The sequence below is a fragment of the Gardnerella sp. DNF01205 genome (assembly GCF_049244135.1).
Classification (GTDB): Bacteria; Actinomycetota; Actinomycetes; order Actinomycetales; family Bifidobacteriaceae; genus Bifidobacterium; species Bifidobacterium leopoldii.
Window position 1 is genome coordinate 1,152,480 of record NZ_CP058378.1, and the last position, 57,671, is coordinate 1,210,150.

Annotated in this window: 45 protein-coding genes, 4 tRNA genes and 1 riboswitch (2 of these 50 cut by a window edge); of the genes, 16 read left to right on the forward strand and 33 right to left on the reverse strand. The window is 41.2% G+C overall.

Features of this window, described 5'->3' with window-relative positions:
- The 7 genes from rimI to leuS all read right to left on the reverse strand — a co-directional run.
- Positions 1-455: the 5' portion of a ribosomal protein S18-alanine N-acetyltransferase gene (gene rimI / locus HXT47_RS04800; RefSeq protein ID WP_112928703.1), read on the reverse strand. 76 nt of this gene lie to the left of the window's left edge; only the first 455 of its 531 coding nucleotides appear in the window; it begins with the start codon at positions 453-455; its stop codon lies off the left edge, out of view.
- A 25-nt stretch (positions 456-480) separates the two neighbouring features.
- A complete protein-coding gene (gene tsaB / locus HXT47_RS04805) occupies positions 481-1,308 on the reverse strand; it encodes a tRNA (adenosine(37)-N6)-threonylcarbamoyltransferase complex dimerization subunit type 1 TsaB (RefSeq protein ID WP_421788929.1) in 828 nt (275 codons plus the stop codon).
- Between the two features lie 89 nt (positions 1,309-1,397).
- Positions 1,398-1,970, reverse strand: a complete 573-nt coding sequence (gene tsaE / locus HXT47_RS04810) for a tRNA (adenosine(37)-N6)-threonylcarbamoyltransferase complex ATPase subunit type 1 TsaE (RefSeq protein WP_410299676.1) — start codon at positions 1,968-1,970, stop codon at positions 1,398-1,400.
- Positions 1,971-2,054: 84 nt separating this feature from the next.
- On the reverse strand, positions 2,055-3,062 hold the full coding sequence (gene holA / locus HXT47_RS04815) for a DNA polymerase III subunit delta (RefSeq protein ID WP_004106442.1): 1,008 nt from the start codon (positions 3,060-3,062) through the stop codon (positions 2,055-2,057).
- 66 nt (positions 3,063-3,128) lie between these two features.
- Positions 3,129-4,820 carry a ComEC/Rec2 family competence protein gene (locus HXT47_RS04820; RefSeq protein ID WP_004119009.1) on the reverse strand — a complete coding sequence of 564 codons (1,692 nt, stop codon included), beginning with the start codon at positions 4,818-4,820 and terminating at the stop codon, positions 3,129-3,131.
- A 7-nt stretch (positions 4,821-4,827) separates the two neighbouring features.
- Positions 4,828-5,649 carry a ComEA family DNA-binding protein gene (locus HXT47_RS04825; RefSeq protein ID WP_421788932.1) on the reverse strand — a complete coding sequence of 274 codons (822 nt, stop codon included), beginning with the start codon at positions 5,647-5,649 and terminating at the stop codon, positions 4,828-4,830.
- A gap of 153 nt (positions 5,650-5,802) precedes the next feature.
- Positions 5,803-8,787, reverse strand: a complete 2,985-nt coding sequence (gene leuS, locus HXT47_RS04830) for a leucine--tRNA ligase (protein ID WP_421788934.1) — start codon at positions 8,785-8,787, stop codon at positions 5,803-5,805.
- 240 nt (positions 8,788-9,027) lie between these two features.
- Here leuS and HXT47_RS04835 point away from each other — a divergent pair, with 240 nt between their 5' ends.
- The 4 genes from HXT47_RS04835 (at position 9,028) to HXT47_RS04850 (ending at position 12,725) form a co-directional block, all read left to right on the forward strand.
- Positions 9,028-9,468: a hypothetical protein gene (locus HXT47_RS04835; protein ID WP_004106452.1), complete on the forward strand. Its 441-nt coding sequence runs from the start codon at positions 9,028-9,030 to the stop codon at positions 9,466-9,468.
- 74 nt (positions 9,469-9,542) lie between these two features.
- Positions 9,543-9,986 carry a DUF2871 domain-containing protein gene (locus HXT47_RS04840; protein ID WP_004106454.1) on the forward strand — a complete coding sequence of 148 codons (444 nt, stop codon included), beginning with the start codon at positions 9,543-9,545 and terminating at the stop codon, positions 9,984-9,986.
- A 90-nt stretch (positions 9,987-10,076) separates the two neighbouring features.
- Positions 10,077-10,892: a fructosamine kinase family protein gene (locus tag HXT47_RS04845; RefSeq protein WP_421788937.1), complete on the forward strand. Its 816-nt coding sequence runs from the start codon at positions 10,077-10,079 to the stop codon at positions 10,890-10,892.
- 123 nt (positions 10,893-11,015) lie between these two features.
- Positions 11,016-12,725: a hypothetical protein gene (locus tag HXT47_RS04850; RefSeq protein WP_004106457.1), complete on the forward strand. Its 1,710-nt coding sequence runs from the start codon at positions 11,016-11,018 to the stop codon at positions 12,723-12,725.
- A 97-nt stretch (positions 12,726-12,822) separates the two neighbouring features.
- Here the strand turns inward: HXT47_RS04850 and HXT47_RS04855 are convergent, their stop codons facing one another.
- Positions 12,823-14,634 carry an AMP-dependent synthetase/ligase gene (locus tag HXT47_RS04855; RefSeq protein WP_032842478.1) on the reverse strand — a complete coding sequence of 604 codons (1,812 nt, stop codon included), beginning with the start codon at positions 14,632-14,634 and terminating at the stop codon, positions 12,823-12,825.
- 142 nt (positions 14,635-14,776) lie between these two features.
- The gene (locus tag HXT47_RS04860; protein WP_234025927.1) at positions 14,777-15,394 is read right to left on the reverse strand and encodes a M23 family metallopeptidase; all 618 of its coding nucleotides are present in this window, start codon (positions 15,392-15,394) and stop codon (positions 14,777-14,779) included.
- A 206-nt stretch (positions 15,395-15,600) separates the two neighbouring features.
- On the opposite strand from HXT47_RS04860, the gene HXT47_RS04865 reads away from it, so the two are divergent.
- Together HXT47_RS04865 and HXT47_RS04870 are read left to right on the forward strand one after the other, a co-directional pair.
- Positions 15,601-15,676 (forward strand) — tRNA-Asn (locus HXT47_RS04865).
- A gap of 181 nt (positions 15,677-15,857) precedes the next feature.
- Positions 15,858-16,715 carry an ATPase gene (locus HXT47_RS04870; protein ID WP_421788939.1) on the forward strand — a complete coding sequence of 286 codons (858 nt, stop codon included), beginning with the start codon at positions 15,858-15,860 and terminating at the stop codon, positions 16,713-16,715.
- Positions 16,716-16,828: 113 nt separating this feature from the next.
- Here HXT47_RS04870 and HXT47_RS04875 read toward each other — a convergent pair whose 3' ends face one another.
- The 4 genes from HXT47_RS04875 to HXT47_RS04890 form a co-directional block, all read right to left on the reverse strand.
- Complete coding sequence (locus tag HXT47_RS04875) at positions 16,829-18,220, reverse strand: amino acid permease (RefSeq protein ID WP_004106466.1); 1,392 nt, start codon at positions 18,218-18,220, stop codon at positions 16,829-16,831.
- Positions 18,221-18,369: 149 nt separating this feature from the next.
- Positions 18,370-18,555, reverse strand: a riboswitch (Lysine riboswitch).
- Positions 18,556-18,668: 113 nt separating this feature from the next.
- Positions 18,669-18,741, reverse strand: a tRNA-Ala gene (locus HXT47_RS04880).
- A 166-nt stretch (positions 18,742-18,907) separates the two neighbouring features.
- Positions 18,908-19,984: an ATPase gene (locus HXT47_RS04885; RefSeq protein WP_117008709.1), complete on the reverse strand. Its 1,077-nt coding sequence runs from the start codon at positions 19,982-19,984 to the stop codon at positions 18,908-18,910.
- Positions 19,985-20,174: 190 nt separating this feature from the next.
- On the reverse strand, positions 20,175-21,182 hold the full coding sequence (locus tag HXT47_RS04890; RefSeq protein WP_004106469.1) for a DMT family transporter: 1,008 nt from the start codon (positions 21,180-21,182) through the stop codon (positions 20,175-20,177).
- A 344-nt stretch (positions 21,183-21,526) separates the two neighbouring features.
- Here HXT47_RS04890 and HXT47_RS04895 point away from each other — a divergent pair, with 344 nt between their 5' ends.
- On the forward strand, positions 21,527-21,931 hold the full coding sequence (locus HXT47_RS04895) for a pyridoxamine 5'-phosphate oxidase family protein (protein ID WP_004106472.1): 405 nt from the start codon (positions 21,527-21,529) through the stop codon (positions 21,929-21,931).
- Positions 21,932-22,245: 314 nt separating this feature from the next.
- Here HXT47_RS04895 and HXT47_RS04900 read toward each other — a convergent pair whose 3' ends face one another.
- From HXT47_RS04900 to HXT47_RS04945, 10 genes are all read right to left on the reverse strand, one after another.
- On the reverse strand, positions 22,246-22,695 hold the full coding sequence (locus tag HXT47_RS04900; protein WP_064340249.1) for a DUF3021 family protein: 450 nt from the start codon (positions 22,693-22,695) through the stop codon (positions 22,246-22,248).
- Positions 22,696-22,804: 109 nt separating this feature from the next.
- Positions 22,805-23,314 carry a LytTR family DNA-binding domain-containing protein gene (locus tag HXT47_RS04905; RefSeq protein WP_064340409.1) on the reverse strand — a complete coding sequence of 170 codons (510 nt, stop codon included), beginning with the start codon at positions 23,312-23,314 and terminating at the stop codon, positions 22,805-22,807.
- 138 nt (positions 23,315-23,452) lie between these two features.
- Positions 23,453-24,271 carry a histidine phosphatase family protein gene (locus HXT47_RS04910; RefSeq protein ID WP_064340408.1) on the reverse strand — a complete coding sequence of 273 codons (819 nt, stop codon included), beginning with the start codon at positions 24,269-24,271 and terminating at the stop codon, positions 23,453-23,455.
- A gap of 24 nt (positions 24,272-24,295) precedes the next feature.
- Positions 24,296-24,754, reverse strand: a complete 459-nt coding sequence (rsfS, locus tag HXT47_RS04915; protein ID WP_421788942.1) for a ribosome silencing factor — start codon at positions 24,752-24,754, stop codon at positions 24,296-24,298.
- Positions 24,755-24,790: 36 nt separating this feature from the next.
- Positions 24,791-26,200: a bifunctional UDP-N-acetylglucosamine diphosphorylase/glucosamine-1-phosphate N-acetyltransferase GlmU gene (glmU, locus tag HXT47_RS04920; RefSeq protein ID WP_415688382.1), complete on the reverse strand. Its 1,410-nt coding sequence runs from the start codon at positions 26,198-26,200 to the stop codon at positions 24,791-24,793.
- Between the two features lie 114 nt (positions 26,201-26,314).
- Positions 26,315-26,385 (reverse strand) — tRNA-Gln (locus HXT47_RS04925).
- A 91-nt stretch (positions 26,386-26,476) separates the two neighbouring features.
- Entirely contained in the window at positions 26,477-27,499 is a 1,023-nt protein-coding gene (locus HXT47_RS04930) for a ribose-phosphate diphosphokinase (protein WP_032835511.1), read from the reverse strand.
- A gap of 96 nt (positions 27,500-27,595) precedes the next feature.
- Positions 27,596-28,408 (reverse strand): nicotinate-nucleotide adenylyltransferase, encoded by an 813-nt coding sequence (nadD, locus tag HXT47_RS04935; protein WP_004118981.1) that lies wholly within the window; start codon positions 28,406-28,408, stop codon positions 27,596-27,598.
- Positions 28,398-28,925 carry a hypothetical protein gene (locus tag HXT47_RS04940; RefSeq protein ID WP_004106492.1) on the reverse strand — a complete coding sequence of 176 codons (528 nt, stop codon included), beginning with the start codon at positions 28,923-28,925 and terminating at the stop codon, positions 28,398-28,400. Before HXT47_RS04940 ends, nadD begins: the two co-directional genes overlap by 11 nt.
- A 28-nt stretch (positions 28,926-28,953) precedes the next feature.
- Positions 28,954-30,231: a glutamate-5-semialdehyde dehydrogenase gene (locus HXT47_RS04945; protein ID WP_117008706.1), complete on the reverse strand. Its 1,278-nt coding sequence runs from the start codon at positions 30,229-30,231 to the stop codon at positions 28,954-28,956.
- Between the two features lie 199 nt (positions 30,232-30,430).
- Here HXT47_RS04945 and thrC point away from each other — a divergent pair, with 199 nt between their 5' ends.
- Positions 30,431-31,957: a threonine synthase gene (thrC, locus tag HXT47_RS04950; protein ID WP_415706033.1), complete on the forward strand. Its 1,527-nt coding sequence runs from the start codon at positions 30,431-30,433 to the stop codon at positions 31,955-31,957.
- A gap of 59 nt (positions 31,958-32,016) precedes the next feature.
- On the opposite strand, the gene HXT47_RS04955 is transcribed toward thrC, so the two are convergent.
- The 6 genes from HXT47_RS04955 to HXT47_RS04980 all read right to left on the reverse strand — a co-directional run bounded on the left by HXT47_RS04955 (position 32,017) and on the right by HXT47_RS04980 (position 39,289).
- A complete protein-coding gene (locus HXT47_RS04955; protein ID WP_004118976.1) occupies positions 32,017-32,685 on the reverse strand; it encodes a regulatory protein RecX in 669 nt (222 codons plus the stop codon).
- A gap of 30 nt (positions 32,686-32,715) precedes the next feature.
- Entirely contained in the window at positions 32,716-33,855 is a 1,140-nt protein-coding gene (recA, locus tag HXT47_RS04960; RefSeq protein WP_004118965.1) for a recombinase RecA, read from the reverse strand.
- Between the two features lie 204 nt (positions 33,856-34,059).
- Positions 34,060-34,749, reverse strand: coding sequence for a CinA family protein (locus tag HXT47_RS04965; RefSeq protein WP_421776994.1), 690 nt, complete (start codon positions 34,747-34,749; stop codon positions 34,060-34,062).
- 109 nt (positions 34,750-34,858) lie between these two features.
- Positions 34,859-35,539, reverse strand: coding sequence for a CDP-diacylglycerol--glycerol-3-phosphate 3-phosphatidyltransferase (gene pgsA, locus HXT47_RS04970; protein WP_032835516.1), 681 nt, complete (start codon positions 35,537-35,539; stop codon positions 34,859-34,861).
- Between the two features lie 78 nt (positions 35,540-35,617).
- Positions 35,618-38,317: an FtsK/SpoIIIE family DNA translocase gene (locus tag HXT47_RS04975; RefSeq protein WP_410297560.1), complete on the reverse strand. Its 2,700-nt coding sequence runs from the start codon at positions 38,315-38,317 to the stop codon at positions 35,618-35,620.
- A 123-nt stretch (positions 38,318-38,440) separates the two neighbouring features.
- Positions 38,441-39,289 (reverse strand): class C sortase, encoded by an 849-nt coding sequence (locus HXT47_RS04980; protein WP_421789406.1) that lies wholly within the window; start codon positions 39,287-39,289, stop codon positions 38,441-38,443.
- Here HXT47_RS04980 and HXT47_RS04985 point away from each other — a divergent pair.
- A complete protein-coding gene (locus HXT47_RS04985) occupies positions 39,246-39,488 on the forward strand; it encodes a hypothetical protein (protein ID WP_421789417.1) in 243 nt (80 codons plus the stop codon). The genes HXT47_RS04980 and HXT47_RS04985 overlap by 44 nt on opposite strands.
- A gap of 55 nt (positions 39,489-39,543) precedes the next feature.
- On the opposite strand, the gene HXT47_RS04990 is transcribed toward HXT47_RS04985, so the two are convergent.
- Positions 39,544-41,190 carry a SpaH/EbpB family LPXTG-anchored major pilin gene (locus HXT47_RS04990; RefSeq protein WP_421788945.1) on the reverse strand — a complete coding sequence of 549 codons (1,647 nt, stop codon included), beginning with the start codon at positions 41,188-41,190 and terminating at the stop codon, positions 39,544-39,546.
- Between the two features lie 233 nt (positions 41,191-41,423).
- Positions 41,424-45,197 (reverse strand): Rib/alpha-like domain-containing protein, encoded by a 3,774-nt coding sequence (locus tag HXT47_RS04995; protein WP_421788947.1) that lies wholly within the window; start codon positions 45,195-45,197, stop codon positions 41,424-41,426.
- 46 nt (positions 45,198-45,243) lie between these two features.
- Here HXT47_RS04995 and HXT47_RS05000 point away from each other — a divergent pair, with 46 nt between their 5' ends.
- Positions 45,244-45,429: a hypothetical protein gene (locus HXT47_RS05000; protein ID WP_174143309.1), complete on the forward strand. Its 186-nt coding sequence runs from the start codon at positions 45,244-45,246 to the stop codon at positions 45,427-45,429.
- 178 nt (positions 45,430-45,607) lie between these two features.
- Here the strand turns inward: HXT47_RS05000 and HXT47_RS05005 are convergent.
- Positions 45,608-45,683 (reverse strand) — tRNA-His (locus HXT47_RS05005).
- A gap of 139 nt (positions 45,684-45,822) precedes the next feature.
- Here HXT47_RS05005 and purT point away from each other — a divergent pair.
- The 6 genes from purT to purD all read left to right on the forward strand — a co-directional run bounded on the left by purT (position 45,823) and on the right by purD (position 55,997).
- On the forward strand, positions 45,823-47,106 hold the full coding sequence (purT, locus tag HXT47_RS05010) for a formate-dependent phosphoribosylglycinamide formyltransferase (RefSeq protein WP_004105966.1): 1,284 nt from the start codon (positions 45,823-45,825) through the stop codon (positions 47,104-47,106).
- 175 nt (positions 47,107-47,281) lie between these two features.
- Complete coding sequence (purC, locus tag HXT47_RS05015; RefSeq protein ID WP_004105967.1) at positions 47,282-48,064, forward strand: phosphoribosylaminoimidazolesuccinocarboxamide synthase; 783 nt, start codon at positions 47,282-47,284, stop codon at positions 48,062-48,064.
- A 142-nt stretch (positions 48,065-48,206) separates the two neighbouring features.
- Entirely contained in the window at positions 48,207-51,962 is a 3,756-nt protein-coding gene (locus HXT47_RS05020; protein WP_415688387.1) for a phosphoribosylformylglycinamidine synthase, read from the forward strand.
- Positions 51,963-52,043: 81 nt separating this feature from the next.
- On the forward strand, positions 52,044-53,531 hold the full coding sequence (purF, locus tag HXT47_RS05025) for an amidophosphoribosyltransferase (protein ID WP_004105975.1): 1,488 nt from the start codon (positions 52,044-52,046) through the stop codon (positions 53,529-53,531).
- A gap of 80 nt (positions 53,532-53,611) precedes the next feature.
- Entirely contained in the window at positions 53,612-54,646 is a 1,035-nt protein-coding gene (gene purM / locus HXT47_RS05030) for a phosphoribosylformylglycinamidine cyclo-ligase (RefSeq protein WP_004105986.1), read from the forward strand.
- Positions 54,647-54,725: 79 nt separating this feature from the next.
- A complete protein-coding gene (purD, locus tag HXT47_RS05035; protein WP_004105988.1) occupies positions 54,726-55,997 on the forward strand; it encodes a phosphoribosylamine--glycine ligase in 1,272 nt (423 codons plus the stop codon).
- A 116-nt stretch (positions 55,998-56,113) separates the two neighbouring features.
- Here purD and HXT47_RS05040 read toward each other — a convergent pair whose 3' ends face one another.
- Positions 56,114-57,671: the 3' portion of an LTA synthase family protein gene (locus HXT47_RS05040; protein ID WP_415688390.1), read on the reverse strand. 512 nt of this gene lie beyond the right edge of the window; only the last 1,558 of its 2,070 coding nucleotides appear in the window; the start codon falls outside the window, past its right edge — the gene reads right to left on this strand; its stop codon occupies positions 56,114-56,116.

Here is a 57,671-nt window from a genome sequence, read left to right on the forward strand (position 1 = left end):
TAACGTTTCCGCAAACCCATTTTCTTAAAACCAAAACGTTCATACAACGCGAGCGCAGGAACATTGTCAACTCGCACTTCTAGCAACATGCGCTTAGCACCAATTTTTTCTGCGGTTTTGATCATAGTTGATAAAAGTTCCGACGCTAGGCCTTTTCTTTGATATTGTTTTGCAATGCCAATTGTCATTATTTGCGCGTCATCGCCGTCAAACCAGTAGCCGGCATACCCGCATAACGTATGCGTATTTTCGTCGATTTGAGCGTAATACGCGCGCATAGGAGCTTGCAATTCTTGCGAAATCATGCTCTCATTCCATGAGCCTTTGCCAAACAAGTCGGCTTCAATAGGAGCTATTTTTTGCGCTAACTCATTGCAAGTAAAATCGCACTTTGGAACTATATTGCAATTCTCGACTACTGCTGGAAATTTAGAACGCGTTATATCAACAATCATAATTACTCAAATCGTTAAAACGCTTCTATTTTTCTTTTGCCTTATTCGCTTCGCCAGAGCCAAGCACATGCTTAAGCGGATTTGGCACAGACACGTCCGGACGGCGCAAATAAAGCGGTTCAACAGCTTTTACGTGCTCATCTTTATTTGCACATTCCAAAGAGCATTGCTCGAAAATTTGCAAACCTTGCACACCCAAGTCAAGCGCAGAAACTTCTGCAATAACGCCAACATGCGCAATATTTCGCCAATCCTCAACGTACTTTTTAGCACCGTGACCGAGCACATCCACGCAATAATTTTCGTTAGTTTCGCTTGCTAAATACTCATTCACACGAGCAACAACATTTTGCGGATAGTCAATATCCATATTTATCAGTGCATTTCCTTCGTCGTCGTACAAGGACATGTACACTTGACGACGGCGCGCATCATTTAGTGAAAGCACGTAGTGGCGAATATTAGAATCGCAAGAATCCACAGAATCCGGAATATTTAGCAGCAAATCCTCGCAAATAACACCATTTTTGCGAGCTTCTTCGAACGCGCCGGAACGCATCATCAAACTTTGAGGAAGAAGACTATCACACCCCAAAATTTCAGCATTATTTGCAAACGCAATCGCTTTTGCTGCAACTAATCCTGCGCGAAGACCAGTAAAAGGAGCAGGACCTACTCCCACAACCACGCATTTAATATCAGAAGGCTTAAGCCCAGCGTCCTCCACAACTTTTGCAATATTTACTTGTAAACGCTCCACGTGAGTGCGAGAGTCGGTTTCAACAATCGGCTCATGGCCCACAATTCCAACAGTAGAGCCAAATGATGTGTCAATAATCAGCGTATTACTCATGTTCATTCCTCGAAGTCACGTACCAGACTAGCTTACTCGCTTAGCACAACTTGATTTATTTGTTGCGATATTTACTCGCGTATTTCTAATTACAATTTTGCAAGTCGATTAAGCCAATCCTTGCCAACAGCTTTCAAAGTTACGATTCGCTCGCCATCGCTAGTAAAATCGTCTACTTGCGAAGAGTCAATAGGTCTTGCAATATGAACTTCTAAGCGCTCAGCAGCAAGCACTCCTGCCATTTGCTCACCCCACTCCATAAGCACAACAGTGCCGTCTCCTGGCTCTTCCAAAGCTTCGTCAAGCCCCAAAGATTCAAGCTCGTCAAGCAAACGCGAAACAGTATCTTGCCCCGGAGCAAAATTCTCACCACCCAAACGGTAAGCGTCAACGTGAATTAGCGTCGCCGGCTTACCATCCGCAAAAGTGCCATGCAATTCGCGCGCAATCGTAAAAGTTGGAGACACAACCGGCTCACTAATTGAAAGACCTGCGCCAAAACCTTGAGCGAACGTTGTTTTACCAGCCCCAAGAGGACCAGAAAGCAGCAAAACGTCGCCTTCTTTAACTAGTTTTGCCACAGCTTTACCAAGCTCGCGCATATCAGTATCCGTAGGCACAGTACACACTTTTTGCTGTTCTGACACCGTTTCTTCTTTCATACTTAACACAATCTTTCTAATTTGCAGTTCTTAATTTACGTTTCTTATTTACGATTCTTATTTACGATTCTTAATTTACGCTTTCTAATTTCCTCGAGACGCAATGAGCATAATACATTTTTCAAGCGCATAATTCGCATCACTAGATCCGCCTTTGCACTGCTCATCCGCCCAAGCTAAAGATTGCAAACATTTAGAAACACCTGCACTATTCCATCCAGCAAGCTGACGCATTGCCATTTTAAGAGCCCACGGGTTTACTTTCGCTTCAGCACTAGAAATCGTGCCGTTGCGAATTGCCATTGCGAGCGCAATTACGCGTACTTTTGCAGCCAAAGCACCTATTAAGGCTATGGCGTCAACTCCTTGAGCAATTGCAGTTCTTGCTGCAAGCACAGCAGAACCTGCATGACCTGCAACAGCTTTATCCGCAACAAAAAAGCCGGTAACTTGCGGATCTGCAATCAAGTATCGATCGACAATATCAAGCGTTATTGGATTATCGTCATAGTCGAAGCATAATTGCGAGCATAATGCTGCAAGCTCCCCTGTTTTACTTCCCAAAACTGACACAAGACGTTGTGCTGCTTGAGGCTCAACGCTTCGATTGTGACGCTCAAATATGCTCATAACGAAGTTGAGCTTGGCATCGTCTTTTTTAAGATCCGGCACTGTAATTGTGTTTGCGCCAGCTTTCGTAAGGCGCGTAATAATAGACTTTCCTTTAAGCCCACCTTCGTGACGCGCAATAACCCAAGTTGCAGAAGAGTCTACAAAATTATTTTCGCTATTTTCACTATTTTGCGTTTGTTTGCAGAAATTTTCGATTGCGTCCACTAAAGACTCGTCTGCTTGTTGCAAATTATTTATTATTACAATCGTTCCGTCACCGAAAAGCGAAGGACCTACAGCTTCGTCAAATGCGTACTGATCCGCAGTTGACGCATCAAGTTCAATAATTTCAGCATCCGGAGCACTTTTTTGAACTTTTTCACGCACATTTCGAGCATTTAGCTCGTTTAAGTAAGCGTCACCTCCAACTACCAGCGTAACTGGCATAACGCGTTGCGCGCGCTTATTATTTGCTGCCATAATGCTCCTTAAACCAACCAACTCTTAACCATCATAATATTGCATTCGAATATGCGTGCGTGTTTGCTACTCTTCGAAAATTTTCTCTGCTTCTCGTAATGTTCGCTTTGCCGAAGCAGACCACAGTTGACCAATTATGCTAGCTCTTTGAACATAATACTTATTGCGAAAAGCTCGCAAAGCTAGCATAAACAAAGCCAATATCACAAATTCTGCACACAACATTGCCCACGCTCCTGCAGCACCTTTTATCCATGGAAACACGCCAAAAGATACTTCATCGCACCAACACGCGCACTTTTGCATAAAGCTTGTTCCAATTGATGAAGCTCTTGCGAAAATAAGCGATAATCCATCGTTAAAGCTCGCACAAACTAGTGAAATTAAGCCGCACACTGTTGCCCAATCCATAAGAGGAGCGACTATTAGATTAGCTGGCACAGACATAAAAGACACTTCCGGTTGCATAAGAATTTGCACTGGCATAGTCCAAAATTGTGCAGAAAGCGTTATAGCTAGCGCAGAAGCAACACAAGATGGCATATATTTTGCAAGCGTTTTAGAAATCGGCACTCCCATAACAACAATTCCCAAAGTTGCTGCAGAAGAAAGAGCAAAAGCATAATCCCAAGCATACGAAGGGTTTACTAGTAACACTCCAATAACAGTCCAACTTAAAGCACTAACTGACTGGTATGGACGTTTGCAACACCACGCAACAGCGGATATTATTCCCATAATTAACGCTCGAAGCACAGATGCAGAAGGGTAAACTATCGCAGCCAAAGCAATTTGCAACGTAATTTGTATTAAAGATGTAGCCCAACGAGCCAACAGTAATCGTGCGCAAAACTTGCGAATAATCATACTAAGTAGCAAAAAGTGTCCGCCTGAAACTGCCATAACGTGCATGATTCCAGCATGTTGAAAATGTTGACGTGTCATATTCGCATAAGTTTCGTCGACAGGCTCAAGTGAACTTGCATCCTCTACTGGCACATATTCTTGCCCAAGCATGCCAACAGTTACTCCAGGAACCAACATTCTGCCTTGCATATCGAGCTTATTTGTTACGTCATAAAACGATTTCCACAAATTACTAACGGCTTTGTGCCAAAAGTCTGAGTCTTGTACAACATGCAAATTTCGTTGAGTTTTTTCTACATGCAATTCAGGCTTACTACTATCAAATCTCGAAGCTTTCACGCTAACAGGAACGCTTAGGCTAGAACCATAGCTAAGTTGCTTGCATATTGGCGAATACGCATACAGTCGCGCTTGAACGTAACTTTTTTGCGCATCAAACTTATGCACTTGAACATTAGCTTGGCAATCTCCTTTAAAACTTCTAGACGAGCGCACAGGAGTAACTACTGTAAATTCTGCAAAATGTGCACACCCGGCATTATTTCCTCGAGAATACAGTGCTTTAGTAGGATTATTGCCGCGTATTTCTCGCATAATAACGTCACCAGATATCACATATTGAGTTATGTACGAAAGCATGAACGCAGCTACAAAAGCGTTTATTATCACTAAAACTGTTCTACGCCATATAAAAAACTTAAATTTTTTGCAAAATATAAAAATCGAAACTATAGTTGCATTGAATAAAACTATTGAAATGCAATAAATTATAGTAAAATCGCATAAGAATTTTCCAATTAAGCACCCAGCCCAGCACGCTGCAGCAACAGGAATCATACGAAAGTCACGACTTCCAGAAACGTTTTCTACTTTTTCTACGTTTTCTCGCATAATTCACCTATTTGACGTCAACATTCCCACGGAATTTATTCAAGGTTTTAGGCCCAATTCCTTTAATTTGCATCAAATCTTCTAAACTGCGAAAATAACCAACTCTTTTACGCTGAGCGATAATGCGCGCAGCAGTTTTGGGACCGATTCCTTTTAAGGTTTCTAGTTGATCAAGCGTTGCCGTGTTTATATTGATTCTGCCAGTGCTACTTTGATTAGAAGCAGTATTTTTGTCGCTTCTGTCACTTTTATTACTTCTGTCACTTTTATTACTTCTGTCGCTTTTGTTGCTCACGTCACTTTTGTTGCTCACGTCGCTTTTGTCGTTACTATCACCTTTACTTCCTCTGTTGCCTTTACTTCCGTCACCTCCGCTGTTTTCGTCGAGTTCATTACTTACACTTTTTTCTTCATCATCATTTTTATTGTTACCTTTTAAATCGCTAAAAGAATGCTTTTCGCGACTAGTATCGTCGTTTTCTATTGCAAACGCGCCTGCTTTTTCGTTCTGAACTCGTTGATATGTTAAGGATTGAGAAATAAGCATTGTCAAGCTTGCACAAAGAGCCGCAACTAGTATCAGCATTAAAGCAAGCGTATGTACAGGCTTCATGTGAAATCTAGGATGAGTTTTTCTACTTATAATTTCTTCATCAAAAGAATTACAAGCTTTTTCGCAATAGTCGTCACTAAAATTTTTATCAAAATTGCTGTTAGAAAATTCTTCTAAAGACGTTGCAATTCGTCTCCTAGGCAAATCAGACGCAGGCTTATTAAGCCTAAAATTATGCTCATGATTCTGCCCAAAATTCTGCTCAAAGTCTTCCATAAATCCCCCAACTCTTAAAGTTCTTAACTTAACTATTGGGCAACTTATAACACTTCGCAACAAAAATATGCGCCTGTGGTTAAAAGCAAAAAATGCTGTAAAGCACGAAAAATCGCGCAATACAGCATTAATTAAGCAGACTTTAGCTTCGACTCAGCTCTCGTCAGGCACAATAGACACAATCTTAGGAGCCTTCACAATCACCTTGCGCGGAGCCTTACCGCCCAAGCGATCAGCTACAGCTTCTAGCGCGAGCTTTTCAAGCTCAGAAGCGTCAATATTTGGGTCAACTTCAAGCTTTGCTCGAACCTTGCCCTTTATTTGCACAACTGCAGTAACAGTATCCTCACCAACGTAGCGAGAATCCGCAACAGGCCAATCTGCGTGAGCAATCGACTTTGCGTGTCCAAGCTTGCTCCACATTTCTTCGCAAATATGCGGCGCAATTGGAGCCAGCATAAGAACCAGCGGCTCGACAGCTGCTCGCGGCACGTGAGGAAGCGAAGTCAAGTGGTTGTTAAGCACAATCAGCTTAGCAATTGCAGTATTTGGACGCATTGCTTCCATTTCCACAGTCACTTCTGCAATTGTGTTGTTAAGAACCTTCAACGTCTTCTCGTCGAGTGCGTCGTCGGTTACCACGCAAGCTCCGGTTTCTTCGTTCACAACGTTACGCCACAAGCGCTGCAAGAATCGCATGCCACCAACAACGTTACGCGTATTCCACGGGCGAGATTCAGAAAGCGGACCCATGCTCATTTCGTACAAGCGGAACGTATCTGCACCGTAGTTCTCGTACATGTAGTCTGGAGTCACAATATTCTTTAAGCTCTTGCCCATTTTGCCGAACTCGCGGTTCACGCTCTCGCCATGCCATGTAAAGGTTGGCTCACCAGCGCTGTTTGAAGCACCTTCTTCAACCTCGTCAGCAGGAACGTACTGTCCGCGCTCATCCGTATAAGCGTAAGCCTGAATCATACCCTGGTTAAACAAGCGGTGGAATGGTTCAGCAGAATCCACGTAACCCAAGTCGTAAAGCGCCTTATGCCAGAAGCGCGAGTAAAGCAAGTGCAAAACTGCGTGCTCTACACCACCAACATAAAGGTCAACGCCGCCAGAAACATGCTCTTTGCCTGGACGGTTTGTGCCCATCCAGTAGTCGTATTCATCGCTGTCAACCATATGCTCAGCATCGTTTGGATCCAAGTAGCGCATGTAATACCAGCAAGAACCAGCCCAGTTCGGCATAGTGTTGGTGTCACGATAGTAGGTTTTTACGCCATCGCCAAGGTCGAGCTGAACTTTTACCCAATCTTCGTTTCGGCTCAAAGGTGCTTCAGGCTCCGAATTTGCATCGTCTGGAGCGTAAGTTTTTGGCTGATAGTCAGGAACGTCCGGCAATGCAATTGGAAGCTCGCTATCTGGCACTAAGTGAGCAACACCATCTTCGTCATAAACGATTGGGAATGGCTCACCCCAGTAGCGCTGGCGAGAGAACAGCCAGTCGCGAAGTCGGTAAGAAACCCTACCTTTTCCTACGCCTGCAGCTTCAAGCCAAGTAGTCACCTTTTTAATAGCTTCGTCTACGCGCAAACCGTTAATAGACAAAGCGTCACCAAGCTTGTGCGTATGTTCTACTGCTGAATTAATAACAATTCCGTCGTGAGAAACAAACGGAGCTTTACCTTCGTAATCTGCCAACTTTTCTTCGGAATCAGGCAAAGGCTCAACAGTGTAAATTACTGGCAAACCGAATGCTTTTGCGAAATCATAATCGCGCTGGTCGCCGCCAGGAACCGCCATAATTGCGCCTGTACCGTAACCCATAAGCACGTAGTCAGCAGCAAACAGCGGAAGTTTTGCTCCAGTTACAGGATTAATTGCGTAAAGACCAGTAAACAAGCCGGTTTTTGCTCCTGCATCTTCCGTGCGATCTTTAGCAGTCTTCGCGCGAGCTTGAGCTTGATACTCTGCCAAGCCTTCTTTAAGACTTGCGTAACCGCCCTTCCAGCTTTCTGGAACGTCCGCACCCCAAGCTTCTGGAACATGCTCAAGAATTGGGTGATCTACGGAAACAACCGCAAACGTTGTACCAAAAAGCGTGTCTGGACGAGTAGTGTACACTTCCAAATCGCGCGCTTCGCCGTCTGCACATGGCACCTCAAAGTGCACAGATGCACCGTGAGATTCGCCGATCCAGTTTCGCTGCATAAGCTTAACTTTTTCTGGCCAATCAATAGTGTTCAAATCTTCCACCAAGCGGTGTCCATAAGCGGTAATTCGCATGGACCACTGGCGAAGGTTGCGCTGGAATACTGGGAAGTTTCCGCGTTCAGACTTACCTTCTGCAGTAACTTCCTCGTTTGCAAGCACAGTTCCCAAGCCTGGGCACCAATTTACAGGAGATTTAGAAATATAAGCAATGCGGAAATTGTTTAATACATCCGCTTGCTCTACTTTATTAAGCTCTTCCCACTTTTTGCCTACAAAACCAGGAATTTCGCGCTTGCCGCTCTTAAACTCATCAACGAGTTCAGCAATCGAACGAGCAGAACCCTTTCCGCCGTCTTTGCGCACAAAATTAGTGTCATACCAAGCGTCATAAAGCTTCGAGAAAATCCATTGCGTCCAACGCACATAATTTGTGTCAATCGTTGCAAAAGACCTACGATCGTCAAAACTCAAGCCCATACGATGCAACTGCCTGCGCATATTAGCAATATTTGCCTCAGTGGTGATGCGCGGATGCTGACCAGTTTGAACAGCATACTGTTCTGCTGGCAAACCAAAAGCGTCGTAACCCATTGCATGAAGAACATTCTCACCCTTCATGCGATGGTAACGGCTTACAACATCCGTTGCCAAATATCCAAGAGGATGTCCAACGTGTAAGCCTTTGCCGGAAGGATACGGGAACATGTCCATTGCAAAGAAAGAAGGACGACCGTCCGCAAGCTTGCCTTCGCCATCCTTCAAATCGCCTTTAACATTAGCAGCCCAGAACGTGCCTTGTTCATCCCAGGTTTTTTGCCAGCGCTGCTCAATATCTTGTGCGAGCTGCGCGTTGTAACGAAAAGCTGGCTCAGCAATAGTAGCTTTGTTGTCAGCTGTTGCATACTGTTGATCGTTGTCGTTCATACCCTAGGACTATAGCGTCTAATATCGTCATTACGCAACACTTTTTACAAGTTTTGTTGATATTTTATTAAGAAAATATGTGGTTTTAACGTAAGTTTTCCTAATATGCGCACAAGATTAAGATTTTATGATTATTTCGCAAAATAAATCATTACAATAGTAAATAAACTTTTTGAGCAAATAAAGATTAGAAAATTAGGTAAAATTCAATAAAACTATAAATATTAAAGAGGTTGTGAATTGAAAGTACAAAAAAATACGTTACTTCTTATTGCTTGCTTAGTTTGGGGAGCTGCTGGTTCTAATATTCTTAAGATTGGCTTATTGGCATACCCAAATTATTTGCAGCCACTAAATTACGCTTTATCGTTATTAGTTTTTGCAATATTCCAATTCCTTATTTTTGGAAAACTCGTTAAAAAACATACTCAAAGAATTAACGGCTATGTGGAAGAAAAGCAGTTTTTCCTTAAATTCTTTGACGTTAAATCTTTTATAATCATGGCTTTTATGATGACTTTTGGAATTGTTCTTCGTACAACAAATATCGCTCCAGAACGCTTTATTGCCGTGTTTTATACGGGATTAGGCTCCGCATTAGCCTTAGCAGGATTACTTTTTGGATATCAATTTGTTAAAACTGTATGTCCGCATTACAAAAACACTCATACTATGCAATAGTGCTTACAAACACTTGTAACACCAGCAACATTACTAAGGAATATTTGACTATCACTCTACGTAAGGAAGTTACTATGAATCATGTTATGAAACGTTATATTAATACGTCTTTGTTGTATGCTGTCCTCGCCATGATTGGCGGCGTCTTTTATCGCGAATTTACAAAATTTAATGCTTTCCATGCAAAAAGTATGCTTGCTGTAGTTCACACACACTACTTTATGCTTGGCATGGTTGTTTTTCTGTTACTCATACTAGTTGAGAAAAACTTCAGTTTTAGTAACGAAAAAACTACGAGAATCTTAATAACTTATCATATTGGACTCAACCTAACAGCAGTAATGATGATTACTCGTGGCATTGCACAAGTACTACGTCTACATCTCAGTCCATCTATAGATTTTGCCATAACTGGTTTAGCAGGAATCGGACACATCCTACTTGGCGTAAGTATTGTACTCATCTTATTGCAAATTAAACGCAGCATCGCTCATTGTGCTAATACTTCAGTAAAATAGTGAGTTTGGGAATAATTTAATTTATTAATAAATATTTTATTAAGTATGTAGCGCATGTTTCGTATGCACTACTACGCTAAGAAGGCTTCTATGAACAACGCTATATATAAGAAAAGTAGATTATACGCGCCTGAACGTTTCTTTGAATGCGAAGGTAAAGGCTTAAAATGGCTTTCTGAAGCTCACAAATACGGCGGCCCTAGAGTGGCTGAAGTATTTGATTGGGGAAACGGTTACCTTAATATTGAGCGCATTGACACTCACTCAGCAACACCACTTGCTGCATTTGAGTTTGGTGCAGCGCTCGCTCATATGCACGATTACGGTGCAAAATATTTTGGTGAAGCACCAGCAGATTACGATGGCACATGCTATTTTGGACCTTTAAGTGATCCAGTTGAAATGCCAACTGGCACTTGGAGTAATGTTATTGACTACCTTGCGGACGGACGATTGCGCCCTATGGTTGAGCTTGGGATTGCTCGCGGAGAGCTTACTAAAAGCGACTTAGATCTTACAAACGAAGTTATTGATGCGCTGCCTGATTTATTAGGAAAAGCTGCAGAAGATAAGCCTGCTCGAGTTCACGGAGACTTGTGGAGCGGAAACGTGTTATGGACTAAAAGTTCAGACGGCGAACACACTGAAGCTGTTCTAATCGACCCTGCAGCACATGGTGGGCACCGCGAAGAAGATTTAGCGATGCTTCATTTATTTGGAATCAGCTATTTTAAGCAGATTTTAGACGGCTATCAGTCTGTTCATCCACTTAAAGCAGGTTTTGAGCAGCGCATGATTATTTGGCAGCTCTACCCTATTGCAGGACATTGCGTGTTCTTTGGTGGAGGCTACGTGAGCGAATACCGTAATATGTGCGAAAGTCTTATAAAAAGTTCTATAAGATAATTTTGCTCACTAAAATAGCAATGTAAGTATTTAGCACACGGCTATATACAATGTTAGAAGATAGTTACAAGTAGAACACATATAGACAGCAACAGATAGACCACGAAACGAGAGGTCACTACTATGATTCGTTTGTGCAACAGAACTATGCATCGTTCTTTAGTTATGCTGACAGCATTAGTTACGATGCTTTTTGTTGTTAGCTCGTGCGCAAGTTCAACAAAAACTTCTTTAAAATCTGAAAATAAAGAACAAGCGAACCACGGTAACGTTATTGTTTTTACTCCATCAGATGGATTGGCAATAACACGTAATAAGCCTCTAAGCACGTGGGATATACTGGTCCCAGAATTAATAAAATCGTTAAAAGATAAGGGATTTGACGATAATTCTATTACTACTAAAACTTCTTCTAGCCTTTCAGAACAAAGCCGCGATGTGCAAGATTATGTAGTAAATTTGCTAAGCTCATTGAACAATGCAAAACAGAATAATTCAGAAAAGCACAATTCTGTTTCCGAAAATTCAAAAGTCAAAAAACAATTAAGCAAAACGACAATTGTTATAGCTCCATGGACTAACAAAAACGGCAATAATAACTATGGAGATTATGCAACATTACCTGCGTCTAATTCTGAAAATACGCAAAAATCAAATACTCAGGACTTAAATTTACAAAATGCCGATAACTCTCAATCATCCAAAGATGAGCTTAATGCAGAAAAACGATTGGCATCATCACTTAGCCTAGCAAAAAAGGCAGGAATACACGTTGTTATGCTCTCACGACGTGTTAGCGGTTTCAAACCTGATGTGATGTTCCATTTATCTGACGCAAGAACCATTGGCGAAATTCAAGCAACAACTCTGGTACAAAAAATCGCTCTAGATCGTGCAACTAAAGAAAATCCACGCTACATTGAAGTTCTTTTGCCATGTCACAATCAAAAAAATATTAATGCAAACAATAATAATCAACAAAATAACAGCGACGAAGCAAGCGAGGATGATGATTCTAACAACAATACGCATGCAAATAGCGAAACAGCATTCCATGATGATTTTGCTGAAGAAGCATTCGCTGGCATTTGGAAAGTTTTGAGACCATATTTTGCTTCGGGGACATTAATAAGCACTTCTGGAAGATTGAATGTGAATAGTAGCGAAAAAGACTGGACCAATGTTGCTTTCGACGCAGATGTAGCTGACTCTGTGAAAAATGAGTTAACAAAACGAATTACGAGAAGCACAAGTCTTTTTTCACACTCAAGGCATCGCGTTGATGGAATTATTGCACTCGATGATCAAATTGCTTTACAAGCCGTACAAGCACTAAACGATCTCGGTTATGAAGGAAGCGCAGCAGATATAAACCCATCTTTCAATTTGCCGGACGTTATCGGAAACTTCATAGGGAAACGAGATCTTAATAAAAGACCAGTTCCTGCTCCAAAAGATTCTGCGAAGAAAACCGAAAAAGAGTTACAACAACAGCAGAAAAAAGATGAGGAAGAAGAATCAGAAGCAAAGAAATGGCCAGTAATAACTGGTTATGGCGCGTACAAAAATATTATGCCAAACATTGTGAGCGGAAAGCAATGGATGACAACTATAGAAAATCATAAGCAGATTGTTCAAGATCTTACTGCTACTTGTTATTCTTTGAACAGAAACGGTAAACTTGACAAAAAAATCGCTACAGTGCAAACAAAAATTGAACACGGGGAAACTGTCCCTACTGTTAACGAGCGACTAGTGGCAGTAAGCGCAACAAATCTAAAGTCACGTTTAATTGACCCAGGCTACGTATCATTAGCAGACGCAGGCTTGTAAATACAATTTTTAGATGCAAGTTGTGAAATATAATTTGTGGAACGCAATCTGTAGCTTCAGGCTAACTTCAAGTTATATTCCACGAATTTACACGCAGCTAACGTTTGCGTGGAGCATAAATAACATGTTCGATAAGGTCGTTATAACGCTCTACAACAACTTGACGACGCGCCTTTAAACTTGGCGTAATCAAACCGTTTGCTTGAGTAAACTCATCTGGAACTATTTCGAACTTGCGAATAGACTCAGCTCTAGAAACTAGCTCATTTGCTTTGCTAACAGCACGCTCAACTTCTGCTCGCACAATACCGTTACGTGAAGCCTCTTTTAAAGAACGTACAGGGCATGCGCCACGCGAAGAAAGCCAAGTATTTACTTCTGATAAATCGAGCGCAATAATTGCTGAAACAAACGGCTTCCTGTCTCCAATAACAACAGCTTGAGAAATAATAGGTGAAGACATTAATGAAGCTTCTAACGCATTTGGAGATAAGTTCTTACCGCCAGCAGTAATAATAAGATCTTTCTTTCTGCCTGTAATACGCACAAAACCGTCATCGTCTAAAGACCCAAAATCTCCCGTATGCAACCAGCCATTTACAATCTGCTGTTTGGTAAGCTCAGGATTATTATGGTAGCCTTTGCATACTGCAGGACTCTTAATGCACAATTCACCATCGTCAGCAATAGCAACAGATACACCCTTTACAGGCAAACCAACGGTACCAATGCGATAACCTGTCGTAGGATTCACCATAGAAGGAGCACAAGTTTCTGTCATTCCATAGCCTTCTAGAAGAGGCAAACCAATGCCATTAAAGAAATGCGCAATCGACAAATCTAAAGGAGCGCCGCCCGAAATAGCGTATGAAACAGAGCCTCCAAATACGTGTAGTAGTGGAGCATACACTAATTTTTTACATATTGAATGGCTAAGAGCAAGCATTGGAGGAACCATTGAACTAGACTGCTGAGCGCGAGACCATTCGCGAGCAACCTTAGACGCATAAGCAAAAATAAAACCTTTTACTCCCCTGCCTGCTTTTTGAGAAGCAGCATTGTAAATCTTCTCAAAAATGCGTGGAACACCAAGAATAAATGTTGGTTTAAAAGTTTGAAAATCAGACAATACAGTTTTCAAATTACTCGTCAAACCAAGAGTTATATTTCCAGCAAAGCAGAACAATTGCATAAACCTAGCAAAAACGTGCGCAAGAGGCAAGAACAGCAAAAGACGCGGGCTGTCTTTTAACGCAATATCTGGCATAGAAATAACACCTGATTTAGCAATAAAAACAAAATTGCTATGAGTAAGCTCAATTCCTTTTGGCTCACCAGTTGAACCTGAAGTGTATACAATTGTTGCTATGTCACTTCCATTAACAGCGTGCACTCGCTCATAAAATTCAGCATCAGTTACTGCTTTACCGTATTCAATGCACGCGTCGATAGCACCACGATTCATTACATATACGTCGTGAAGAGTAGGACATTCTTCCTGAACAGCCTCTACTTTTGGCAACATTTCAGGAGACTCCACAAATATTGAACATACTTGAGAATCTTGAACAATATGTTGTATTTGCAGCGAAGAGCTTGTTTCATAAATTGGCACTGTCAATGCGCCTATAGACATAATAGCCATATCAAGAACTGTCCATTGCCATGAAGTGTGAGCAATAATTGACACAGCGTCACCAGGCATTACTCCTCTAGCAATAAAGCCTTTAGCAACAGCTATTACCTTATCTCTAAATTCTTCAGCAGTATATGACTTCCAAACGCCGTCAGCTCCAACGTATTCAACCAAAGAACCATTAGGATTGCGCTCTGCTCGCTCTTCTAGCAGTGAGAAAACATTAACATCTGTATCAATAGACTCATCAAGTGGACGAGAATATTCTTGCATATTAGCTCCTCTATCTGCTGAATTGACGTACATCTTTACTATACGCGATTTGCAAGCCTTCGCATATGCGAATATCTACAAGATTGTAATCAATTTTGTTCATTTATCTACAAATATCTACGATATAAATATATTATTTTGCTCATTCCACAGGCTTAAGCACAATGCGACGCTTAACAGTCATTCTTTCAGGATTAACATATGTGCGATTTTTACGCTTTAAACCCCACTGCACACAAGTTGTGCCGCAATGGTCCGAATCTCCTTCGACATGTGCAAAATTCTGACCTTTTTTCACAAAAACACCAACGCTAAACTTTGTTACAGCAGGCTCAAAAGTGGATGTCAGTTCACCATGCCTAATAGTCACAACTGATTTACCAGCGACTTTACCAGCAAAACTAATAACGCCATCTGCAGGCGCAAATAAAGGAGTCCCTGTGCTTGCAGCTAAATCTACGCCACGATGCCCAGCCATCCAAGGTTTAGGCGGAGGATTAAAAGCTTTTACTATTTGTGCAGGTTTCACAGGCCATTGCATAGCTGACTTGCATGTTTTTTCACTATAATCACCTTTAGAAAGAGCACACTTGTGGCAACATGTCACAGCAGATTCTACAACATAATATTTAAGATGATGATTATTTTGCGAAATTTCGGGTTGTAAAAACAGCGCATCTAATAAAATAACTGAGATTATAAAAATCCCCAAACAGGCAGATATTTTGTAATATAATCCATAATTTTTGCGAATACACATATATTCCCCATCCATATTTTTATAAAACGACTTTTATAAAAGTTTTGCAGCTAATTTGCGAAAATCATAAGCTTTTAAAGCATTGTGGATAAAACATATGCTTATAATCACTATTTCGACACGCCAAAACACGCCATATTTGCATCTTTGAAAATTCCGTGTAATATAAATGTCTTGTGCACAGCGCTTAGTTGAGCACAAGATATTCCTGCGTAGCTCAGTTGGCAGAGCGTTCGACTGTTAATCGAATGGTCGCTGGTTCAAGCCCAGCCGCAGGAGCCATAAAGCCACTGGTTTTCCAGTGGCTTTTTGCGTTAAATATTACGACTTGCATCCACAAGCAAAATCTTAATTGTTTAGCGCTCATGAGCGTGGCTAACATAAACATTTTGGCGTATTATATAAACAAGTTGCGTATTCAAATGCGCTAATGTTGAGCAGCAATAGATAACAGAGGACAAATATGAATCAACATAGCTCCGATAATGTTGAAACGAACCAAAAGAAAAAGCTCATTATTCTCATAGCAGGAATTGTTGTGCTAGCTTTAGCTCTTGGCACAGTTGGCACACTTTGGTACATGAAGCAAACTGAACGCACTAAAGCAGCTCGCAGACAGTGCGAAATAAAAGTTGCGCAAGTTTCTAAAGCCAATGCCGTATGGAAAAGTTTAGTACACAACAGCGTAATAACAGATCTCACAAAAGGTGACTCTGATAACGCAAAAGAACTTGCTAAAATCATGAGCGAAAAGGTTCCTGATGCAGTATCTTGCACAGCAAACTCTCCTGAAGAACTTGGTTCCCAAAGCGCAGAAGCTTTAGCTGCTTCTGAATGGTATGCAGTCAAAGCAAAAAAAGTGCGCGAGTTGGCTGTTACATTAATCGATGAAAATAACAAAAAAGATAAAGATAAAGATAAAGACAAAGACAAAGACAAACAAGACGAAGAAACAAAGAAGCAAGAGATAAATGAATCGACTGGAATTGTAATTCAGCGTTCAAATGTTGTCCCACCAAAGCCAAAGCCAACACCAGCGCCGACGACAAATACTCAAGACACTAAGAAACAGAAGACTGAGGAAAAGAAAGACAACAAAGAAAAGAAGGAAAACAAAGAAAACAAAGAAAACAAAGAAAACAAAGAAAAAGAACAAGAAAAAGATAAGAACAAAAAAGGCAGCGGAGACGGAGCTGGTGCTGAAAAACCTAAAGGAAATGATGGTCAAAAAGATCCGGATGGTAAAGCAAAAAAGGGCGAACAAGATTCCTCAGATAAAAAACCAGCCCCGGACATAATAGCAGGTTCACAAAAACCATAAAACATTGCTCTGTTATCTGACTCAATGTAAAAGCTCCCAGTGATATACGCTGGGAGCTTTTACATTATCTAACTCTACATCATAAACGATGTTGAACTTTATAAACTATTCGTTCATTTTGCTACTCGAACATGAGTTAAATCGACTTCTTCAAGAGGAATTACTCGAGTATGGTTTTTAATCTTGTAACCAATGTATAGAACGATAAATAGCGGTACAGACATGTACGTGATTCCAATAGCCTGCCAGTTAAGCGTTGCAAATGAATGCAAATCCTGACCAACAATAACAAGAATACATAAGAAGAACGCAACAATAGGACCAAACGGATACCACTTTGCTCGATAAACTAATTCATCTAAGGAATGACCTTGAGCCAAGTATGCTTTACGGAAGCGATAATGAGCTGCAGCAATACCAGCCCAAGCAATAAAACCAGTCAAACCACTTGCAGCAACCAGGAACATGTATATTTGATCGCCAAAAATACTCATAAAGAAAGTAAATAAAGCAACTACAAATGTAGCAATCAACGCAGGAACAGGAATACCACGAAGACTTACCTTGCCAAATACTTTTGGAGCATTATCTTCTTTTGCGAGTGAATAAAGCATTCTTGTTGAAGCATACATGCCGGAATTTGCTGCAGAAATAACAGAAGTCAAAATCACGGCATTCATAACTGCTGCAGCAGCTGCAAGACCTGCACGCTGGAACACGAGCGTGAATGGGCTAATAGCAATATCAGTTACATCAGAACCAAGTAAGTTCTTGTCAGTATAAGGAATAATGCAAGCAATAACGAAAATTGCAAGAATGTAGAAAAGAAGAATACGCCAGAACACTTGCTTTACAGCCTTTGGAATACTCTTTTCTGGAGTTGCAGACTCACCTGCAGTAATACCAATAAGCTCAGTTCCTTGGAAAGAGAAGCCTGCAATAGCGAAAGCACACAACACTGCAGGAACACCGCCTGCAAATGGAGCGTCCTTATGAGTGAAGTTTTGCAAGAATGGCGCTTTGCCGCCAACAATGCCAACAATCGTAAGCGAACCGATAACAAGGAATACGATTACTGCCAACACTTTAATAATAGAAAGCCAATACTCAGTTTCTCCAAAGCACTTAACTGTAAGCACATTGATAACCAAAATAAGCATAAGAACCGACAGTGAGAAAATCCATATTGGCACTGTTGGGAACCAGTATTGCAGAACTATTGCTGCAGTACTAACGTCTACCGCAACCGTAATAGCCCAATTAAACCAATAGTTCCAGCCCATTGCGAAACCGAGTGCAGGATCAATAAAACGTCCAGAATACGATGCAAACGATCCACTAATAGGCATAAAAGTGGCCATTTCACCAAGGGAAGTCATAAGGAAGTAGACCATAATGCCAATCGCACCATAAGCGAGCAAAGCGCCGCCAGGACCAGCCATATGGATTGTTGCACCACTAGCAACGAATAAGCCGGTGCCAATGCTGCCACCTAAAGCAATCATGGAAATATGGCGGGTTTTTAATCCTCTATGGACATCGTTATTTTGCTGAGTATTCTGCTGAGTATTCTGTACAGCAGTAGATGATAATGAGCTACTCATTTTTCCTCCTTTCATGACAATCAGAGGCAAAACAAGCAAGCAAAAGCAAGCGTGTCGATAGCTCTCCGCAGCGAATGCCGACTCGCTGCGACAGTCCTTGGTATATTAAGCCAAGTCCCAGCTCACTACTTTTGGGATTAAGCAGTAAACTTCGGCGCTCTCCCCTTTTGTAAGCAATTAACGCTTCCCTAGCTCATGCTTATTACTCTTGTCGAGCGCGACCTCTGGTCGATGGTGTTCATTATTAGTACGACTTGCAGACAAACAGTAAAAAATACGGCGTGGCGCATAAAAATCGAAAAATAATAACAAAAAACGCCACTTCATGAGAAGTGACGTTTAAAATTTGTGGAGCTAGGGGGATTCGAACCCCCGACCCCCTCCATGCCATGGAGATGCGCTACCAGCTGCGCCATAGCCCCGTTTTTACTTATGCCGTTCAAACGAACCTTTGATAGAATACAACAAATAGCCGCTCTATCCAAATGCGGCGTGTCGAATTCAACTTACAAATTCCAAAAATTCTGCGAATTCTACTAACAATTTAGTCGCCAATTCGGCAAACCAATTCAAGAACCAATTCGAAAATTAGTTACCATTGGCACTTCCAGATTGATCACCATTACCAGGAGAAGTTACATTGTTTGAAGAACCAGTAGATCCCGAAGATCCAGCAGATCCAGCACCTGCATCAGAACTATCAGCACCCGATCCACTATTCCCACTAGCAGCATCACCTGAATTCGTTCCTGAATCATTGTTAGTGTCACTACCTAAATCATTATCAGAATGACCACCTGTTGAGCCAGCTGCGTTTTCATTGCTATGCTCATCATTTTCGTCTTCATTAGCATCTTTACTATCAGAATCATCATGAGACTTCTTATGGTCTTGATTAGTATTCGTGTTAAGACGTTGCTTAGGTTGCGGCTGATTTTGCTGCTGCTCATGACTAATTTCTTCAGGCTTATCAATATTGTCTGTGCCTTTTCCTTGTGTAAACAAAAGAACAGCACCTGCAGTAACAATAACAGCTATAAGAGCACTTATAACAGCAACAACAATTGTTGTACGATGATCGTTTCTATTTTGGTAAGATCTAGAAGAGTAACCGTAGTTTCCACTAACAACCTTAGATAACGGCACCGGCTCTGGAATTGTGCCCTCCGACAGTTCCATGTCTTCTTCATGCTGTTCACGTAATTTCGACAATTCCAAAATACGCGTATTTTCTAATTCCGGATTACGGACTTGCGAACTAACAGTGCGTCCAGATCTTGCATCTTGAACAGTCATATTTTTGTCATCTGAAGGATCAGTATTACATTGCAACGAATTTGATGAATATTGCATATGAATATCATCTCCAATTCTTTTAGAATCAACATTCTCTAAACCATTTGAACGCACGCCAGAATCTGACACATTACTAAAATTAGACTGTTCTGTAGAAGTATTCGGATTTACTTCCGAAAGTTTACGCGATGAAGCGTGAATAACATTCTGATACAACTGTGATGCTACTGCTGAGACAATAGAACCAATAGCTACGCCAATAACTGAACCAGCAATACCAATTTTAGAAGCAAGTAAAAACGAAGTCACTGCAGCGAGCGATCCAGCTAATACTTGCGTAAACGATATGCCTTTGAAGAAATTCTTCACTTATGCACCTTAACTATTTATGCGAATATAATGCCAAAATGCATGGCAAATATGCAAATTCCACTACCAACACCATTACAACAATGATGGTATCACTCTACGCAAAAATTGCACAGTATTGCCAGAGCATTCTTACAACAAAATCACAAGTCTTATATACATAAAACTTAGCTACACAAAACTGAAATGCCTAAGACTTAGCAACCTCAAAATCTCTATCTTTATAAGAAAGCTCACAATTCGCTCTTTTATCACAATAATGCTCACCTAAGCTTGCAGTAATAATTGCAGCAAATATTAAAGCAAATCCCACAAAAGCCATGTTAGAAACATGCTCATGAAAAAGAATAGTAGAGAATAAAAGCGTGAACAAACTTTCAGTGCACATAATCACAGAAGCGTTTGCAGTAGAAAGATTCACCAAACTATAGTTTTGCATAATTTGCGCAACTACTGTTACTACCACTGTAAGGTAGAACATATTAGCAAAAATAGAGAAATGATCAGCAGCGTTAAAGTTTGGCAAAGGCTCACAAATAAGCGCACCAGCTACAAAAAGTACGCCTGAAACAACAAATTGCCCAAAAGTTAACGTAACTGGATTATATTTACGAGAATAATACGCAAGGAACGTAAGATTAAAAGCAAAAACTGCAGCACATAATAAAGTAAGGAAATCTCCATAAGACAATGTGAGAACAAGCATTCCAGGCTTTAATGCCACAAAACCTACTCCAGCAACGCACATAACTGCAGCTACTAATCCTAAAAGAGTTGGCTTTTTCTTGACGATTAACCAAGCAGAAAATGGCGTAATTACGCAATATGCTGCTGTCAAAAACGCGCTACGGCCTGGATCAATTGAACGTAACCCTTCAGTTTGCAAAATTAAAGTAGCATAATACGTAATTCCAGTTAGTAAAGAAGGAACAATAAGCTTTTTTGTAAAAGTTTTACGAAGCGTACCGAAAAAAATAATAGCCATAATTGTGCAAGCTCCAACCATACGAACGCCCATAAGCCATTGCACAGGAAACACTTCAAGAGCATATTTTGAAGAAACATAGCTGCCACCCCAAATAGCAGCACAAATCAACAACATAATCTGAGCAGTACGAACACTTTTGCCTTGAGGCATGCCCGATTTATCCGAAAGCGGTTCAGCTATAGATTTAGCTGTTTCATATTTCACCTTCATAATGTTCCCCTTCAACTATAAAAGTTGATTCTTTAAAATTTTTCTTTTATAAAGCGTTTTAGCTTATAAAATAGACAGAATAGCCGTAAAATCGTGAAAAGTACAACTTTCTGGCGTTCTTTCGTAAAATTTCCGATATACGCTCCAGAAAACAGTGGCAATCAAGTATTTTGCTGTATAAATTTCGCCCACGAAACTATTGAAGAATTGGGTGATTTATATCACAACTTACAATTTTTTTACGCTACACGCTCGTATACACTTTTAAATCAGCGTAATGTAGCAATGTAGGCTTATAAATTGCGTACGAAGAAAGTACGCAATCTTGTTAGGAAAGGAATATTATGGCAACTCTTAGCGCAGATATGAAAGAATTTATTGCGAATAATTTGGCTTGGATTGCAACAGTAAGCAAAGATGGCGAGCTTGATTTGGGACCAAAAATGTCTATGTTCGTACTCGACGACAACCACCTTGCCTACCACGAGCGCACTGCAGGTCAGCATTATAAGAACTTGCAAGACGGCAGCCAGCTGGTTGTAGCAGTTGCTAATTTGGCAGAAAAGAAAGGCTATCGCTTCCGCGGAACAGTAACTCTTCACACTGATGACGCGATTTACGAAGAACAGGTACGTGTGGCCGAAGAAAAAGGTACGAAGAAGCCAGCTGCAGTTCCAGTTATGGAAATCACTGAGATTCAGGACTTGACTTCTGGAGCTACTGCCGGCAAAACTATTGCAAAAGATTAATGCGTCGTCATTCAGTCGTGTGGATATTAGTGCGGTAGAGATTTGAGATTTTTCGCACTGAGCGCGGACGCTCGCGCGGGTAACGCGCTCACTACGAAACTCGCGTTGGAAGTCCACTGGACTTCCAACTTAAGCGAGTTTCCGCTCCGAGTTGCCTTCGCGCGCTACGCTTTAAACGCTCAGGCAGGTCGTCGCGCAAAACGCCGAATTAGTACGTCTATAGTAGGCGTCATACAATATCGAGTGGCGTTCGTCCTCAACGGCGAAGATGAACACCACTCAATTCTTTACTTGATTATTTAGTTGTCACTAATTTACTTGCTTTCTTTACGCAATGCTTGCAGTCTAGCATTCATTTCTTTCGCTTTCTTCTTCTCGAAGTAATAAATTATTGCAGCAATAGGAATCGGTAAAATAACAGTAAACGCAATCCATCCGCAAATCACCGCTGGCTCATCTTTGAACGAAATCCATCCAACAATCACCGATACAATAAACTGAATAGCAATTGGCGGAACTAGCGCAAAAACGAACTTTGCAAAATTTGACATGCGTTCATTCGACCAAAAAATAGCGAACACTCCATATCCTATGCCTATAACAAACGATGCTACAGCATAAGATGCAATTCTATTTCCAACCTCACTATGCGCTAACAGACTTGATATAAAAGACATTACTGTAAAAATAATGCATCCTATGCTAATGCCTGTAACAATGTTTTTTACCATTGTTTTACCTAATGTTGCAACTTGCTTTTCCATAATAATCGCTTCCTTTTAAGTATTAAAATCTAGTATTAAAAAAATCAGTATTAAAATTTTGATAGTTTTATATTTGACTACATTCTAGCTACATTCGTTATTACTATAACTACATCCCTAAGCGCTTTTTGAACCCAGCTAAGCATCTGCGACTAATCCACTCAACGCTTCCATCGTCCATTTTTACGCTCATACTTCCACCAAATCCTGGATCGACTCGAACAATGCGATTCAAGTTCACGATTGCGGATTTAGATATGCGCACAAACGACGCGAATTGCGGATTGTCAAAATCCATTAGGCGCTTGTAAGACACGCACTCGCCTTTATCACCGTGAATGATTACGCGCGAATTTTCAACGCAAATCATAATCACATCTGGCTCGTGCATAACAATAATCGAATCGTTAATATAACCGTATATGAATGGATTATTGTTGCTCAACTTATCTGAAGTATTAATTTCAGTATTATTTTCAGCACTTCTTACATTTGCATCATTGGAGTCAATGCTTTGTAACTGAGCGATAATGTGCTTAAGCTCATCGTCAATATTGTGAATTGACAACTGAACTGACTGCTCTTCCTCAGGCGGAACGATAGCAATAGTTACTTTCATCAAGCCTCCTTTCCGTACACTACTGTTAGCGTTTGTTAGCTTTTTGTTTTGTAATTTTGACTATACGGCACTGTAAATAGTCTGTCTTTACAAAATCGCTAAACGGTAGCTTTCGGTAATTAAGCGGTAAAGGAGAGATTACGCAGCACCCCAAATGCGAATAAGACGCTGGCTTGTAGGGTCAGCTGCAGGACCTTGATCATAAGCATCCAAACGCCAATGAATCGAACCATCAGCGTTAAGACTTGGAATTAAGCGCGCCCAACGGCCGTTTCCCATGCCGCCAATCGTCTTGTAAGAAGGATCTACTTTATCTAATCCAAGCAGCTTATGAACAGTTTGCGAAAGACAGGAACCATGCGAAAATACTAGCAAATCACGGTCTGCGCCAGTTTTGCGAGTCCAATCTTCTACTGCAGCAGCAGCGCGCTCTCCTACTTCCTGCTTAGCTTCAGCACCATGACGAAGCTCCCCGCCTTTACCTTCAACCCAAGCTTTGAAATCTTCCGGCCACTGCTCGCTAATCTGCTGACGATTCAAACCTTCCCACTCGCCAAAGAAACGCTCGCGCACACCATTTTCAACATGCACATGAAGCCCAATCTTATCTGCAAAAGCATGAGCAGTCTGTTGAGCACGAATAAGTGGAGAAACAATCGCCACAAAACTCGCGTCCGCTTCTTCCGGCGTAATGCGCACGTGTTCAGCGCTGTTCGGGTCCTTTGGATCTTCTAAATCAGAAGCACCAAAAAGCACGCGCAAAGCTTTTCCAGAGCGAGTCACCTGATCCATTCCAGACTCATCCAAAGCAATATCAATCATGCCTTGCAAACGGAACTGTGCATTATACGGAGTTTGACCGTGGCGAATAAGCATAACAGAACGAGCAATTCCTTCATGCGCACTATTAATGGAATTATTTACGTTACTCGCAACATTTTCTACGAAATCAACCATGGTTTGTACCGTACTTTCTTCTTATTATTCAGTTTTGCTAGAATCTTCAGTTTTGCTAGAATCTTCAGTTTTGCTAGAATCTTCAGTTTTGCTAGAATCTTCAGTTTCGCTAGCATGCTCTGGCAGTTGCAAATCGATTGCCGGGCAATCATTCCACAGGCGTTCCAAGCGGTAGAATGCTCGTGCTTCCTCATGCATTACATGAACCACAAAATCGCCAAAATCAAGCAAAATCCACTGTGCTAATTCCAAGCCTTCACGAGATAAAGCCTTGCGTTTGTTGTCTTTCAAGTACAAGTCTTTTTCGATTTCTTCTGCAACAGCTAATACTTGACGCTCATTTGAAGCAGAAACAACTAACATAGCATCCGTAATACCAAGCAAATCGCTTACATCAAAAGCCTGCTCGTTCGTTGCTTTCAAACGGTCTGCAGCAGCGGCAGCAATACGAATTGCACTAATTGAGCTTTCTAAAGCTGTCATAATGTTACTACTCCTTAATTCTCCAACAAACGCTTTTTAGCGTTCCCAAGCTGGCTTCCAGCCCTCTACAACGTGCTGAGTATTTTCCGAGTACACCATAGAATCAGCCGGAACATCGTGACGTACCACCGATCCAGCGCCGGTAGTAACATCATCTCCCACAGTAACCGGTGCTACAAACAGGTTTCCTGCGCCAACGTGAGCACCAGAACCAATCGTAGTATGATTCTTATGCACTCCGTCATAATTTGCAGTAATCGTACCGCCGCCAATATTCGTATGCTCACCCAAATCAGCATCGCCAATATAGCTTAAATGAGGTACTTTAGTGCCATTTCCAATATGAGCTTTCTTCATTTCTACGAAAGCTCCTGCCTTACTTTCCTCACCAAGTACGTTTCCTGCACGCAAATACGTCCAAGGACCGATGTTTGCAGCTCTACAAATATGCGATTCCTGTACACGCGAACGTTCAACCACAGCATCCTCATCAATTTGCGCATCAATAAGAGTCGTGTAAGGGCCAACTACAGCACCACTTGCAACCGTAGTACGACCTTGAAGGAAGCACCCAGGAAGCACAGTAACATCTTGTGCGAGCGTAACACTATCTTCAATCCAAGTAGTATCAGGGTCGAGAATAGTTACACCTTCAAGCATCCATTTTTCACACACGCGCTTATTATGTGCTTTTGCGAGCGCAGCTAATTGCACACGATTATTTACGCCTTCTACAGTAAGCGGATCTGGAGCAGACATTGCACCAACATGACCAAACTTTCGAGCATGTTCCAAAGCATCAGTCAAATAGAACTCACCTTGAGCATTTTGAGAGTTAAGATCTGCAATCGCGTCACATAATACAGTCGCATCGAATACATATACAGAAGTGTTCACTTCATGAATAGCAAGCTCTCCAGCATTTGCATCTTTATGCTCAACAATACGCAAAACGTCACCGTTTGCTTCGCGCACAATACGGCCGTAGCCAGTTGCATCGTCTAATACTGCTGTAAGAACTGTTGCCACATTGTTATTATTATCGTGAAAATCAACTAAAGACTGCAAAGTTTGCGTATCAAGTAGCGGCATATCGCTTGCGGCAATCAGCACAGCTCCTTTTAATGCTTCACCAGTTTCGTTTTTAGCAATTTCGTTAAGATCTTTAATAGCACATTGCACTGCTCTGCCGGTTCCGGGAGTTTCGTCCTGATTTACAATATGCACATTTTCGTTATAGCTAACAGCAGCAGCAGCTACGCGTTCAGCCTGAGCATGCACAACTACAGCTAGTTTTTTAGGATTTACGCCATTCATGGCATCCATAACACGATTGAGAAATGTTTTACCAGCAAATGGATGTAGTACTTTTGGAGTTTCTGAACGCATACGCGTCCCATCGCCTGCTGCCAAAATTATTGCCGCAGTTACATCATGCTTTTCCACGCATACGCTCCTTATACTATTTCAATAAATTTCGCTGTATGTAATTCTATTACTTATTAGCAGCGTTCAAAACAAAAAACGCCACCCGATTCAACGAGTAGCGCTTCAAGTAAGCTCCCTCACCTGGATTCGAACCAAGACAAAGGGTTCCAAAGACCCGTGTGCTGCCATTACACCATGAGGGAACGGCGGAAAAACCGCCAAGTCACTATTATGCCATAATATCGAAAAACGTCAAATTGGCGTGCCGAAAAGCAAACCGCACAAAATCAATACTTAAGCAAATAAGAATCCTTGTCCGTGATGCTCAGGATAAGTGTCGAAAAGCTTAGCAACCGAACCATCCTCAAACACTGCTTTAATAGCGCTTGCAAGAAGCGGAGCAATTGAAAGAACAGTCAAACCATCCCAACGCTTCTCTTCTGGAATAGGCACAGTATCAGTCAAAACAACTTCCCTAGCACCACAAGACTTCAAACGTTCGACTGCAGGACCAGAAAGCACGCCGTGAGTTGCAACAACTGTAACAGACTTAGCTCCAGCTTCCTTCAACACATTGCAAGCTCCTGCAATAGTTCCTGCAGTATCGATCAAGTCGTCAACCATAACGCAATCGCGTCCAGCAACGTCACCAACGACGCGATTTGCAACCGTCTTATTAGGGCAAGTGATATCGCGAGTTTTGTGCACGAAAGCCAAAGGACCGCCGCCTAAGCGCTGAGCCCACTGTTCTGCTACGCGAATACGACCAGCATCAGGAGACACAACAGTCACATTAGCAAGATCATCGCGGAAACGATCACGTACGTAATCAACCAAAACTGGCATAGCAATCAAGTGATCAACAGGACCGTCGAAGAATCCTTGAGACTGAGCCGCATGCAAATCGACGCTCATAATGCGATCAGCACCAGCAGTCTTTAGCAAGTCAAACATCAAGCGGCAAGAAATAGGTTCACGACCGCGATGCTTCTTATCTTGACGAGAATAGCCAAGAAGTGGGCAAACTGCGGTAATAGAACGAGCAGAAGCCCTCTTCAAAGCGTCAATCATAATTAACTGTTCCATAATGGACTTGTTAACAGGATCACTGTGGCTTTGAATAACGAATACATCTGTACCACGCACAGATTGCGTATAGCGAACATACATTTCACCATTAGCAAAATCGTATGCCGTAGTTTCAAGTACATCAATTCCAAGCTGATCAGCTACATCACGAGCAAGCTTCGGATGTGCGCGACCGGTAACGAGAACAAGGTTTTTATCTGGCTTTCCTTCAAGGACGATGCTCACCATATCTCCAAACATTAGTTCGCTTTAATTCGCGAAATGAACATAATCAATACTAACTTTTTGCACAGACGATAAACGACAAGCCTACAAAATCAATAATTACGCACGATATAAACCATGCTTAACTATGTATTGAACTACTCCATCTGGAACTAAATACCACACCGGCTCACCATGCTCAGCTCGACGACGAACATCAGTAGAAGAAATAGACAATGCTGGAATCTCTAAAATATCAACCGGCAAATGCGTAGAATCACAATGAACCATATCGTCACGATTCGCTGCAATACCAGTATCATTCGTATGCATTTGGCGAGGCATTAACGGAGAATTAGAATCTGCTAACTTTTCTGGCCTCGAATAGCCAGGACGAGTAACAGCCACAAATCGAGCCAAATTCCACATTTCGCGCGCATTTTTCCATTGCATTATTTCAGCAATAGCGTCAGCTCCAGTAATAAAGAAAAGTTCCGCATCAGGATGTTGAGCACGTATATCTCGCAAAGTATCGATAGTATAAGTAACTCCAGGGCGATCAATATCAACCCTAGAAACAGTGAACTTTGGATTTGAGGCTGTTGCAATAACAGTCATTAAATAACGATCTTCTGCATTCGTAACTTTTTTATCAAGCTTAAAAACAGGCCTACCGGTAGGAACGAAAATAACTTCGTCAAGATCATAAACCCAAGCAACTTCTGAAGCAGCAACCAAGTGACCATTGTGTATTGGATCGAATGTGCCGCCCATAATTCCAATGCGCTGACGCTCGTGCACATTGCCACGAGTAGAAGTACGTTTATGAACTGAATTCACAACCGCAGGAGGAGCCGCTTCTTTACCAGTAAACGCGCCATGAAATAGGTCAGACATGCGACGTTCTGCATCTTCGTAAATTTCAGGACTCATTCGCTTCAGATTCCTTGTCTTCCACTTGAGTTTCATTCACTAACCCAGATGCAACATTTGCGCTATCCGGATTAATATTGCCCATTTCTTCATCCCACTCATCTTTTACGACACGCTGGATTTCGGCAAAAGTTGGAAGAGGGAAATCTGGTTGATACGCACCACGAATTTTCGCTACAGATTCCGAAATTTTAGCAAGCATGGATGTCATGCCATCAATATCATGATCACGTTCTAATTCGCTAAACTTAATAATATTCTTTTCCATATTGCGAACATTTTTAAGAACATTATTAAACGAAGTTTCATCAGGAATAGTCACATCATTCGAATCAGAATCTGGCCAGCCCATTAACACTGCATCAGCATACTCAAGCGATGAACGTTGCGATGCAGAAGCAATACCATCTTCAATTTGCACCAAAAAAACATATCGCACAATGGACAAACGTTCAGCAGCAATATCAAGCGCTTCTAAAGGAGTTAAACAAGAAGTTTTCTCATCCATATTTACCATATTCTTACAATACCTCACTTTATGCACTTTATGCTCTTATTTGCCCATCTCCGTAGCCGATCCATTTGGTTGTTGTCATTTCAAGCAAACCCATAGGGCCTCTTGCATGTAATTTTTGCGTAGAAATACCAAGTTCTGCGCCGAAACCAAATTCGCCGCCATCTGTAAAGCGCGTTGAAGCATTTACCATAACTACGGCGGAATCAACACTTGCAATAAAACTTTGAATAGTTGAGTAATCTTCAGCAATAATGGTTTCAGTATGGCCAGTAGAATATTTCGCAATATGAGAAGCTGCATCAGTATAATCATCTACAACTTTTACACCCATATTCAGCGACAAATATTCTCGCTTCCAATCTTCCTCAGTGGCACACTCAAGCTGCAATCCTTGAATATTAGCGGATTGCAAAATATCGTAAGATTTATCGTCTGCATGCAAAATTACATTATGCTCAGCTAAAGCAGCAGCGATTTTTGGCAAAAATTCTTGCGCAACAGCTTTATGCACTAATAATTTTTCAGCAGCGTTACACACGCCTACTCGTTGCGTTTTTGCATTAACAATAATTGGTATAGCTTTTTTAATATCAGCGCTTTTATCTACATAAATATGTACGTTTCCAGCTCCAGTCTCAATAACAGGAACCGTAGATTCTTGAACAACTGCTGCAATAAGATTTGCACTACCTCTAGGCACAAGCACATCAATATGACCGTGAGCATGCATCATTGACGTAGCTCCGTCTCTTCCTAAATCGTCAACAGCCTGAATCAAATCAGCACTAAAGTTAGAATTTTTAAGAACCGATTGTATAACTTCAATACTCGCCTGATTCGTATGAAGAGCCGCGCTTCCTCCTCGCAAAATCGCAGCATTTCCAGATTTAATGCACAAAGCAGCTACATCAATAGTTACGTTTGGACGAGCTTCGTAAATCATTCCCATAACGCCCATTGAAACTCGAATTTGCGAAAGTTTAATTCCATTAGGAAGAGTGTATCCGCGAACTACTTGACCTACAGGATCTTGCAATTGCGCAATTTTTCGCACGCTTTTTGCAGAAGCTTGGATTCGCTCTTCATCAAATTTAAGCCGATCGAGCTTTCCAGCATCCATTCCCTTAGCTTCAGCTTCTTTAAGATCTTTTTTGTTAGCCTCAGCAATATTTGAAGCTGCAAACTCTAAAGCATCTGCCATTTTTTCGAGAAGCGCATTTTTTGCGCGAGTATCTGCATGAGCAAAATTACGCCACGCTTTGCGCGCACAATCAGCACGAGCATTCACTAAATCATCAACAGACAACGTTCCCCCTATAGATTATTTGCCTAATCGCCAATTAATTAATAGTAAAACAAAAGCATTTATATATATGAGATTAGCACACGCCCATTCGCCCAGCGCTTCAGGTACCATAATTTGATATAAGTTGTGTAAATAATTTACATAAATAATCTACGTAAGTAAAAAATATTCTCTATAAACAGACGGTTACGGAGTTATTATGGCATCAGATACAACTATTTTCCATAGCACTCGTTCGCTTAAGCCAACATGCACATCAAAAGAGGCAATACGTAAAGGAATTGCTGAAGATGGCGGATTATTTGTAGCTGATAGCCTTGGTAGCGAGCGTTACGATATTTCTAAATTGCAAGGCAAATCGTATCAAGAAATTGCGCAGGATATTTTGCAACTGTTGCTGCCTGATTATACTTCAGAAGAGCTTTCTTCTTGCATTAAACTGGCATACGGCAATCAATGGTCTAATAACGCTATTACTCCACTCCAGCAGCTTGGGAACACTAGCGATTTTGTGATGGAACTTTTCCATGGTCCTACTTGTGCGTTTAAAGACGTTGCTTTGCAAATGTTGCCACAATTAATGTCTCGCACTAAAACTCAACACGAGAACGAATCTGATATTGAAAAAAGCGTTATGATTCTAACTGCAACTTCTGGAGATACAGGTAAAGCTGCTTTGGCTGGTTTTGCTGATGTTCCAGGCACTTCTATGATTACTTTTTATCCAGAAGGAAAAGTTAGCCGCGTCCAAGAATTGCAAATGACTACTCAGGTAGGCGAAAATGTGAAAGTTTGCGCAGTCCGCGGTAATTTTGACGATGCTCAAACAGGCGTTAAACAGATTTTCACAAATAATGAGCTCAACAAAAATATTGAAGAAGATGCGAATACAGTATTGTCTTCAGCTAACTCAATTAACGTTGGTCGTCTTGTGCCACAAGTTGTTTACTATTTTGCAGCATACAAGCAGCTTATTGAACGCGAAGTTATAAAACTTGGAGACGAAGTAGAATTTTGTGTTCCTACAGGCAATTTTGGCGATATTCTAGCAGGATATTATGCAAAAATGCTTGGTCTTCCAGTGAAGCATCTCATTGTTGCTAGCAATAGTAACAATGTGCTTTTTGATTTTTTGGTAAGCGGCACTTACAACCGTCAGCGCACATTCCATCACACTGTTGCTCCTTCTATGGATATTTTGGTTTCTTCTAATTTGGAGCGAATGCTTTATTACATGTGCGATAAAGACACGCGTTTAATACAAATGCTTATGAATGACTTGACTCAATGGGGCGCTTTTGAGATTCCAGAAAATGTGCTTGCAAAGATTCGCTCACTGTTTGGCTGCGGTTGGGCGAATGAGGATCAAATTCGCGAAGCTATTTATGACTGTTGGAACAAGTACAAGTATGTGATCGATCCACATACTGCTTGCGGATTCTTCGTTATGCAAAATATTCCACATGACGAAAGCACACCTAGAGTATTGCTAAGCACTGCAAGCCCGTATAAATTCCCTCGTGTTGTTGCTGAATCTTTGAATATTGAGCATGTGCAAGATATGGATGATTTCAAATGCATGGACGCTCTTAGTAAAGCTACAGGAACTAAAGCTCCAAGCATGCTTAGAAATCTTGAAAATAAAACTCCACGCTTTAATGATGTTATTAATGTTGAAGATATGCCTGAGTATGTTGTAGCTCAAGCGCATAATTTCGCAAAATAATCATAAAGTTTTAAGCGAAAGAGGCTGGTTTACTTGTATAATCCAGCCTCTTTTACTATTCATTCGTTATTACTTTCGAATAAAGCTGCATACACTTCGTTAATAACGTTTAAATCATGACCTTTTCTTGCAGCTGCTGCGAAAAATCTTCGTCTTCTGACTAAAGGCTCAAGATTTCTCGTGCGCGAAGCCGTTTTGCGACCGAGTTCCCACGCTGCTTCAGTGAATACTCCAGAGTTTTGAGCAGAAGCTACGTTTTGTGAAATAGCAGCAGGATCAACATTTTTACGCTGCAATTCCATTCGAGTAGCTCTAGCACCAAGAAGCCTCACAGCGCAAGAGCGAATCACCATTTGAGCATATTGATTGTCATCAAGAAGATGCAATTCAAGCAAACGATGAATAACCGCGTCAATAGCAACTTCCGTGTAGCCTTTTTCTTTAAGCCTTTTGCGCATGTCCATCACAGAGCGAGGAGCATAATCTAAAAGCCTTAAAGCAGCTTCCCTGCAATCATCTTCACTACTATTGCAAAGTTCGTCGCTTAAATCACTTACTTTAGTGTTTTTTACATACGGCATGTTTTTTGTATTATTTTTTGCGCTTAAAAGTACTGATTTATGCGATATTTTTTTGCGAGTATGTGGCTTTACGCTATTACTTTCGTCATCTTCTTCAGTCCGCTCTACTGGATGATCGCGAAGAAAACTCTCTACACTAATAGGCATATTCATTCGCTTTACACTGTAATCTTATTATTACTTCGATTCGGATGACTTTTGTGCAGAATTTTTAGCTACAGAATCATCAGCGAATTGATCTAGTTCAGAATCTTCAGCGAATTGATCTTCAGGATGCATTAAACCTAACGAAGCTTTGACTTTTTCGCTAATTTCTTCAGTAATAGCTGGATTATCTTTCAAGAACTTACGGACGTTTTCACGACCTTGTCCAAGCTGCTCACCGTCATAAGTAAACCAAGAACCAGATTTCTTAATAACTTCAGCTTGCAGCCCCATATCGATAACAGAACCTTCAGTAGAGATACCTTCTCCGTAAAGAACATCAAACTCAGCAGTTTTGAAAGGCGGAGCCATTTTATTCTTGACAATCTTAACTTTCGTTCGGTTGCCAACAGCTTCTTCACCCTCTTTAATAGTAGAAACTCTGCGAATATCCATACGCACAGACGCATAGAACTTCAAAGCTTTACCACCAGTGGTAGTTTCAGGGTTACCAAAGAATACGCCAATTTTTTCACGAAGCTGATTAATAAAAATAGCAGTAGTGCCAGCTTGTGAAAGAGCACCAGTCATCTTACGCAACGCCTGACTCATTAAGCGAGCTTGTAAGCCCACATGACTATCTCCCATATCGCCATCGATTTCAGCTTTAGGAACTAATGCCGCTACAGAATCAACAACAATAACATCTAACGCACCAGAACGAATAAGCATATCAGCAATTTCCAATGCCTGCTCACCGTTATCTGGCTGAGAAACAATAAGAGCATCCGTGTCTACTCCAAGCTTTCGCGCATAGACAGGATCCAACGCATGCTCAGCATCAATAAATGCCGCTACCCCACCATTTTTTTGAGCATTTGCAACGATATGCAAAGCAAGAGTTGTTTTACCAGAAGACTCAGGACCGTAGACTTCAACTATTCGCCCTCTAGGAACACCGCCAATCCCCAAAGCAGTGTCCAACGCTAATGAACCAGTAGGAATAACTTCTACATCTTGCATAGGTCTATCACCTAAGCGCATTGCAGAACCTTTTCCATATTGTCGTTCAACATTGGCTAAAGCAGTTTCTAACGCTGCTTGGCGACGTGGATCTGTTTTATCCGCATCAATAAGGCGATTAATACTGCCTTTACTTTTCGTTTGCGCCATGTATGCTACTCCTTTCGCATGCCGTTATGTATCGAACGACCTTAGTTCCATACTAGATTCAAGTACAAGCATTTTTGTGCAATGTGGATAAAACATTTAATCCAAGCACTTAAACGCTAACTCAGCTTAAATCATTTCGACAAACACAAGTATACTATATATGCGAACATTTGTTCGATAGCGCGTGTCTTGATTACAACCCAACTACTTACAATCTTCGACATAAGCAATCAACTCATTAGTAATTCTCAACAACTGAAATACAGTAGATTCGCGAACTTCCTGACGACTGCCAGATAATCTCAATTCAAAAACAAAAGCAACACTTGATTGCGCAATTTTAGTTACGCTTTGACTCTCGATCTGAGCAAAATCATAATCATAGACGTTACTCACGCATCCATCTTCAAGTTCTTTATGAGCCGCATCTTTAACAGAATCCACAGCATCATTAACTTTAGGCAAAAATATTCCAACATAAACTAAACCTGCTGGTTTATTGCCATCGGGACCAGGACCTGCAACACCAGTTGTAGACAAGCCAATAATAGGAAAATTTGCACAACACTCATAATCTTCCCCATACACCCATCCACTGCCACGATATATTTGAGCAGCTCCAATCGCCATTTGAAAAGCAACATCCTGGTAAACCGCGCCTTCAGATTGTAAAAGATTAGAATTTACACCAAGAATTTTGGATTTAGCATGAATATCATAAGTGACAGCAGAACCACAAAAAACTCGTGATGCACCAGGAACAGAAACAAAAGCATCAGCCAAAAGCCCGCCAGTTAACGACTCTGCTGAAGCAATATGCATTCCTTTAATAAAACTTTTTTCCAATAGATCCGCGGCTAAAGAAACTGTATTAAAATCTGAAGAATTATTCATAATACGCTCGATATGATTGTAGCTTACGATTTTCCACAACATAAACCCTTTAGGGATAATCTATGAAAAACCGTAAGCTACAAACAAGAAGTTTACTTATTGATTTTATTTACTTCACAGGAGGCAAAGGAACCGCATTTTTTGCATCATCAACTTGAGATTCGCTATCTGAAGAACCCTCAAAGAAAGCACTATAGACATACAAAACTGCAGAATAGAAAGCAAAGCCCAAAGAAATACCAAGCAAGCCAAAAGCCACTGCATAGTAAGAAACCATCCAAGAAGGCAATGGATTAGCATGAAGAGTTGCAACAAGAGGTGCAATAATCATTGCAATACCAATCGACTGCGTAAGAGTCTTATACTTTCCTGCAGAGGATGCAGCAATTACTCTTCCACGAACATTAACAACATAAATTCGCACAAGAGTAATAGCAATTTCGCGAATCATGAACAAGATGGTTATCCACCAATAAATTTCGCCGAAAACAGAAGCAATAATAAGCGCAGCTAGAATAAGAATTTTATCCGCAATTGGATCAAGTAACTTACCTAATTCTGTAACCTTATGATATTTACGAGCCATCCACCCGTCGAGCTTATCCGTAGAAGCAGCTACGACAAACAGCACAAACGCAGCCCAACGCAACGAAACTGAATCAAAACCCCACGTACCTGCTTTCAAATATAAAACAATAAAAACAAGCGAAAGCACGATACGGATATAAGTCACAATATTTGGAGCATAATTCCAGCCAGCAAAAAATGATGACTTAGCTTTTTTCTTCATACGCATAACCTTCATTCTACTGCAAAGTAAAAACTTCTAGCACACACAACTTGGTGTTGTACACAACAATACAATATCTTATAACGAATCTGACTCGCCACGAATAAAAGCCAAAACTTTTGGCAAATCTTCAGGCTGAACCAAAACTTCGCGAGCTTTAGAACCTTCAGAAGGTCCCACAACACCTCGAGATTCAAGCAAATCCATCAATCGACCTGCCTTTGCAAAGCCAACGCGCAACTTACGCTGAAGCATTGAAGTAGAGCCAAATTGCGAGCTGACAACAAGCTCAGCAGCCTGGAGCAACTCGTCCATATCGTCGCCAATATCGCTAGTTTTAAGCTTGCTTTGAGCTTGAGCATCCGCTTTTTGAGCCATTTGCTCAATATCTTCACGATACTTTGGTTTACGCTGCGTGCGAACATACTCCACAGCCTTGCGGATTTCAGATTCACTCACCCACGAACCCTGCACACGTTGAGGTTTTGCAGCACCCATTGGAAGGAACAAAGCGTCGCCTTGACCAATCAAAGTTTCTGCACCAACAGTATCGAGAATAACCCTTGAATCAGTAGCAGACGAAGTAGCAAAAGCCAAACGAGAAGGAATATTTGCTTTAATCAAGCCTGTTACAACGTCAACAGACGGGCGCTGAGTAGCTAGAACCAAATGCACTCCTGCAGCTCGAGCAAGCTGAGTAATACGCTGAATAGAACTTTCAACATCGTTCTTAGCAACCATCATTAAATCAGCCATCTCGTCCACAACCACAAGCAAATACGGGTATGGAGCAACTTTTCGCTCAGATCCAGCCGGTGCGTGAACCTTTCCTTCACGAACAGCCTTGTTGAAATCTTTAACATGACGGAAACCAAAGAATTGCAAGTCATCGTAGCGAGCATCCATCTCTTTAACAACCCACTCAAGAGCCTGCGCAGCCTTCTTAGGATCCGTAATAATCGGAGTAAGCAAATGCGGAATGCCAGCATAAGCAGAAAGCTCCACGCGCTTAGGATCGACCATAATCATGCGAACTTGCTCAGGAGTTGCTCTCATAATAATCGAAGTAAGCATTGAATTAATGAAACTCGACTTACCAGAACCAGTAGCGCCAGCAACAAGCAAATGCGGCATTTTATCGAGAGCTGCAGTTACGAAATGACCTTCAACATCTTTTCCAACACCTGTAAGCATAGGATTAGGGTCATTCATAGCTTTTTGCGAGCGCAGAACATCTCCCAAATGCACAATTTCGCGGTCGACGTTTGGAATTTCAATACCAATAGCAGACTTTCCTGGAATTGGCGACAAAATACGCACATCCGTACTAGCTACAGCGTATGCAATATTTTTTTGCAAATTCGTAACTTTTTCAACTTTTACACCAGGACCAAGCTCAACCTCGTACTGCGTAACAGATGGTCCTCTAAGGAATCCAATAACGTGAGCGTCGACGTCAAATTGCTCAAAAGTAGAAGTTAGCGCGCGAATAACGTTATCGTTTGCTGGAGTTCTCGCAGCATGAGGCTTGCCATGAGCTAAAAGATTCAAATCAGGGAGCTTGTAAGGTTCAGAGAAAGAATCAAAAGAAGGCTCATTATTATTGCCAGCACCATTTTCGCCGTCTGCAGCATTTTCATTATCTGAATCTTCCTGATCCCTGCGATATTGATCCATACGTTCAGCTGGAATACTTGACCATGGATCGCTTGCAGATAAAGAGGAATCACTCATAGGAGCTTTTGGCAATATTTCTTCAGGAACAGGCTTTGATGAAGATGAAACACTTCTAGGTGTAAGTTGACTCGAATTATTATCAGCATTTTCAAATTGGGAATTATTTGCAGCATTATTATCGGAAGAGCTGCTCACAGTTCTTGCTTTACGAGGTTCAACTCTTTCAAGATTATCTACACTATTACCGTGAGAAGCAGCATGCGAAAATGCATCATCGCCGGCGTATTCGTCAAGCAATTCCCCATTATTATTACTGTTTTTACGCTTAAAGAATGATTTAAACAGTTTCAACACAGAAGACATTTGAGAAGATCCGCTATTATTTTTCGACGACTCTTCATTGTGAGTTGGCACGCCATCTGCAAATTCCAAAGAATTGGTTTTGCTGTCAGAATTATCTTCTTCAGAGTTTCCTAAATCTTCAGAAGATTTTTTACTGTTATATTTAGCAAAAATAGTAGCAACACCTTGAGCTATATCAGTTACATGAAGGCGAGTAATCATTAATATCGAAAAAATAGCAGCTACTACAAAAATAATAATTGCAAAAATACGAGAAAGACCCCACGATAGCGGAGATCCGAGTACAAAACCTAATAACCCACCTGACTTCTGCACAGTGTCTAAATTAAATGCTTTTCCGCGAGGCGCAGAAGAAATATCAAGAATTGAGCAAACAGATAACAATAGAATAATAAATCCGCTAATAACACGAGGATTACCAGAGCCAGCTCCACTGTTACGCATCAACCTAAAAGCGACAACGCTTAACCATACAGGCAGAACAACGCTCATAATTCCAAGCAAACTAGAAGACACAAAATGGAGACCTACTCCAATAAATCCACTAACTCTAAACCATTCTGATGCGCAGAATAAAATCGCAAGAACAAGCATAACGAAGCACAAACCGTCTCTGCGATATGCCTCATCGTATTCTCCAACACCAAAAAGCGAGCGCACTAACTTTCCTAAAGTTCTAGGCACAAACAGGAGAATTGTCTCCCACAATGGTTCACTAGGTGAAGCCTTACCAGCCATAAATACTCCTTCTGCACCATGTGCTATTTAGTACGCCATGTCATCATCAACATACATATGCGTAACCATACCAGTCTACTCCATAGACTGAGGTTATTTAAATGAAGCGGTTGCAGCTGAGTTTTATTTACTGCCAATATGCATTCCTTGCGGCGCAATATTATTATTACGACGTTTTCGAACTATAGCAATAATCATTGTGGCAAGAACTACCGCGCAACTTATCAATGCTATAAGGAACATAGTCATCCAGAATGGCCACTGAAGATGATCTTCTGGAGCATGCGCTGGGTCCGGCAGCACGCGATACCCCGTCACTAGCAATCTATGCGAGTTAACACCATACGGCGTACATGTAAGCAACGTCGCTAAATCGCGACCCTTTTCACGCTGCAACAAACTAATATCATGCGGATCGACCACGCTAATGCGAAACACCCTATAGCGCATTGTATAGCCCTGTACATCAATGTAGAAGTAGTCTCCACGCTTCATATCGATTAAACCGTCAAACATGGTTGCTGTAGGCAAACCAGTATGAGCTGTGATAACAGTATGCCTGTTTTTGCCGCCCACTGGCAAATCTGTGCCATACAAGTGCCCTGCTCCGCGAACTAGAACATCGCGCGAAGCACCATGATAAATCGGTAGTTTTACGCCTATTTTTGGGATTTTTATGATTCCCATAATTCCCATTGGTTCGTCTAGTTGTTTGATATATGACTTATAGTCTGCTGTTTTTTTGTAATTGTCACTACCATCATACGGATCGGCTGTAAAAATTTTTTTTCTGCGCGCATTGTATTTTCGCGCACTTTTTAGAATAGATTGTCGCACGCTAGCGGCTTGATTATAAGTTACTTTGTCGTAATCTATGGAAATTTGTTTAGACACGTGATTATTCCACAGTGTTGATGCCACTGGGTAAGTGAAGCATAGAATTGCAGCTAGCGCCAGAATGATTGGTTCAATAACGCATTTAAAAACAGATTTTTTGGGATTTGCAGAATCTGAGTCTGCAGACGATTCATTTGCAGAAGATTTGTTTTTAGTGGATTTAAGGATATGTAAGCCTGCGAATCGAACTAGCCTCTCTAAGCTATCGCGGCAAGCTTTTGCAAATTTAGTCAAACTCATAAATCCACTTCCAAAAAGTAAAACAGGGGGCTAAGCAAATACCGCCCAACCCCCTGAGTTTTTTATAATATATTTACGTTAGAAGAATACTAAGCGCGCTGCTTATCTTCTTCTTTGCGATTGTTACGAGTGTAAATAAACACGCTTGCAGCAATCAAAACAATGCCAGCAATAGCGAAAATAAACACGCCGTAAGCACCGGTCTTTGGAAGCTTGAACCAGCGGTCGATGCTATTGTTGCTCGTTGGAACATCCTTGAACGAGTAAACAAACGTCTTCGAATCTTTATTATAATTAGCGTCTGTTAAGTAAGTCGTAGGAATAGTAACTTCTTCAACTTTTGGAGCCAAAACATAGTTGTCTGGAGCTTTAGTTTCCACAACGTAGAACTTTTGTCCAACTTTTGCTTCAAATCCAGCTGCTGTCAAACCAGTCTTATCAGCAGTTTCAGCATCAGTAGCAAAGCCCTTAGAAGACTTGTTCTTGCACTTAGCATCAGTACGAGAAGCGTCAGCCGCGCATGCGTTTGCATCATCTGGCTTTGCAAACACAGCAAACTTAGCGCCCTTAATAGCTTTTCCGTCAGTACTGCTTATCTTCTTGATCTGGAATTTGACAAGAGTTACCTTAGAATCTGGATTTGGAGTTGGATTAACAGGCTTTGGCTTATCCTGGTCAGGAGTACCTTTCTTATATCCTGGCTGATAACCATACTTGTTAACGAGGTCGCCAGCAGCAACTCCTTCTTTAAGAGTGAATTTAAGTTCAACAGTTAACTTTGCATTTGGCGAAGTCTTAAGAGCATTAGCAATTTCGCCAAGACCTGCATCTGTAAACGATACGGTAATACGCTGACGAGTATTATCACCAGGCGTTGCAGCAACCGCTACCTTATACTTATCTTCTTTACCATTGCTGTTAGTAATAGGAGTATCCCCAATCTTAACGCTTTTAACTACAGCTGCACTAGAATCATAAGCAGTCTTCAACGCGTCATCCCACACAGCAAAGCCCTGATAATCATCAGCCTTACGATCTTTAACAGGCGTACCACTAGTTGTAACTACAGAAGTTGAAATGGTATATGGCAAATCATCCTTTGTACCAACCATTCCTGTAGTGTCAACAGTCTTCTTAATAGCATCCTTAGTATATGCATTCTTAGGATCGACAGTTGGATTGTAATCATATTCTGTGCCTTTTTTACCACTGGTGATTTGTGGAATAGTCATAAAGAATGGCTGCGGAAGCTTTTCGTATCCATCTGGAACACTTGTTTCTTCAACTTTGTATAAGCCGATACCCAATTGATCAAACTTTGCAACACCACTATCATTTGTAGGTTTTTCAGTTCCATTATCAAAGCTTAAACCAGCAGAAGAATCATTTGGATTAGCATTAAGAGTTGGAACCTTAGCAGCAACATCAAGCCACTGATCGTATTTTGTTAAATCAAAGGTGGTTACTTTGTAAACCTTGAACTTTGCACCCTTAACAGGAGTTGCCTTCTTCTGATTACCTTTCTCATCGGTTTCATCCTTGTACTTTGTAATCTTGATGGAACCCTTTCTATCTTTATTGGCAGCATTCCAAGGTGCATCAGCATCAGTAGCTGTTTGAGTCGTACCAGTAGCAAATGCTACGTTGTTTGCCACCACAGCACCGGCAACGCACAGCGTGCCAGCCATTGCGAGCGAGGCGAATGCCGCCACGCATTGTTTAGTGAATTTGTTCATATTCATTCCTTTCATAAATGCTGTTTCCAGCAATTAAAAGTTTTGAAATTTTGATGTAAGTATGTAATTGTTTATCGGTTTTAACCGAATTTCGAATTATTCACGCAATTTGCTCATAAATGAGTAAATTTTTTAAGTTTAGGAATATTATGTTGCAATATCACGCTCCAAAATTCCATGAGATTTTGCATCAAAAACACGCACATTAAAAACATGCACCCAGTAGAAAAGCTTCATACGAGTCGCCACCTTCCAAGCAACTCGTGACCGCGCTTAGTTTGATCCATTACAAACACAGCAGCAATCAAACTAGACAACATCGCAGAAACAACGCACAAAGACGCATTCCAGCCGCATCCGCCGGTCTTTGGCAGCGCGAATGGTTTCACAACGTGAATCATGAAAGTCTTAAACTCGTAATCTTTACCCCTGGTGTACTGATCACCGTAAACTTCATTCAACAAATCATATTTAGCACCATGATGATTACTCATACCATCAAAAGATTTCTTAGCTTCTGGTTTCAAAGCCCAAGCAACGCACTGATAGTCACCAGTTTTTTCTGGAATACCATCGAGCGTAGCAGTAGTACGTTGAGCAGCATCGAACGGATTATTCGGATTATCCTTAGCGTTATAGCTATACAATTTATGCTGCGCGTTGCAATTAGAATTATTCTTACATTTCTCACGCTCGGAGTACGTATCAATATGACTCCATGTAATTGGATTACTTGCTTTCATACCCGCAAGTTTTGAAACAAAATCACGGTCATCATTTTCGCATAAAACTTCCAAGCCTATTTTCTTCTCAGTTTTATTACCACTATTCCACACGTCTTTTGTAGACCAAGCGTCAATAAACGGTCTATACATAAGACTCATGCCACTCATAATGGTAAGACCGCTACCACTTCCAAACTGACCATCAGTATCACTAATATCAGGCGCGTCAGGAGAATCTGACCTTAGCACTCGAAGCTTTATATCATCGCCTTCCATTGGATCCACTGTCACTTGCGCGTACACTGGATTTGGTTTACTTATGCCATCCCCATTACCAGCATCTTTATCCGTAGACTTTGAACCGTCCGGATAATGTACGATCACAGGAATTTTATACACGCCAGGCTTCTGCCACTTAAGCGGCTTAAAAGACATCACTCCATAGTGAGAACCATCACCCGTACCATGGTTTTTACCAGTCTTCCCACCATCGCTAGGCTTATTATCTTGACCATTATCGTAGAAAGACATTCCATAAGGATGATCCTTATCCTTCTTATACCAACCAGGATTATCTTTCTTATACTGGTTTTCATCAAACTCGAACCAAGTGCCGTCTGGAAGCGCGCCTTCTTCTATATCATCCTGATGAGTAGCATTATTAGCGCCTTTCTTACTCGTAGGCACATCAGTAACATTCTTATAACCGTTAGTAAGGCTTGCATGATATTCACCAGCCTTCACTTTCAACGGCACGTAACTAGGATTATTCCTATGAGCGTAAGAAGCTTTAACGCTAAACTTTAAAGTTTGATCATTCCAATCTTTACCCTTTGAATTCTTAGTCTCACCCTTAGTACCATAATTAGCAAAGAGCATTTTCTTATAAACAACACTTCCACCATTGTCATTGACAATTATGTCATCGAAACCCTTGAGGCTATCAGCATTGTTAAAAGCAAACACGCGACACTCGTACTTACCGCTTTTCCTAGGCGTTCCAGTAATAATCGCGCGAGAACGAGCCATAGTATTCGTGTTGTACTCATCTTTAGTTAAATACGAGTACTTAAAATCATTAAGATTACAGTTTTTATTATTCCTGCACTTGTTTTCTTCGTCTTCCGTAGCGATTTTCCATTGATGAAAAGCTGTAAACTTTAATCCGTTAACCTCACCGACAGACCTGTTTTTCGCTTCATCCCATTTAAGAAGCGTATAATTATCCTTATTTTCTTCGTGGCAAATAGCGCGGAATGTAATCGGAGACTTATTATTCGAAGACCACGCGTCAGGTATAAGAAGCCTATTCTTGTCTATCTGCTTATCTTTATCAAGATTCGTGTAATGATCCGTATGATACGAACCATAAGTAATACGGTCGGAATAGTTACTACCGAAATCGTGCATACCTGCACCCTCAGCAATAGAAAAACCTAAGTCGTTATTGCCTACAGTAAGTGGCGTTACTTTAACGTGAGCATAAACCTGACCATTATCCGTACTACTTGAGCCATCAGGATAGTGAGCAATTACAGGAGTATCGTAATTATTAGGATCTTGAGGTTTGCTCGGAGTAAAAGTTACCTCACCAGTATTAGCATTAGTCATTTTTGACCAAGAAAGCACTGGTTTAGAATATTTATTACTCTTACCAAGCTCAAACCTAGTACCTTTCGGAAAATCGCCTTTAGTAATCCCCTTATTTTCTAGAACCGACGTAATTGATTTTCCAGCTTGCACCTGTTTTTTATCATAATCTGGATACACAGGCTTATAAAAATGAGACATAGGCCAAACTTTGAATTTAGCGACAACCGTCTCTGAAAAAGGCTGAGGATGATTACAGTTGTAGTTACTTGGATTAGGATAAGTTACCTTAATCGGTATATAAACTGTATGATTCTTATGCGAGTCTGCTGGGTTAAAATACACTTTACCTGTAGACTTGTCAATCCACGCATGACCTTGTTGTAAAGGCTCTGGCTTCGGACTATTAGGATCATCAAAAGTAACTTGAGCATTGGATCCCTTATTGTTATCAAAATAAGCGTTACCATCAATAGAATAAGTAAGATTCTTAGGAATATGATTGTACAGCTTACCTCTTTTACCGTCACTGCCATAATCAGGAACAAAACTACCCTTATTATCGAAGTAATCACCATCATTCTCATGCCAATGACCATCATCAGTATAAGCTCTTACGGAAGAAGCTTGACGAGGCTGTGAATCCTCCGACTCCTCAAAATGTAATCCACCAGGCTTAGTTGGATCGGTACTATTATCCCACTCCACGTTATCTGGTATGCCATCACCATCGTGATCATACGGACCATAAGTTGCATAATCACGCTCATGAGATTCAGCATTAGTAGACTGATATCCAGCAATAATAGGCATGTAACGAATATCAGTACCATCTGGCACATCTGCAGTAATAACCCAACGGTAGCAAGTCGTAGAATTAGCACTTTCAAACGAACGCAGCATTATACCAAAGTCGCCATTGTCATGCCACTTCTTTATTTCGCATAAACTGTAATTCTTAAATTTAGACGAAGGATCAGTATTATATCCACAGCCAAAATTACCATTGCCAACAGTATCTTCCCACTGACCATTAAAATCGTTACTACCATACGCATAATGCCAACGAGAAATTGTTCTAGACCAGCCCCAATACTTATCCCAATTTTTCATTGTTTCTGGGATGCCTTTATCATTCTGACTTGTCCAGTCATTCCACTTTTTCTCGTAAACATTTCGCCTATCTCTTTTCACTCTAATAGTGTCTGTAATAAGCTGTTTCGGAAGATCTACGTAAAAAGTGACTCGTGCTGGAATACGCTGTCTAGGCTGAGGATTTAACTTCTCCTTAAAAGCATAGTTAAAATATATTTCATACTGCACATGAGTACCATTAGAATCCTTAGTAAGTGTTGGTGCAATATGCATATTTTCAATAGCATTACCAATACCATTACCATTAGCAGTAAAATATCCATAGCCACCATACGACCACATAACCTGCGCAGCGCTTGCAGGCTTAGCTGGCACAACGAGAACAGCAAGAATAGTCGCCACGGCAACAATCAACGCAAGAGCCGCGCGACGAATGTAATACAACTTAGAAGCGCTAGCAATAGAGCACCCTTTAGTGCACCTTTTAGATTTTTGTAAAGTTACAGAACCGTTAACATCATCAAGCGCATGACGGCGATTCATAAAACTACAAGTTATACGTATAAGGTTAGAGAAACAGCCGTGAAGCCGTGACATTCTAACGCCTCGATTTCTTAAAAATCTAAAAGCTGCTCGAATACTCATGCCTGTTGGTTTTATGAATCAACAAGCATTGCCCGGGGTGCAGAACACTGCATTATCAGCAGCAAATGAGCGCGAAATATCACAAACCACCAAAGCAAACGTCGATACGAACGCAAGCAAGCATAATCATGCCCAAAATCAGCAGGCTAATTCACGCCAAAAACTTAAACGCAAGATAATGTAGTGCACTACTGCTAAGCACATACGTTGTTATACCCCCCCCCCATGAAAAATTTCAAGTAAAATTTGCAAATTTCTTAATATTCGTAAAAATTCCTAAATTCGGGGTTATATACGGGTTATAGGCAAAAATATTGCAATCCAAAAAACAAAAAACGGCAGATATTTACCTGCCGTTCAAGTGGGGTGGCTAACGCGGCTTGAACGCGCGACCTTCTGAACCACAATCAGATGCTCTACCGACTGAGCTATAGCCACCATGTGCGCGAAACGAATTGAATCACACAACAAAGGGATACTATACACGATTTCCTCGATTTATGCTAGCGCAACACACTTCGGCGCGTCGTAGTAACAACATCAATTATTCGACAATGGCAAATGCAACAATGGATGTATGAGTTTTTCTGAGCAAAATCAGCGCATATTTGGCGTAACTGAAAACAGTAACAACACAACCGCGCTTCTTCTTGGATCTGGCGAGCTTGGCAAGGAAATTGCGATTGAGCTTATGCGACTAGGCGTGCGAGTATGCGCTGCCGATAGCTACAAAAACGCTCCTGCAATGCAAATAGCTCACGAATACCACGTGCTAGATATGTCGAATCCACAAGAATTGCAAGAACTTATTTCAAATGTGAATCCTGACATTATTATTCCAGAAGTTGAAGCTATTGCTACTGAAGTTTTGAAAGATGCTGCTAAAAAGAATATTCAAGTCGTTCCTAGCTCAGATATTGCCGCGATTGCAATGGATCGCGAGCGCTTGCGTAGAATTGCGCACGAAGATTTAGGACTGCCTACTACACCGTATTGTTTCGCTTCATCTTATGAAGAGTTAGAGGATGGAGCTAAAAAAGTTGGATATCCTTGTGTAGTTAAGCCTGTTATGAGCTCTTCTGGTCACGGTCAGTCAATAGTTCGTAGTTCTGAAAATTTGCTTGCAGCTTGGAATGAAGCTCAGCATGGCAGGCGTGCAGCAGCTGGTCATGAGAATGAGTGTTCACGCGTTATTGTTGAAGCTTTAGCTCCGCTTGATTATGAGCTTACAGTACTTACAATAAGCTCTTGCGCAGGAATTACTACTTGTGAGCCGATCGCTCAGCGTCAGCAAGACGGAGACTATAGAGAATCTTGGCAGCCTGCAAATATTCCTGAATCGATCCGCACTAATGCGAAAGATATTGCAAAGCGCGCTGTAGAAGGTTTGACTGATATTGCGCAAGAAGCTGGCGAAGCAGGTTGGGGCGTTTATGGAGTCGAATTATTCGTGCTTACTGATGGCTCTTTGCTTTTTAATGAATTGTCACCTCGCCCACACGATACTGGCATGGTAACTATGATTTCGCAGCATTACAGTGAATTTGCATTGCATGCATTGGCTATTTTGGGAGTTCCAGTTACAGCTAACTATACTGAGCTTTCTTTGAAAAATAATGAAGTTGCAGCAAGTCACGCCATTGTTATTAAGGCGGAAGGATCTGTTGGTTTTACGAATATTGCTCAAGCTTTGCAATCTGGCGAAAATTATCGATGCAACTTGCGTATTTTTGCTAAGCCTTCTGTACATGGTCACAGACGCATGGCAGTTTCTTTAGCTACTGGATTAACGCAAGAAGAAGCTAGAGAAAATGCGACACGCGTCGCCATTTCGCTAAAAACTACACAAACAAATGCTTAGATACATTGAAAATTAAGGCATAGGAGTTAAAAAAGATAATAATTTACAGTATGCACGAAGGGAAATTTTGTAGGTAACAATTGTTACGCTAATCGTGCTGGCAAAGGTCAGGTAAACCTACAAATATTGTTGGTTTGCGCCTACAACTGTGAATGCACATAAGAGAGGGCATATCATGGAAAAACTTGAGAAGTTGTACGAAGGCAAAGCCAAAAAACTGTATGCTACCGATGACACCAATGTGCTATGGGTTGAATACATGAACCAGGCAACAGCTGGTAACGGTCTGAAGAAAGCTCAGATTGCAGGTAAAGGCAGTTTAAATAACCGGATTACTTCGTTACTATTCCATTTACTTGAGGCGCGCGGCGTAAAAAGCCACTTCCTCGGACGAATTTCCGATACTGAACAACTTGTAAAGCGTATGCGCATGTTCCCACTGGAAATTATTATGCGAAATACTGCTGCAGGTTCTTTTGCAAAACGTTATAACGTTAAAGAAGGAACACCTTTAAAGAAGCCATTGTTGGAGTTCTGCGTAAAGTCCGACGAGCTTGGTGATCCATTTATTAATCCTGAAGGCGTTGTGGCTCTTGGATTAGCAACAGATGAAGAAATAGCAGAAGTCACTCGTCAAGCTCATGCTGTTAACAATGCTTTGTTGGATATTTTCTCAAAGATTGATGTTCAGCTTGTCGACTTCAAGATTGAAGAGGGCGTGGACGCCGAAGGAAATATTCTTCTCGCTGATGAAATAACTCCTGATACTTGCAGACTTTGGGATAAGCGCAATGCTGGTACGAACGGAGTAAGTCATTTGGACAAGGACTTGTTCAGGCGCGATTTAGGCGACATCATTCCTGCTTATGAAGAAATTCACGATAGGCTTGCATCTTTAGCTCAAAGCGAAGGTTTGGATGTTTCTGTGCGCAAACCTGACGATTGCGTAGAACGATAATGATTGTTGTGGCTCGTACCTTTAAGGGTGCGAGCCACATGCATTCTTAATGTGATTTTGAATAATTTAATATTTATAATTTAAAACCAATACAACAATAAACACTGCATTCATACCGCACATTCAACAAGGTAGGTTTCTCGTGGTATTTCGCGTATATGTGGAAAAACGCACTGGTTTTGACGTTCAAGCGCAACAGCTTTTACATGAGCTTAGGGAGATTCTTGGCATAAGCGCGATTACTTCCGCAAGAATTATTAACCGTTATGACGTTGAAGGTATCAGCAAAGATTTATTCGACAATGCTGTGCAAACAGTATTGAGCGAACCTCCAGTTGATAATACTTACGATTACTTGCCTATTGAAACCGACGAGCACGTATTTGCTGTAGAATTTTTGCCTGGTCAATTCGATCAGCGTGCGCAATCTGCTAGCGAATGCATTCAACTTATTAGTCAAGGCGAACGTCCAACAGTGCGCACTGCTAGAGTAATCGCTTTAAAAGGTGATCTTGACGAAAAAGCACTAAACGATATTAAACACTACGTTATTAATCCTGTTGAAGCGCGAGAAGCTTCACTTGATGAGGTAAAAAGTTTACAGCGAGAAGCAGTTGTACCATCTGATGTAGAAGTAATTAGCTCATTTAACGATTTAGACGAAGCTGGATTACAAGACTTTATTAATACTCGCGGTTTGGCAATGGATTTGGCTGACGCAAAGTTCTGCCAGAAGTATTTCTGTGAAGAACATAGAAATCCTACTATTACAGAAATTCGCGTTATTGATACGTACTGGTCCGACCACTGCCGTCACACGACTTTTGGCACCGAGCTTACAGATATTTCTATTGACGATAACACTGTTCAAGAAGCATTTAGCCGTTATCTTGATTTGCGAAAAGAACTAAATCGCGAAAATAAGCCTGTTTGCCTTATGGATATGGCAACTATTGGCGCAAAATACTTAAAGCATACTGGCGAGCTTAAAAATTTGGACGAGTCAGAAGAAATCAACGCTTGCACAGTAAAAGTTAAAGTGGACGTAAACGGTCACGACGAAGATTGGCTATTCCTGTTTAAAAACGAAACACATAATCATCCTACAGAGATTGAGCCTTTCGGTGGAGCTGCAACGTGCATTGGTGGCTGCATCCGCGATCCTCTTTCTGGACGCTCTTACGTGTATCAAGCAATGCGCGTAACTGGTGCTGCAGATCCACGCACGCCTATTAGCGAGACTTTAAACGGTAAGCTTCCACAGCGAAAAATCGTAACTTCTGCCGCCGCAGGATACTCTTCTTACGGAAATCAAATTGGTTTAGCTACTGGCGAAGTGCATGAACTTTATCATCCGGGTTATGTTGCAAAACGTATGGAGGTTGGTGCGGTTGTTGCCGCTACCCCAGCCGACCATGTGCGCAGAGAAACTCCAGCTCCTGGCGATGTGATTATTCTTCTTGGTGGACGCACTGGCAGAGATGGCATTGGTGGTGCTACCGGCGCTTCTAAAGCTCAAGATGTTGAAAGTATTGAAGAGTGCGGAGCTGAAGTTCAAAAAGGTAATGCTCCTATTGAGCGAAAACTCCAACGACTTTTCCGACGCAAGGATGCTTGCCAACTTATTAAGCGTTGCAACGATTTTGGCGCTGGCGGCGTTTCTGTCGCAACTGGCGAAATTGCCGACGGCTTAACTATTAATCTCGACAAAGTTTCTAAAAAGTATGAAGGTCTCGATGGCACTGAGCTTGCTATTTCTGAATCTCAAGAGCGCATGGCTGTCGACGTTGCGTCAAGTGATGCTGAAGAATTTTTGAAGTATGCTCGTGAAGAAAATCTTGAAGCAGAAATAATAGCGACTGTTACTGAAGAAGCGCGAATGCGAATGACTTGGCGTGGAAAAACCATTGTTGACTTAAGCAGAGCATTCTTAGCTTCTAATGGCGCTCCAAAACAGCAGATACTGCATATTGAAAGTGGAGAATCTTACGAAACTCCATGGCAGAATCAGTCAAATTTGCCGTTAGAAAAGCGCATGCATAACTTAGTTTCGGATATTAATATTGCTTCAAATAAAGGCTTATCTGAACGATTTGATTCTACTATTGGCGCTGCTACTGTGCTTATGCCTTTTGGCGGTCGCCGTCAGCTTACTCCTGCTCAAGCTATGGTTGCTAAATTCCCAGTATTTGGCGAAACAAACACAGCTTCCGCAATGGCTTGGGGCTTTAATCCGTATTTAATGGAAAAAAACCAATTCACTGGTGCCTATGTTGCTGTTGTTGAATCATTGGCAAAGCTAGCAGCTAGCGGTTTCACGCGCGAACGTGCTTACTTGAGTTTGCAAGAATATTTTGGCAAGCCTCACGATATTCCAGAGCGTTGGGGAAAGCCAGCTGCAGCAGTTCTTGGTGCTTTAAGTGCACAGCTTGATTTTGGAGTTGGTGCTATTGGCGGCAAAGATTCTATGAGCGGCAGTTTTGAGAATCTGGATGTGCCACCAACTTTGATTTCGTTTGCTGTTTCTACCGGAGACGCACGTTTAACTGTTTCACCTGAATTTAAGGGTGTAAATCATAAAGTTATACGTATTGCTCCAAAGTATAAATCCGACGGAATCACTCCAGAAAAAGAAAGCTTCCTGAAAGCACTAGAAATTGTAGAAAATATTACGAAAAACAAGCAAGCTCTTGCTATATCTACTCCTGGCTACGGTGCTAGCGCAGAAAGCTTATTCAAAATGACGCTTGGAAATCATATTGGTCTTAAATTATTCAACAATTTAAGCGACGATGATTTATTTAAGCCAGCGTATGGAAGCTTCTACGTTGAACTCAAGGAAGACGCTGAAGTTCCATCTTTAGCTAATACAAGCTTGGTTGACGTTGAGATTGTTGGCGAAACAACTGAAAATTACGCAATTACTTCATCAAATAGCGAAGAAATTGATTTAAGTGATTTGCAAAAGGTTTGGGAAAGCGAACTTTCCTCAATCTTCCCGTATAAAAAGCCTGGCGAGATTGTAGAAACTATTAATAACAAAACTAATGTTTCTACTACAAATCACATGCACATAGGAAAACTAAAGCCGCTTTCGCATCCTCGCGTTATTATCCCAGTTTTCCCTGGAAATAATTGCGAATACGATACTCAAGCTGCTTTTGAAAAAACTGGAGCAGACGCTCATACGCTTATTATTAATAATTTAAGTGCAAAAGATATTGCACAATCAGCTGAGAAATTGGTTGAAGAGATTAAAAAGAGTCAAATTGTAATGATTCCAGGAGGCTTCTCCGGAGGCGATGAGCCGGACGGTTCTGCGAAATTCATTACAGCATTCTTTAGGAATCCAGCAGTAACAGACGCAGTTCGTGACTTGCTTAATAATCGTGACGGTTTAATGCTTGGAATTTGCAATGGCTTCCAAGCGCTTATTAAGCTGGGCTTGGTTCCTTTTGGAGATATTGTTCCTATGGATTCTAACTGCCCAACTCTTACCTACAACACTATTGGCAGACACCAAAGTAGGATTGTTCGCACTAGAGTTGCTTCAAATCTTTCACCATGGTTAGCAAATACGCAAGTTGGAGACATGCATACTGTTGCAATTTCTCACGGAGAAGGTCGCTTTATTGCTACTAACGAAGTTATGGAAAAGCTTATTAAAAATGGTCAAATAGCTACACAATATGTTGACAGCAATGGCGTACCAAGTATGAGCTTAAACGTAAATCCTAATGGCTCAATGATGTCAGTAGAAGGTATTACAAGCCCAGACGGTCGAGTTTTTGGAAAAATGGGACATTGCGAGCGCGCAGGTCGTGACTTGTATGTCAATATTCCTGATTTCCATGAGCAACCATTGTTTGAAGCTGGCGTTGAATATTTCACTGCATAAGCTTTAGTTTACAGTTGCAAAACTTGTATCAAAATAACTACAAATTCGACGATTACAATCATCGATTATTAGGGGGTATGAATGTCTGCAGAACTTGAAGATATTCACGAAGAATGCGGCGTATTTGGTGTGTGGGGTCATCAAGATGCAGCTAGGCTGACATATTTTGGACTTCATGCGCTACAGCATCGAGGACAAGAAGGTGCCGGCATTGTATCTAACGACAATGGCAAACTGCATGGGTATCGCGGATTGGGATTGCTAACTCAAGTATTTAGCAATGAACAAGTTATGGATCGTCTTACTGGAAACCGGGCTATCGGTCACGTGCGATATGCTACTGCAGGTTCTGGAAGCGTTGATAACATTCAGCCTTTCCTATTCCGTTTCCACGATGGAGACGTAGCTCTTGCTCATAACGGAAATTTGACAAATTGCACTAGCCTACGTAATTCCTTAGAAGATAAAGGCTCAATATTCCACTCAAATTCTGATACTGAAATATTGATGCATTTGATTCGCCACTCTAGTAAAGCAACTTTTATGGATCGCCTGAAAGAAGCTTTACAAACTGTTCATGGCGGTTTCGCTTACTTATTGCTTACTCAAGACGCATTAATTGGAGCAACTGATCCAAATGGTTTCCGCCCTCTTTCGCTTGGTCGTATGAAGAACGGCGCATACGTGCTCGCTTCTGAAACTTGTGCGCTTGATATTGTGCGAGCAGAGTTTATTCGCGATATTGAGCCTGGCGAAATCATTGTTATTAATGACGATGGCTACACTATTGAGCAATATACGAAGCATGTACAGCATGCAGTATGCTCAATGGAATTTATTTATTTCGCTCGCCCAGATTCTAATATTTACGGTATTAATGTTCATTCTGTGCGAAAGCGTATGGGTGCGCGTTTGGCTAAAGAATCTCCTGTTGAAGCAGATATGGTTATTGGAGTACCTAATTCTTCACTTTCTGCTGCTGCAGGATACGCTGAAACAAGCGGAATTCCAAACGAAATGGGATTGATTAAAAACCAGTATGTTGCACGCACTTTTATTCAACCGACGCAAGAATTACGCGAGCAAGGCGTTCGTATGAAACTTTCTGCTGTTCGTGGTGTGGTTGCAGGAAAACGCGTTATTGTTATTGACGATTCGATTGTTCGCGGAACTACTTCTAAGCGCATTGTGCAATTGCTTCGAGAAGCTGGCGCTAAAGAAGTGCATATGCGTATTTCTTCCCCTCCGCTTAAATATCCTTGCTTCTACGGTATCGATATTCAAACTACGAAGGAACTTATTGCAGCAAAGCATTCAGTTGAAGAAATTCGCGAATATATCGATGCTGATTCCTTAGCATTTTTGTCTTTAGATGGATTAGTCGAGTCGATTGGATTAAAAAAGCCTGCTCCTTATGGCGGTTTGTGCGTTGCTTACTTTAATGGCGACTACCCTACTGCACTAGACGATTACGGCGAAGAATTCTTGGCTTCACTTACTCCTGAAGAACGCGAACATTTGCAAGAAGTAAGGAAACATAGTAAATATTCGCACGAAAATCTTATATAACTTAATAATTTAATTGTTTATTGCAATTTATAAATAAAACTTAAGAAAATACTTATAACAGTGTTACGAAAGGAACCGATATGCCACATGCATATGAAGAAGCTGGCGTAAGCGTAGAAGCAGGATACGAAGTAGTACGTCGTATTAAATCTCATGTAAATCGCACAAAGCGCCCAGGCGTTGTAGGTGGCATTGGCGGATTTGGCGGCTTATTTGATTTGGCGTCTCTTGGTTACAAAGAGCCAGTGCTGATTTCTGGCACAGATGGCGTTGGAACCAAGCTTGTGATTGCAAAAATGATGAATAAGCATAACACTATTGGCATTGATTGCGTTGCTATGTGCGTAAACGACATTGCAGCTCAAGGTGCCGAGCCGCTTTTCTTCCTCGATTACATTGCGTGCGGAAAAAACAATCCTGAAATACTTGAGCAAGTAGTTTCAGGCGTTGCAGACGGTTGCGTGCAATCAGAAGCAGGTTTAATTGGCGGCGAAACTGCTGAAATGCCTGGGATGTATGACGAAGACGAGTACGATCTTGCAGGTTTTGCAGTAGGCGTTGCAGAACGTTCAAATATTGTTGACGGCTCCACTATTACTGCCGGCGACGTGCTTATAGGACTTCCTTCTTCAGGAGTTCATTCAAACGGATTCTCTCTTGTTCGCAAAGCTTTGTTTGAAGAAGCAGGTTTTAGCGTTGACACCAAACTAGATGAGCTTAATGGCAAAACACTTGGCGAAGTTCTTCTTGAACCTACTCGAATCTATGTAAAAGCTTTAAAGCCACTTTTTGCAGAACATCTTATTAAGGGAGTTGCTCATATTACAGGCGGCGGATTTATTGAAAATGTTCCGCGCATGTACGCAGATGATTTAGCTGCAAAAATTGACACTACTAGCTGGAGCGTTCCACCTATTTTTGGCGTTCTTGAAAAAGCTGGAAAAGTTGCTCACGCTGAAATGTTCAACGTTTTTAATATGGGTATTGGCATGATTTTGGCAGTTGACGAAAACAAAGCAAACGAGGCAATGCGAATACTAAAAGAGCATAACGAAACCGCTTATATTATTGGCAAAATGGCTAAGCGCGAAAACGCTGCAGTTGAGTTGTTGTAAACCGCAAAAACGCAAAACCGCAAAATATAAAGCTGCAAAACAGTAGACAGCGAAATCTTAAAGCAATAAAGGATTAAAAATGAAAGTTTTAGTAGTTGGTTCTGGCGCTCGCGAACACGCTATTGCACACGCGCTACTTAAAGGAGAAAGCGTTGAAGAAGTAACTGTTGCTCCTGGAAATCCTGGTATTGCAGCAGATGGCATTCAAACTGCAAACATAAGTCAATCAGATCATGACGCTCTTATTAAGTTCGTTAAAGACAATAACTACGATTTTGCGTTCATTGGTCCTGAAGTTCCGCTTATGAATGGCATTGTTGACGATTTTGAAGCGCATGGAATTGCCGCTTTTGGTCCAAACAAAGCCGCAGCTCAAATTGAAGGCTCTAAAGATTTCGCAAAAAAGCTTATGGCTCGTCACAACGTTCCAACCGCCTCCTACAAAACATTTGACGCTTTGGAGACAGCACGCGCATACGTTCTTGAGCATGGTGCTCCAATTGTTATTAAAGCGGACGGTTTGGCTGCTGGAAAAGGCGTTACTGTTGCTATGGATGAGCAAACAGCAGTTGATGCTTTGGAGGATATTTTCGTCGATCATCGTTTTGGTCAAGCTGGAGCAAAAGTCGTTATTGAAGAATTTTTGCAAGGCCAAGAGTTTTCACTTATGAGTTTTGTAAGCGGAACTGATTTTTGGGTTATGCCTATTTCTCAAGATCACAAGCGCGCTTACGACGGAGACAAAGGACCAAATACTGGCGGCATGGGAGCTTATAGCCCTGTTCCACAAATTAGCGACGAAACAGTTCAGCGTGCTATCGACGAGATTGTGCGCCCAACTGTTGAAGGACTAGCTAAAGAGGGTACGCCTTTTACCGGCGTGCTTTATGCTGGCTTAATTGATACAGCAACAGGTCCTAAAGTTATTGAGTTTAATGCTCGTTTTGGAGACCCAGAAACAGAAGTTGTACTTCCTCGCCTTACTTCAGATTTTGGTGAAGCTATATGGAATATTTTGCAGCATAAAAATCCGACTTTTACTTGGAAAAATAGCGGTGTTACGCTCGGCGTGATCATTGCTAGCGAAGGCTACCCTGGCACTTTAGTTACTGAAACTCCTCTTCCTCAAATTCCTGTTGACGAAAATCAAGGTCAGCACGTGTATTATGCAGGAGTAAAAAGCGATGAAGAAAGCGGCAAACTTCTTACTTCTTCAGGCAGAGTAGCTCTTGTACAAGTGCATGGAGACGACGTAAAAGACGCTCAAAACAACGTCTACAGCATATTAGATAAGCTTAATCTTCCGCACATGTTCTTTAGGCATGATATCGCAGAAAAAGCTTTAAAATAGTTTGTTAATTAAATATAGTTTTCATTAACAAACTGCAAATCAATAAGCCCCTCGCTATTTGAAAAATAATATTTATCAAATACAAACGAGGGGCATTTTAATTATCAAACTAACTTTTAGCGCGGTAATTTCATAAAATCAGTATTACGCAAATAATGCTTTCCAGCAGTAATATCGTATTGTATTAAGCGATAGTCGTGAAGAAGTTGACGTGACTTCTTATCCATCTTAGACAAAATCATCGGATTACCATCGTTATCCAAATAAATTGATTGTCCTTCAGGAATTCTATCCCAGCCTTGAATAGTATTTACAACAGGAGGCTCCATAGCACTCACATGCTCATGTAAACGAGTTAAGAAAGCAAGATACGGAGAAACTTTAGCGTTCATATGTAAAGCAGCCTGAGAAATAAAGAAGTTAGGTGAAGAATACTTATTAGTACGCTCTACATCTTTATTTGTATTAGAATGCTCTACATTTTTGTTTGAAGATTTTTTCTCACTACGCTCTTTACGCTCCAAAGCAACTTTATTTGACCAAATAAAATAATCAGTCAAATGCAAAGACAATGAATTCTTTTCATCCGAACTTGCAGTACCGTAAATTCCTGGCAAATGGTCACCATAAAACATAACAGTAATAGGCTTATTCAGTTTATCTAAACTCTTCAAAAACGCTTGCGTTGCTTCATCAGTGTGCTGCACACCCTTAGCATACGTTTCAATAGAAGTTTTTTCATCATCACCAAGATCAGCGGCACCATCTTTAGAAGACGCTTCGAATTCATTATTCGCATACCAATCCCTATAAGGCATGTGGTTTTGCATAGTAACAATTTGTACGAACCTAGGTTGCTTATGTTCTTTAATCTTTTCTAACGCACTCTTATATGCTGATGCGTCAGAAACATACGGCGATTTATCTAGCACATCACGGTGAGCAATAACATCAGGTCCTTGCAATGCGTAGAACTTACTAAATCCAAACTTTTTGTAATTAGTAGCGCGCAAATACATGCTCGGCTCATACGGGTGGAAAGCTATAGATTTAATAGAATTACGAGAATCATCCCAATATTGATTAATAGTTGGAGACCATTGAGCATTAGGAACCAACTGCTGATACGGACTAGTCATTGAAGGATCAAAATTAGCCATGCTCAAACCAGTTAAAGACATGTACTCTAGGTTTGCAGTACCGCCACCGTAACCAGAAGAAAGCATCAAACCACTATCCGTATGCTTCTTCAAATTGCTAATAAATGGTATTGGATTCTTGTTCAACTTCAAACCAGGAACACGAGTAGGATCAGAGAACGATTCAGACAAAATAAGAATAAAAGTATTATCGTTCATATTTGTTGTACGAGAACGATTTATACGTTTAGATTCATCGTTATAACGCTTGTATACAGCCTTCATAGTTTCTTCACTGTAATCAGCCGGCCTATCCATAATTTTAGGATTTACATTACGCAAAAATGCCACAATAGCACCATTGCGTTGAGCGTCATAAACAGAATCCCACATAGCAGGACTGTCACCAAGCATTTTAGAAAAAACGTTAGCTGAAGAGTCGACTGTGCCAACGCCGCCAATATACCAGCTTAAATTCCCTATTAAAATCAACGCAATTGCAACACGAATGCCAGCAGAATAGCGCCAATCTTTA

Coding starts and splice junctions, on each gene's coding strand:
- tsaB (WP_421788929.1), bottom strand. CDS start 1,308: ATGAGTAATACGCTGATTATTGACACATCATTTGGCTCTACTGTTGGA.
- tsaE (WP_410299676.1), bottom strand. CDS start 1,970: ATGAAAGAAGAAACGGTGTCAGAACAGCAAAAAGTGTGTACTGTGCCT.
- holA (WP_004106442.1), bottom strand. CDS start 3,062: ATGGCAGCAAATAATAAGCGCGCGCAACGCGTTATGCCAGTTACGCTG.
- HXT47_RS04820 (WP_004119009.1), bottom strand. CDS start 4,820: ATGCGAGAAAACGTAGAAAAAGTAGAAAACGTTTCTGGAAGTCGTGAC.
- HXT47_RS04825 (WP_421788932.1), bottom strand. CDS start 5,649: ATGGAAGACTTTGAGCAGAATTTTGGGCAGAATCATGAGCATAATTTT.
- leuS (WP_421788934.1), bottom strand. CDS start 8,787: ATGAACGACAACGATCAACAGTATGCAACAGCTGACAACAAAGCTACT.
- HXT47_RS04840 (WP_004106454.1), top strand. CDS start 9,543: ATGAATCATGTTATGAAACGTTATATTAATACGTCTTTGTTGTATGCT.
- HXT47_RS04845 (WP_421788937.1), top strand. CDS start 10,077: ATGAACAACGCTATATATAAGAAAAGTAGATTATACGCGCCTGAACGT.
- HXT47_RS04850 (WP_004106457.1), top strand. CDS start 11,016: ATGATTCGTTTGTGCAACAGAACTATGCATCGTTCTTTAGTTATGCTG.
- HXT47_RS04855 (WP_032842478.1), bottom strand. CDS start 14,634: ATGCAAGAATATTCTCGTCCACTTGATGAGTCTATTGATACAGATGTT.
- HXT47_RS04860 (WP_234025927.1), bottom strand. CDS start 15,394: ATGTGTATTCGCAAAAATTATGGATTATATTACAAAATATCTGCCTGT.
- HXT47_RS04870 (WP_421788939.1), top strand. CDS start 15,858: ATGAATCAACATAGCTCCGATAATGTTGAAACGAACCAAAAGAAAAAG.
- HXT47_RS04875 (WP_004106466.1), bottom strand. CDS start 18,220: ATGATTGCTTTAGGTGGCAGCATTGGCACCGGCTTATTCGTTGCTAGT.
- HXT47_RS04890 (WP_004106469.1), bottom strand. CDS start 21,182: ATGAAGGTGAAATATGAAACAGCTAAATCTATAGCTGAACCGCTTTCG.
- HXT47_RS04895 (WP_004106472.1), top strand. CDS start 21,527: ATGGCAACTCTTAGCGCAGATATGAAAGAATTTATTGCGAATAATTTG.
- HXT47_RS04900 (WP_064340249.1), bottom strand. CDS start 22,695: ATGGAAAAGCAAGTTGCAACATTAGGTAAAACAATGGTAAAAAACATT.
- HXT47_RS04905 (WP_064340409.1), bottom strand. CDS start 23,314: ATGAAAGTAACTATTGCTATCGTTCCGCCTGAGGAAGAGCAGTCAGTT.
- HXT47_RS04910 (WP_064340408.1), bottom strand. CDS start 24,271: ATGGTTGATTTCGTAGAAAATGTTGCGAGTAACGTAAATAATTCCATT.
- rsfS (WP_421788942.1), bottom strand. CDS start 24,754: ATGACAGCTTTAGAAAGCTCAATTAGTGCAATTCGTATTGCTGCCGCT.
- HXT47_RS04930 (WP_032835511.1), bottom strand. CDS start 27,499: ATGGTGAGCATCGTCCTTGAAGGAAAGCCAGATAAAAACCTTGTTCTC.
- nadD (WP_004118981.1), bottom strand. CDS start 28,408: ATGAGTCCTGAAATTTACGAAGATGCAGAACGTCGCATGTCTGACCTA.
- HXT47_RS04940 (WP_004106492.1), bottom strand. CDS start 28,925: ATGGTAAATATGGATGAGAAAACTTCTTGTTTAACTCCTTTAGAAGCG.
- thrC (WP_415706033.1), top strand. CDS start 30,431: ATGGCATCAGATACAACTATTTTCCATAGCACTCGTTCGCTTAAGCCA.
- HXT47_RS04955 (WP_004118976.1), bottom strand. CDS start 32,685: ATGCCTATTAGTGTAGAGAGTTTTCTTCGCGATCATCCAGTAGAGCGG.
- recA (WP_004118965.1), bottom strand. CDS start 33,855: ATGGCGCAAACGAAAAGTAAAGGCAGTATTAATCGCCTTATTGATGCG.
- HXT47_RS04965 (WP_421776994.1), bottom strand. CDS start 34,749: ATGAATAATTCTTCAGATTTTAATACAGTTTCTTTAGCCGCGGATCTA.
- pgsA (WP_032835516.1), bottom strand. CDS start 35,539: ATGAAGAAAAAAGCTAAGTCATCATTTTTTGCTGGCTGGAATTATGCT.
- HXT47_RS04975 (WP_410297560.1), bottom strand. CDS start 38,317: ATGGCTGGTAAGGCTTCACCTAGTGAACCATTGTGGGAGACAATTCTC.
- HXT47_RS04990 (WP_421788945.1), bottom strand. CDS start 41,190: ATGAACAAATTCACTAAACAATGCGTGGCGGCATTCGCCTCGCTCGCA.
- HXT47_RS04995 (WP_421788947.1), bottom strand. CDS start 45,197: ATGTCACGGCTTCACGGCTGTTTCTCTAACCTTATACGTATAACTTGT.
- HXT47_RS05000 (WP_174143309.1), top strand. CDS start 45,244: ATGCCTGTTGGTTTTATGAATCAACAAGCATTGCCCGGGGTGCAGAAC.
- purT (WP_004105966.1), top strand. CDS start 45,823: ATGAGTTTTTCTGAGCAAAATCAGCGCATATTTGGCGTAACTGAAAAC.
- purC (WP_004105967.1), top strand. CDS start 47,282: ATGGAAAAACTTGAGAAGTTGTACGAAGGCAAAGCCAAAAAACTGTAT.
- purF (WP_004105975.1), top strand. CDS start 52,044: ATGTCTGCAGAACTTGAAGATATTCACGAAGAATGCGGCGTATTTGGT.
- purM (WP_004105986.1), top strand. CDS start 53,612: ATGCCACATGCATATGAAGAAGCTGGCGTAAGCGTAGAAGCAGGATAC.
- purD (WP_004105988.1), top strand. CDS start 54,726: ATGAAAGTTTTAGTAGTTGGTTCTGGCGCTCGCGAACACGCTATTGCA.